We start from the raw sequence: 54,873 nt of genomic DNA on the forward strand, positions 1-54,873 counted from the left end.
GGAACGAGGTAAACCCCACGAGCGAGAAACCCAAATTTGGTAGGGGAATTTCCGGAGCGGAACTGAACGCGAAGGAGAGCGTATGCAAATACGGAGATAGATGATTGTCGCCTGCGTGTGAGGGTCAAACCGTTTGGAACACTAAGGAACAGAACATGGCTTACAGGACCACATAGGCTGTTATTTTTAAGTTGAACGAGAGTCCAGGTCCACCCTGGGCTCTTTTTTTATTGCAATGAAACGATTCAGTGGAAGAAACAATAAAGGAGTGAACGCGATATGGCAAAACGCTTAGTCATCGCGACAGCGGCGATGGGAATCGAAGCGCTCGTCGCAAAAGAAGTCCGTGCGTTAGGATATGAATGTACGGTCGAGGACGGAAAGGTCTACATCGATTGTGAGATGGAGGACATTCCTCGTTTGAACATGTGGCTTCGGACAGCGGACCGGATCAAACTGGTCGTCGCTGAGTTCCGCGCGACGACATTCGAAAAATTGTTCGATCAAGTTAAGGCACTACCGTGGCACGAATTGATGCCGTGGGATGCAAACTTCATCGTCAACGGTCGTTCGGTCAAGTCGAAGCTCTTCTCGATCCGTGACTGCCAGAAGATCACCGAGAAAGCGATCGTCTCGCACATGCAAGAACAGTACAACAAAGGAACGGAATGGTTACCGAAGACAGGCGCGAGCTATCCGATCGAAGTTGCTTTGTTAAAAGACATCGCAACATTAACGATCGATACGTCTGGCGACGCTTTACACAAACGCGGCTACCGTGAGTTCCACTCGGCCGCTCCACTCAAAGAGACGATGGCAGCAGCGATGCTGATGCTGACGAACTGGAAGCCGGATATGCCGCTCTACGACGTCTTCACCGGTTCAGGTACGCTTGCGATCGAAGCAGCGATGATCGGGCGTAATATCGCACCAGGGATCAACCGCGAGTTCGTCTCACAGGAATGGAAATGCATTCCGAAGAAGGCGTGGTTCGATGCGATCAACGAAGCGAACGAAAAAGCGGAGTGGGACAAACCACTGAAGATCTACGCAAGTGATGTCGATCCAGAGATGGTCAAGCTCGCGAAAACAAACGCAGAACTCGCAGACGTTCGCGATGCGATCAACGTCATGCAACGCGACGCTGCAGACTTCAAACCGAAGGAAGACTTCGGTGTCATCATCGGGAACCCGCCGTACGGGGAGCGTCTCGAGGACGCACGTGAAGTTCATCAGCTCTACCGCAAAATCGGAACAGCGTATAAAGAATTCCCATACTACAGTGTCTACATGATCACGTCGTATGTTGAGTTCGAAAAAGCGTACGGTCGCCCAGCGACGAAGCGCCGGAAGCTCTATAACGGGAATATCGAAGTTCAATTTTATCAATACTATGGTTTGCGCCGGAAACGTCCGCAGGCTTAAGCCATTTCTAGCACTTACAGAAATTCCATTGCACACTTGGTGTGAAAATCGGAAATTTCCTCACGAACCGCTCTGTTGAGCGGTTTTTTTGCGTTTCAAAAGCTGTTCGAATTGCGTCGCTGTATCGGATTGCAAAGTGTGCAATACGTGAGCGTACGTATCCATCGTCAACGTCGCATCGGCATGACCAAGTCGTTCCTGGATGACCTTGGCATGGACGCCCATCTCCATCAGGAGCGAGGCATGCGTATGGCGTAGTCCGTGCAGGGTGATCTTCGGGAGTTCGGCGGCTTTGATCGTCTCGATATGCCGTCTCCGTAAACCCGAGTGCCAGAGGCAGGCTCCGGACACACCGAGACAGATCAAGTCCTCGTCGTTCTGCCAACCCACCCGCATACTGTCATACCGTTGTTCGACTCGGATCCGTCGTAGTTCTTCCGCGACATACGCCGAGATCGTCACGACCCGGACCTTCTTGCCTTTCGTGTTGGAGAAGGAATAGCCGCCCTTGACCTCGATCGCCGTCCGTTTGACCATGATGACCATCCGATCGAAGTCGACGTCCGACCACCGGAGCGCTGTCGCTTCCCGGGCGCGCAGTCCGGCATAACTGATCAACATGACGGCAGCATAGTTCCCGGTCGTCATCACATCACGTGCCGTCCGCAGATACGTCGCCAGCTCCTCGACGGCGTACGTGTCCATCTCTTTCAGTCCTTCGTTCAGCTTCGCGACGGCAGAGAAGGGGTTCGCTCCCTTGTAATTGTTCATCCGTATCGCCCAGCTGAACATGCCGACGAAGATGGCACGTCGTGAATTGATCGTCGATGCTTTCAAGCCTTCCCGGTGTCAGTCGGCGAGGAGCCGTTGGGCATGCGTCGGTTCGACTCGGTCGACCTTCAGCTGCATGAACCACTTCGGGATGCGGTTGAGAATCGATTGGTAGGAGTGATAGGTCGTCGTCGCCTTCGTCAGTCGGACATGATCCTCCATCCAGACTACGAAGAGCTCTTCCATCGTGCGTGTCTTGATGATCTTTCGGATGGAACCGTCCCGTCGTGCAGCGACTTGTTCCGAGATCCAGAACTCGACCTCCTGTTTCCGTTTGTTCGAGTAGTAGGCTTGGATTAGTTTCCCGCACTCGTCGGTACCGAGTGAGAGGCGGACCCACCAGAGTCCTGTTTTTGCGTTCTTCTTGATATTTGCCATCGTCATGGCCCCCAGTTCTTTTTGTTTTAGAACATACGTTCGATTAATAACGTGCAAAAAAAGCACCGGAGAGGGTGCTCTTATCATACCCGTTTCTATAGGTATTCAGTATTTTTAATTAGCAGAGTCAATTTTACTATACAGTAGGCTAATTCAAATCGCTAGGATACATATTCCTCTGATTTCTAATTCTTAGTAGTTTCAATAAGTTCTATATCAAATATTATATATGTAAAATAAGACCATGTGTTTGTACTTTTGGTATTAATTTGTAAAAAAAGTATTTTATTTCAGATTTCTATTAATTTTTTATCATTATAAGCCGATGGGGGGATTGATATGTTAGAAAAGGTGGGGAATACTTATGAAATACATAAATGAAGAAGCAATGCCTGATCAATGTCCTCCGGCTGCTGCAAAAAGCGAGAATGTAAAAGATGTATTCAGATTTTTAGAAAAGGATGTTCCTAATGCTGTAGATTTTGATAATCATATCACAAGAAACAAACGGTATGGACCAGAGTCTAACAAGTGTTCAGCAATAGCAATATCATTTTTTACAACTCCCGAAAAAGTAATCGAGGAGCGAAGCAAAAATAAAAGATTTAGAAAAGCAGGCGTAGTGAAGGGTGACATTCACGAACACCAAGGAGTTCATTCAATAAGTAATTTTCATCTTAATTTATGGGTATTCAGTGGAATAAATCTTTTTGAAGAATTCACGAGAAAGGAGGAATCGAAAAAATGATATCTAATTACAAAGAATTCAGTGATTTGAATCCAATAGTTATTTTCGAGTATTATGACTTCCCTATGTTTTATGTTGCACAAAACTCTCAAGATGATATCTATTTGAACCATTACATCGAAGAACTCGAAGATGGAATGGATAAGTGGTTAACAGCAAGGATCACGAAAAAAGAGTACAAAAACTTAGTCAATAATAGAGTCGGTGTTCTAGACTTTTTAAATAAATTAAAATCTGCCAATCGGTTACATCATTTGTATTTTAACATTCATGAAGAAAATCTCGATAATGAGTTATATTCTGAACTAATCACGAGTGATAATTTTGACCCAGAATCGTTTCCTCAAGAAAATTATTTTGTGGATTACGATTATTTGCAAGAACGCCCTTTAGAAAAGATTACAGATGATATAGCTCATTTGAAATCATTTAAGTTAATTTTAAAAGATCGAGCAAACAAACATGATATTGAACTAGATTACTTCAACAATATAATGGGGAAACTTCAAAATTCACTGGATAGTCTAGTAGCGCATAGTAACGATGAGACTTTAGATCCTGCACCGAATCAGTCAATACACTTAAATTTAGTTGCACTAGAAGCATCTTCATTCGGAGTCTCACTTATGATTGATCCTAACAGTGTAGATATATTTAATAAGTCTGAAGAGGCGATTATTGAATTTATGCATTTGATTGACGATGTATCAAATGGAACTACACAAAATATAAATGATCAAATCTTTATTGACGAAACCTATTCAATAGAGACGATAAAAAACGTTAAGACGTTTTTAAAAACGATATCTGATAAAAAATATACTTTTAAAATTGAGGCGAAAGATGAACAAGATGAAGTAATAAAAAATGTGTCATTTAAAGAGGATGTATACAAGAATATTGAAATATTAGAGAAAATCTTAGAAGAACAAAGCAGTGAAACGACTGAAACCTTTTCAATCACGGGAAATTTAACGATGGTCAGCATGCAAAGAAATCGTTTCAGAATTGAGGATGTTGAAGCCGAAGATAAAGAAATAGAAGTGGATGAAACTATTGCAGGAAGAATTTCTAGGGATGTTATAAAAACAATAAAGGATAATAAGTTGAAATTTTATGTACCTAGTAAAATATCTGCCACTATTGAACGAAAGACAATTAATGATTTCATTAAAGATGAATATTCCAGTCAGCACGTTTTAATAAAATATGAACAACCTGAATTGAGTTCTCAAGATGTTCCGATATTAAAAAAATAAATGTAAATTAAGCAATTGTTTCTGAGGGGATTTAAGGATAAACAAAAGGACGTCGCTACCAGCGATGTCCTTTTGTTGTTAGATTTAAAGTTAAGTAGCACTGACAGCAGCTTCTCGCATTTGCAATGTACGGTAGTAATCTTCGGCTTGTGCAGCCAAAGTGATTTCAAGTGTCTCATCGAACTCTTCCTTGATAACTTTCGCAATCTGTTCAATTTCAACTTTGAAGAACTCTTTGCGCAGATTCACTTGGTTGACGCGTTCCGTTGCGAAACGATGATGTAACTTGTTTTCGAGGGTCGGAGCATCTTCAGAGAAGACCATCGCATGGATGTCGAACGTGAATGGAACCGATGCGCTATCGAGCTCGCGAATTCGATCAAGTGGTTCAAGGCGTCTCGTCATCCCAATCTTGTAGACATGCTCACCGAATGAACCGATATTCGAGATAACGTATACGTATCCAGCACGAGTATTCTTCTCACGATTTTCGATATCGTCTTTGATCGATTCTACTTCAGCCAACTTCGCTTCTAGTTCAGCCAGTTTTGAGAGGAGTGCTTGTTTCTCGGGATCGTCGGCTTCTTCTAGCTTGGCACGTACGGTAGTGACGGCACTTCTGAAGTGCAACTCTTCCTTTTCAACTTTCTTACGTGCGTTCTCGATCTCTTTGAGGACGCGTGCTTCTTCGCGCATACGCTCCTTGATCTCTTGTTGTTCTTCTTTCTCAGCCTGTTTCTTCATTTCGAATTCGTGTTTAAGATGCAGTTCGCGAAGTTTCAGACGTAAATATTCTTTCCGAATAGAAATCTTTTGCATATCAGTCAGGGAGTTGATTTGGTCGAATGCCTTATTGATTTTCTCAGCCGATTTTTCGATGTTAGTCGGCTTGACGTTTGCGATGATGACATCACATTCATTATTGAATGCTCGAAGAGAGAGTTTAATTGTATCGAGGACGAATTCTTTCCCTTTCTTTTTGTCGTTGTCGACAATGTATTGTTCGGAATGATTCGTGGCCGTTCTACTACGGATCATGTCCTTCTGTTCAGAACGGATCCGATCCAGCATGTTCTTATAGGCAGAGGACGTATCGAACTCGTATGTTGGTTCGTATAATCCATGCTGTTGCATGAGATACTTATCTTCGTATTCCCCAATCAATTGCTTCAACTCAAAAAGACGTTCTGCATTGGCAGCCACTTCGTCCTGGCTCTTCTTCGTTTCCACAAGGATGGCGTTCTGTTTCTTTTTGATATCCTTGTCGACGTCCTTACGCTCGGACTTGATGGTCGAAGGCATCCCGTTCCTTCCTTAACTCTTTCTCAAGTTGAGCACGTTGCTTGATCGTATCTGCTTCGAGTAGTTGCTGTTCTTCTGTATATTGCTCCCGGATAGCTCTAACTCGCGTTTGACGTCAAGGTACTTCAACTCTTCTTTCGTGAGCTGAATCAATTCAAGTTCTTTCGTCAATCGTTCGATTTCCTTCTTGTCCTTACCACCTGTTAACCAGTCCATGAACCACATAGAATCGCCTCCTGAATTATACATTCCCTTCATTTTACCAATTTAGGAAATAGTATAAAAAGCTACACGATTATCATATTCGGAACAACGATGAGTTGAAACGACACTGTCATGCTACAGTCGATGCCAATACAGATACGAACTTGGAACGCATCTTGATCGGTTACTGACGATATGGTCAGGGTCTACTACGAAAAAGATGGCGCGAAAGAGACGTGCTTCACCTGGGCTGTCTATAAATAGGACTATGAAAAACCTGCTTAAGATTTGAGTAGGTTTTTTTATATATAGACCAGAATTAAAATAGTTCTACCTACTTTTATGAAAGGAAATACAAATATCAAATAAGAATATCTAAAAGATATTTAACAATTTTTAGAATTATACCGATAATAATTAGGTTGATGTTGGAAAATAACTAAAAGGTGTATAGGAGGCAATCATGATTAAAAAGTTAATTAAAGAAATGATGAAACTTAGAATGTTAAAGTTTGGTTTAGCAATACTTACAGTATCATCAATTTTTCCGTTGAAATCAGTATCGGCATTGAACACGAATGACTATGTAACTAATTGTAGTATGACGATTTATGCGAGCAAAAATACTATTGATAACTTTGCAAATGCTTCTGGAGAATGCAAAGAAGAAATTTACGGCTATTACTCTCCAACAGCTAAAGTTTTTCGTGTGACAGGAGCATACACTGGTCAAGTAAAAAATGGTCAAGTTAAAGAAATTACACTAGCACAAAGTACCAAGTATGTATCTGCGCATCTTACAATCCATACAGTAAATGAAACGAAAAAAAATGTTGAATCGTTTAAACCATTCAAAGGAATTACGAATAAAAAAGCGATTATTTGGGATGGTAGTGCAAAAGGAAGCAAGAAAATCGCTGAGTTGCCAGATAAAACTAAAATCGAAGTTCAATCGCTAAAATCGAATCGTTATTCATTTATTTACAAAGGAAAAAATCGCTGGATTGATAAAGTGAACGTAAATCAAGTATTTAATGAATTTGTAGTCGAAACGACCAGTTCATTGAATGTACGGTCCGGTGCCTCTGTTAAAAGTAAAATTGTTGGTACATTGAATAAAGGAACTAAGGTGACGATAAAAAGTTCAGCATACGGTTGGTATAAAATCATTCATAAAGGAAAAGCAGCATACATCTCATCTGTTTACACTAAAAAAGTAGTTGTATTCAAAGAATTCAAAGTTAAAGTAACTAATTCATTAAATGTCCGATCACAAGCATCAACAAATGGAAAAATCGTCGGCATATTAAAAGCTGGAAAGATTATCACTGTGAAGGCTTTAAAAAATGGATGGTATACGATTGCTTACAAAAAGAAAAATGCTTTTATTTCAGAAAAGTACACAATGAAATTAATTAAATAAATATTTTTTTAAGAGGAGAAACGATTAATTGAAAAGAAAAACTAATAACAGACTATTTTTTTTATAGCTGCAATAATAATATTATTAGTTCCATTGGTAGTTTCTTATTTAATGGAACGCTCTTGGATGGACATAGGAACTCAAAAAGCAGAGTCATGGATGAGCTTTTGGGGAGGGTACTTAGGGGCTATTCTAGGAATCGCAGGTGCAATAATTGCGACTACTATACAAATCCAAAGTCAGACTGATCAAATTGTGATGGCGGCATCTAAAAACGATGAATTTGAAAGACAGCGAATATATTCTAGTCTAATCATCGATAAAAATGATGTACTATATCAAAAAATATTAGATTTAAAAAGCAACTTTACTATATTAACTGATTCTTTTCATAATGAACTAACAAAAATAGTGAAACCTATTTTAAGTGGTGAATTTGAAAGAATCACTAATCCAAGTCTAAATCTTAATGAAACAACTTTTCACACAATTGAATCATTGTGTATTGGTATACAGTCATATCAAATATTTATTAAAGATAATACTGAATATGATCAGAAAATTAGTACGCTTATTAAGGATATTCAAGCATTAATGATATCGATTGAGCATCCATTTATAGGTGATAAAAATTATGATAATGAAAGTATTGAAAGTCTGAGATCAGAATTAGTTAACGGATATATATATATATTTGATTGTTTTACTGAAATTGAAAGTCTATATATAAGACATATGTTAATTCTAACGGAATCGATATTAATCAAAAGAGAAGAGACTTAATAACGTTTTTACTTTGTAAGATAATAAGAATCAAACGAATTGGTATTTAAAAGAATATACTAAAGAAAGATAATAAATTAATCGATATTTATGCTCTAGAATGTTGATACACTTTTAATACTCTTTTGATACAGTGTTGATACGATTCCTTGACGTATCGGTACTATGCTAGGTACGTGGAATGAAGCGGGAGCGGCTCTGGTTGCGTTGTTCTACGATAAATCTACTATCATAAACGATTAAACGAAACGCCCTGAAACGGACAGGGCGTTTTTTGGTACCCGTAATTATCCTGGCGAGAAGAGTTCCCCGTCTCATCCGTGTAGCATACCTGTGGTCATACCCCAATCTCGCTCGTCTGCTACATGCTCGCTTGGATAGTTATGTGTACCAATCTAAAAGGAGGTGAAAGGTCGCGCTACGAGCTATTCCGTCCGTTAATCTATCCGTCAGTTATTTGCACGAGCATACGGATTTTGAACAGGTTGATTTTGCGGCGACGCTCGAAACCGTCCGTTTGGTCGAAACGTTACTCCATCATCGGCTGCTCGAGTGTTATTTCGCTGAGCGGACAGAAAATCCAACTCTAGGCGGATATACCGAGTAATGGATTCCAAATATAGTAAAAAAGAGAGGCGAGAGGGGACGATACGATGTGGATCATACTGGGTTTACTGGCGATTGGATTTACGGCACTGAATATCATCTTTTATTTGATTGGTAAGGACTATCGTTTTCTGATGGTGCTCGGACTGAGTTTTACGGTATTGACTTTGTGCGCCGAATACCGACTCGTCGCGGAGTTCGTGGCGCGAGAGGACTGGGCAGCGTTACAAGACGTCGTACCGGGCATGGAGCGGGCACTGTGGGTATTGACGTTCATCTCGATCGGATTAAATGTATTGCCGCTACTGTTAGACTACCGAAAGAATCGATCTCGTTGAGGAATCCAAGAGGAGCTGAATCCTGATGAGCTATACATTTTCACCGCTGACGCAACGACAGGCGGAACAGATTGCCTACGAGTGGCAATATGACGGGGCGTTTGCATTTTATGATATGCCGAACGACGAAGAAGATTTAGCAGAATTTCTCGATCCAGCAAAGCGGACGGAACATTATTTTGCTGTGTTGGATGGGGAAGAATTGATTGGTTATTATGTATTTGAACCAAACGTAGACGTCGTTGACGTCGGGCTTGGCATGCGACCAGACTTGACGGGCCGAGGAAATGGAGTGTCATTTTTAGAAGCCGGTCTTGCGTTCATCATGGACCGATATGCACCTAAACAAATTGAATTAGCTGTCGCGACATTCAACGAGCGGGCGATTCGCTTGTATACGAAAAGTGGCTTCCTTCCCGTCGAACGGTTCCAACAGGCGACGAATGGTGGAAGCTATGAATTTTTGAAGATGCGTTTACAACCCATCCACTCGACGGAACCTTTTCCAAACTCTATAAGTAGATAACAGAAAAGGAGATGATGTCATGGCACGCTGTACGAATTGTCAGTATAAGTTCAGCACAAAAGAAGTGCTCGCTGTCAGTGTTGTGATACATGGGAAAGGCAAGACGTGTCCGAACTGTGGCGTGAAACAATACATGTCCCGGAAGTCACAATTTTATCTATCACTCGGGAATATCAGTCTCTTGTTCGTCCTGTTCTTGCCGTTTCTAATCCGGTTGAGCGACCGGGAAGAATCGATGAGGTAAGATGTCGGTTACTTTTATTTTCATGAAACTTTTTCCTGAATCCACCAGTAGATATGGAAGAAGGAGATGGTCAGATGGTACGTTGTACGAATTGCCAATATAAGTTCAAAACGAAAGAAGTGCTCGCTGTCGGATTTGCGAAACATGGCAAAGCGTGTCCGAACTGCGGCGTGAAGCAATACATTTCAAAAGACTCGCAACATTACTTATCGCTCGGATACGTCAGTCTCTTGTTCGTCTTGATCCTACCGTTCGTCATCAAACTGAGCGACAAAGAAGAGACGATCTGGTAAAGCATTACGCGCATGCCTGAAAACGACAGGGTGCGCGTTTTGTCTTATACTCGGGGCAAAGGAGCTGGGAAACATGCAAACCGTATACGATGCAACCGTACAAAACGCAGCGGGCGAGACTGTTTCATTAGGTGACTATGCGGGGCGTGTCCTCGTGATCGTCAACACGGCAAGCAAATGTGGGCTTGTCAAACAACTTGGCGAACTACAGGCATTGTACGATAAATATGACGAGCAAGGAGTCACGGTGCTTGGCTTTCCGTGCGATCAATTCAATCAGCAGGAGTTCGCGAGTCAGGAAGAGACGATGCAGTTCTGTCAGCTGAACTATGGCGTGACGTTTCCGATGTTTCAAAAGATCGACGTCAATGGACCAAATGAGCATCCGCTTTATACATTTTTAAAACGCGAACGCTCCGGTCTACTGTCGTCAAAGATCAAATGGAACTATACAAAGTTTTTAATCGATCGCCAAGGACGTGTCGTACAGCGGTTCAGTCCGGTCGATTCCGTCCAGTCAGTTGAAAAAACCTTATCCTTATATCTATAATCCAAGTAACCGTCCGGCGCGAGTCGTTGGACGGGATGAGCGAATACCCTACCTTTGGCGAGGTAGGGCTTTTTTGTGTCATTCAACGATGAGCGAATCAAATGAATAGGTGACGATCGCATCGCATCGCTTCGCTTATGTCCGAGATCAGTCAGGACCGGTGGACGGGGGGACAAGACATGAAAATCCTGTTCGAACGCCCGGAGCCAGTAATGGACCCAGTCTTTTGTAGGATCGAGATTCATCATTTTACGTGCAAACGTCAGTAGCTTTGAATCGGTCAGCGTCAGAAGTGGAATCGGGTTGATCTCGACATCTTCTTTTAGTTCATAGAGGTCCGGTGAACGAAGCAGAATCGCATCCGCTTCGAAAGTCAATTGAAAGTAATTACAGCTGTAGTCGCCGACGATGACCATCGTCTCCTCCGTATGCCCACGAAAATGAAAGATCAATCGGTTACCATTTGCGACATCCATCAAGAACTGATTGAGTCCGATGTGATAATCTTCGCGAAATTGTAGTTTCTCAAGCGTGATTTCTTGCATGATTTAGCCTCCAGTCCGAGCTTGTCGTTCTTCTGTCAAAACGGTTTGGCGCGCTGCTAGGCGAGACGAACCGATCAATAAGGCGATTCCGAGTAACAATAACGAGATTCCGAACCAGGCCGTACCACTTAATTCTTCACCGAGGACGAACACACCAAGCAAGGCGGCAGTCAGCGGCTCACCGAGCGAGAGCGTGACGGCAGTCGACGATGGTACGTTCGATAGTCCTTTCGCGAATAACCAGTAAGCGATTCCGGTCGCAACGACGCCGAGATGGAGGCTGATTCCGGCACCACGTGACGTGAACAACCAGGAGAGATCGAATAAGAAGAGCAGAGGTGACAACAGTAAAGCGCTCGTCGTGAAAATGACGGCAACGACTGACAGCGGTGCGTGTGTCTTGACGAGGTTTCGACTGACGAACGTGTACCCGGCAAACGATAGTCCGGCACCGAGTGCAAGGACGATTCCGATTGGATCAATCGCAACCGTTCCTTGATTGTTCAATAGCAACAGACAGCCGGTGATCGATAGTCCGGTCGATGCCCACCACAGCAGCGCTGGACGTTTCTTTAGGAACAGCCACTCGATACACCCGGAAAAGATCGGTGCGCTACCGATTGCGACGACGGTACCGACGGCGACACCGGTCATCAAAACAGCGGAGAAGAACAGCGGTTGGTAAGCCGCCATGCTGACGGCAGCGAGTAAAATCGTCCGCAACGGCCAGTCGCGTAACGTCAGCGTTCCTTTGAAGAGAACGAGACAGAGTAAGAACAGTCCACCGACAGCCAGACGAACGGCACCAATTGCAATCGGGTGTGCATCTTCCGGCGCAAAGGCTTGTGAGGTCCCCGTCGTGCCCCAAAAGATCGCAGCAAGTAATATGAGCAACATCGATGATGATTTAGACATGGGTCACCTCTTCGAATGCAATTTTTTAAAATGATATTAGAACGAGAATACCACAGAACGAGTAGGATGGAATACACCAAATAATTGAAAAAATGGTATGGTGTATAGGGTGAAGTCGTATCATTCACGAATACGAAAATGAAAAGGATGGGACCCATGAAAGAAATGAACCAAATCGAAGCGGTACTTGACGTCTTATCACAAAAAATCAATCACGGGTCGACCTTCATTCAGCGGCGATACGATACAGGAGTCGCTCAATTCAATTTGAATGATCCGGTGACGGAACAGGCGATTCAGTCATTTGAAAAACAGTTCAAGCTAACGTTACCAAGTGAATATAAGACATTCCTTCGTTTACATGACGGAGTGGAGTTGTTCATGATCCAAGGTCTTGGTATCGAACTCTATCCACTTGAAAAAGTCATTGAAATGACAATCCAGGCTAAAGAGGACGACCTGATCCATGAAGACTATGATCACTTCTTGATGATTGGCGAAATGAACGAAGGATATGTCTTGATTCAGACGGAAGATGTGAAGACGGATGAGACACCGTATATGCACTGGATGTTTCATGAGTTGTCGACAGAGGAGACTGACCCGATCGGACAGAACTTCGGCACGTTCCTCGAGTATGCGATCATTGCGCAAGGCGATATGTTCTGGGAGTTCAAGGACTTCTCGATTGCAACAGATGCTTATTATGTAGAGAATCACAATTCTGAAGAGGAAGTGAGCAAACCTCGACCGATTCGCTTCGTCGACTCGGTTCGCGTTGAAATCGAGTATCCGATTGCGAAGCGGGATGCGTATTTCTCGGTTAAGATTTTTGAAGGGAAACAAGAAAAAGAACGTCTTGGCAGTAGCTACGACTCGGATTCGCGCTTTGATAAAGTAATGCAATCGGTTCGGGAATATCTAATGGCAGAGCGATTCCAGTATTCGTCAATCATGGTCTTTCAAACGGAACATCGGTTTTGGCAGAACGAGGACGAGACAGGTGACCCGTTGATTCGTAATCACAATCCGCAACGTCAAGGACTGAGCTTTGATGGATATCGTGCCTTCGTTGAGGAACCACCACGCCCACTCCCAGGGTGGGAATGATACAATCACTGTTCGGATTCGATGATTTTCACCATCGAAACTCAAAATAAAGTTTTATCTTGTATCCCCTTATCTTTCAAAAAAGAATTGACAATGAACTGGATGAATCTGTATGCTAATCAAAATTACATAGTCAAGGCGATGACGAGAAGAGTAGGAAGAAATTGACGGTGCCAAGCGAGTCCGAGATGGTGAGAGCGGATGACCGGGTTTCTATCTGAAAAAAGCCTCCGAGCTTCGTACGGATTCCGATATGGATGATGCTACGATGGGTTCTCCCATTATCGAGAGCATGTATGATTGTACATGTGAAGGTTCGTCTGGTGACAGGCGGACGAACAAAGGTGGTACCACGGGAAGCTGATTCTCGTCCTTTAGGCAACTAACGGGCGAAAATCAGCTTTTTGTCTACTACTGGAGGAATCATCATGCATTGGGCAGAACACATTGCAAGAACCATTATCGAGTGTCAGCCAGATAAAGAGACATACGTCTGTGCTGCCGGGATCAGTCCATCAGGTCCCGTTCATATCGGCAATTTCCGAGAAGTCGTCACGACGTACTTCGTTGCGCGTGCGCTGCGAGACCTCGGTAAAGACGTCCGCTTTTTGTTTTCGTGGGACGATTACGATCGTTTTCGGAAAGTACCAGCGGATGTCGATCAAGCATTTACTCGATACATCGGGATGCCTTATAACGCCGTTCCGGCACCGGATCGATCCGACATGAGTTACGCGACGTACTTTGAACAGCAATTCGAAACGATGCTGACAGCATTCGAGATCACACCAGACTACCGTTATCAACACGAAGCCTATACGTCTGGCATTTATGCTGAACAAATCATCCACGCGTTTCGCCATCGTCACGCGATTTATGACATCTTGATCGACCATAAGACAGCGGCAGGATCCGATAATGAGCGAGCAGCGTTTTACCCGGCGACCGTCTATTGTGCTGCTTGTGGAACCGACGCGACTACCATCGATTCGTTCGATGAAGCTGAAGCCACGTACCATTACAGCTGTCGATGTGGTCATATGGCAACGGTTGATATGCGGACGGAACATCGGATGAAATTGAACTGGAAAGTCGATTGGGCGATGCGCTGGGCACATGAAGGCGTCGATTTCGAGCCGGGTGGAAAGGATCATTCGGCAGCAAACGGAAGTTACACGGTTTCGTCCCGGATTGCGCAAGAAATTTTCCAACAGCCGGCACCGCTCTATCTCCCGTATGAATTCATTCGTCTAAAAGGGGAGTCGAAAAAAATGTCGAGTTCAAGCGGTGGTGTCTTGACTCCGCAAGATCTACTCGCCGTCTATCCACCGAGCATTCTTCTGTTCTTATTTGCGAAACATCGTCCGAATCACGCCTTTCATATCGGGATCGATGAAGATGTGTTACGCAATTACAGTGAGTTCGAGCGTTTTGTCGCACACTCATCGCGTCAATCCGAAGACATTCAGCAAAGTCTGCGTTGGAGTCATCGTGGAACTGCTCATCTTGTTTCGTTTACGCAGTTGACGATGATTGGTCCGATGGTTGGTTTTGACCCTGATTTGATTGAAAATGTGTTTTGCGCGAGCGTTCCACCTCAACAGATTGACCGTGCTCGTACTTTCGTTACGCAATGGTGTCCGGAGCGGGAACTTCATATCAGTTCTGTTCCGAATCATGAACTACATGCGCAACTGACGGGAACGGAACAGGACTGGATTCAACAATTCGTCGTTGCTCTCCGAACGGATGAAGACATCCTCTCTGCCTTCTACCGTTTGACACGGCAAGCTGAAAAAAAGGAGACGCTTCGCCTGCAGAAACACTATGCGACGCTACTCTATCAACTGACGATCAATCAATCTTACGGACCACGCATCCCATTACTCGTCGCCACAATTGGACGGGAGCGAATGTCTGCGTTACTGGACTTTGCGGATGAGGAAATTACGACAAGCAGGAAATCAAGAGACCGAGCCTGAAAAAGAAGTACAAAACCTTATTTTTATATATCGAAATTTAATTTCAAAATTAAATAAATAATATTGAATTAAAATTTCTTAATTGTATAATAAAGGGAGGGAAGAGAAAGGGTGAAGCAGATGTTAGATCAATTAGCAACGGAACGTCGGAATGAACAGACGATGCAACTCGATGAAATGACAGTCGAGGATGTCTTACGGGTGATGAACGCTGAGGATCAAACGGTCGCGACGGTCATTCGGGAACAAATTCCTGTCATCGCGAAAGTCGTCAAACACGTCATTGCATCATTCAAAAACGGAGGACGCTTGATTTACATCGGTGCTGGTACGAGTGGGCGGCTCGGGATTCTCGATGCAGCAGAATGTGTGCCGACGTTCGGGGTCTCACCAGACATGGTCGTCGGATTGATTGCTGGTGGCGAACGCGCGTTGATTAAAGCGGTCGAGGGAGCAGAGGATAGTCGGACGCTTGCCGTCGACGATTTGAAAGGGCTCCAGCTAGAGGCTCGTGATACGGTGATCGGGATCGCAGCAAGCGGTCGGACGCCGTATGTCATCGGCGGGCTTGATTACGCGAAGGAAGTCGGAGCGGTGACAGCAGCGATTTCTTGTAACACCAATGCGGTCATCAGTCGGCATGCACGCTATGCAATCGAAGTCGAAACAGGTCCGGAAGTCTTGACGGGGTCAACAAGACTAAAGGCTGGAACGGCGCAAAAGCTCGTCTTGAACATGATTTCGACAGCGGCGATGATCGGTGTCGGTAAGGTCTATCAAAATTTGATGGTCGACGTCCAGTCAACGAACGAAAAGCTCGAGATCCGGGCGAAGCGGATGATCAGTGAGGCAACAGGAGTCGATGCTGTTACGGCGGAACGCGTCTTCCATGAAGCGCACGGGCACGTCAAGACGGCGATCGTCATGATTCTCGCGAATGTTTCGTATACTGACGCCGTCGAACGATTACAGCAAGCGAACGGATTCGTCCGAGACGCACTATAAGGGGGAAACACGATGAAGAAGGAAGAAGTGCTGGCACACGCGATTCTTGAGCACGTCGGTGGAAAAGATAATCTCCGGCAGCTTGCGCACTGTATGACGCGGGTTCGCTTATCGTTAAAGGATCCGACGCAAGCAGATATCGATGCGTTAAAGCGGATTGATGGGGTCATGGGGGTCATCGATGACGAGACGTTACAAATCGTCGTCGGTCCGGGAACGGTCAATCGGGTAGCGGATCACTTAAGTCGCGAGACGGGACTCGCGATCGGGGAAGAGTCCGTTGATCCGAATCTGACACCAGAAGAACGAGCTGCCGTCGAACGGCAAAAGGTGAAAGCGAAACAACAGTCTCCGTTCAAGCGCTTCTTGCGCCGAATCGGGAATATCTTCATCCCGCTCATTCCGGGTCTTGTTGCTTCCGGTATCATCAACGGTGGTGCGAACTTCGCGAAGAATGCGGGTGTCGATGAAACACAGACATGGATGCAGATTTTACTACTGATCGGTGGGACGGTCTTTTTATATCTCGCAATCCTTGTCGGTTGGAATACAGCGAAGGAGTTCGGCGGAACACCGGTGCTCGGGGCGATTGCCGGTGGGATTCTATTCAACCCCGTGCTTGCGGATATCACGATTTACGGGGAACCGCTCGTTGCGGGCAGGGGCGGCTTGTTTGGTGTCATCTTCGCTGCGTGGTTGATGACCTATCTTGAGAAGCACATCCGTCGCTTCATGCTCGCATCGATTGATATCATCTTTACGCCACTGTTGACGGTGCTGATCGTTGGATTCGCCTCACTCTATGCGATCATGCCGGTTGCTGGACTGCTGTCAGACGGTATCATGAAAGCAATCAATGCCGTGCTTGAGGTCGGTGGACCACTCGCCGGAGCCGTGCTGGCCGGCTTCTTCCTACCACTCGTCATGGTCGGTCTCCACCATGGATTGACACCAATCCATCTCGAGTTCTTGAACACGATTGGAAACACACCACTCTTACCGATTCTTGCAATGGCAGGAGCGGGTCAAGTCGGGGCGGCAATGGCGATTTTCGTCAAGACGCGCAATCCGCGCCTGCGTAACATCATTAAAGGTGCGATTCCGGTCGGTTTCCTTGGAATCGGTGAACCGCTGTTATACGGTGTTACGTTGCCGCTCGGTCGTCCGTTCGTAACGGCATGTCTCGGCGCAGCAGTCGGTGGTGCCTTCCAAGCAACGATGAAGACGACGGCGCTTGGTGTCGGTGTATCCGGGTTATCATTGACACCGTTGATCGACAACGGAATGTACTTGACGTACATCGGTGGTCTCGTCATCTCGTACGCGGCAGGATTCCTGTTCACGTATTGGTTCGGTTTCAAAGAAGAGATGGCAGACGGTATTTAAAGTATTGAAAAGCAGTTGAATCCTTCCAAAAAGAAGGAATCAGCTGCTTTTTCCCTAAATAGAGAAGTGAAGGAGTGAGTCGATGAAAGGATTATCAATCTATTTAAGTGAACCGATCACAGACGAGACGAGCGAGTGGCTACAGCGGATGCGCGCTGTTGGCTTTACGTCGCTCTTTACATCGCTACATATTCCCGAGGATGATTCTTCACTGTACGTCGAACGTTTGCAAGCGCTCGGTCGCTTAGCACGTGAGCTCGGATTCGAACTCGTGGCGGACATCGCACCAGCGTCGCTCGCGACGCTCGGCAAGACATGGGAGACAGCAGCGACGTTAACGGACTGGGGTGTGACCGGACTGCGTCTTGATTACGGCATCAGTCCGCAGCAAATCGCGACGTTATCGAAACAGATGATGGTCGCACTGAACGCCAGTACGTTAACAGCAGACGAATTGACGGAGATGAAGGCACAGGGTCTGCGAATCGATCAAACGGAAGCGTGGCATAATTTTTATCCGCGACCGGAAACGGGACTCGACCGGACATGGTTTGACGAAAAGAATGCCTGGTTGCAGACGCAAGGATTACGGGTTCAAGCGTTCATACCGGGTGACGAGACACTCCGTGGACCGTTGTTTGAGACGTTACCAACACTTGAAGAACACCGAAATGCGGCACCATTCGCCAGTTACATCGACTTACAATCGACTGTTGATCGAATTCTTGTTGGGGATCCACGATTGACGGAGGCGACGATTCGGCAATTCGAAGCAGAGCAAACCGGAGTCATCGTACTGCGGGCAGTAGCGAACGGACAGCAAGCACAACGGGAGACGGAAACGAATCGGTTTGATCCGGCGCGGGATGTCATTCGCTCCGTCGAGTCGCGGATGAAGCCGTCGACGATCGATCTAACACCGCAAGACCCGTCTGCCCGTCCGCTTGGAACGATTACGATCGATAATGAAAAATACGGACGATACGCGGGCGAGGTTCAAATCACGAAACGTAATTTGTCGGCAGATGAGCGAGTCAACGTTCTCGGACGTGTCATTGAGGTCGATCAACCATTAATCGCACGGCTTGGTCCAGGAAGTAAGTTCCGCATCGAATGGGTGACGCCATGAAGCAGCTCGTTGCAGAACGACTCGCCTATCTGTACCGAGGGGAGTTGTTCACGGTCGTCACGATTTTACCGCTGAGTTGGTTTGGTAATCGTGTCTTTCCACGACTGCAGTTATTTGAACTCAGTGCCTTTTGGATGTCACTGTTTTTGTTTGAGCTGTTGTTGATTCAAGGATCTTGGTATTGGTACAGCAAGTCAAGGCGTCTGAAGAAGGAAGGAACGTCAGTCACCCCGGTACCCGTCGTCCGACGATTACGTCACTGTCGTGTCATCAATCTGGCTTTGATCGTCCTGACAGCGTATGCGTTCGGAATCGATTGGATGCGTTTCCGATCTGAGCTTCCCGTCTCCGGAACACAACTTGCCTTGTTATTATATGTATTCGCAATTCTTGAATATATCAATTATTTCCATATCCAACTTATGTACGATAACCGGTCAGATGTGCAATACTTAATACGGAACAGACGTTTGAAACGATCAGCATTGAATAAGGATATGCAACGACTTCGCCAAGTAGTCTAAGGGTTCATAGAAAATAGGAGGGATTGTATGCTCGATATGCTCATTCGTGGCTATCGAAAGTTACGGAAGTTAAGAGGACGTTAAGAGGGAGGATATTATCAATGAAGTGGATCAATCGACCGACACGTATCGAACAGGAAACACCATTACGCTTCATGACGGATCCGGATACGGATTTTTGGCGCAATACCCATTATCAGTTCAACCGTCTGACGGGGCATGCATTGTTGCAGGATGCACCGGAAGGGGAGTTCAAGTGCCGCATCGAAGTAAAGTTAAATCCGAATGCGACATATGATCAAGCGGGGATTTTGCTTTATGTGAATGACGATCACTGGGTGAAGGTCTCGGCTGAGTTCATTCCGGATGGTCCATCGCATCTGGGTGCCGTCGTGACGAGCTTCGGGTACTCGGACTGGTCGTGTCGGGACGTCGATAATACGCTGTTTGATGCACCGCTCGTCTTTGAACTCCATTACCTCAATCAAGACGTCACGCTGTATCACGTGACAGGAGAGCACAAAGAGCAACTTCGCATCGCACACTTACATGACGTGACCGATTTGAAGATTGGACCGTATGCGTGTAGTCCGGATGTAGAAGCGGCAGGGTGTGAAGTGGAAGTACTAGATTTCTCATTAGAGACAATCGTTAAATAAAACGCCATAGCAAATGGACCGATGTCAGGCATCGGTCCATTTTTTGATCGTAACTAGAGACTAATCAAAACTTAGCTGCTTGTTCCGGCATCTGTCCTGTGTATGACGATTGAGGTCTGAAGATCCGGTTGTCTTGCGATTGTTCGAGGATGTGTGCCGTCCAGCCGATGATACGGCTAGAGGTGAACGTCGGTGTGAACAGTTCTTTCGGAATGTCGAGTCCTTTTAAGACGGCTGCCGCGAAGAATTCAACGTTCGTATACAGCTTTCTACCCGGTTTGTACTCTTCGAGCAAATCAATCGCCGTTTGCTCCATTTGTGTAATCAGATTGAACCAATCGCTCTCTTGCGCGAGATCTTTTGAAACGACTTTTAAGGCTTCTGAACGCGGATCGCGAGTTTTATAGACACGATGACCAAAGCCCATCAGTTTTTCGCCTTTTTCTAATTTGTTCCGGATCCAAGGTTCGATGTTATCGATTGTTCCGATTTCATCAATCATCTCAATGACTTCTGACGGGGCGCCACCATGAAGCGGTCCTTTCATGGAACCAATCGCAGCACAGACGCCAGAAATTATTTCCGATTCCGTCGAGACGACGACACGGGAAGCAAACGTCGAAGCATTCATACCGTGTTCAATCGTTAAGATCAGATACGCCGTCAATGCTTTGATCTCGACGTCACTCGGTAATTGACCTTTGATCATATAGATGTAATTCGCGACATGATCGAGTTCTGGATTCGGTTCGATGAAGTCAGCACCTTGATTTTTTTGATATTTATAGGCAATGATTGTTGGTAAGAGTGCTGTTACGTGCATCGCTTGATCAATTGTCGGTGGCCAAGCGAAAGCGGGTGTACCAAGTGCCGAGATTGCTGTTCGCATCGTACTCATGACATCCATCTCGTTCGGCAATGTATCGAGAATCGTCTTAACGTAAGAAGGAAGTTCACGGTAGCTCGTCATCTGTTCCTTGAATGTGACCAGTTCCGCTTCAGTCGGGAATTCACCATTCCAGATGAAATACGCCACTTCTTCGAATGAATAGGATAATGCAAGTTCTTTTGCCCAGTGTCCGCGATAGATAAGGTGACCTAACGTTCCATCGACTAAACCGATTTGTGTTTCAGCGGCAATGACGCCTTCGAGTCCTTTTTTGTATTCCATCTTCAACACTCCTTTTCTAATATCTACTGTCAGTATGACTTACAACGATACCAAATCACCAGTTATTTGAATGCGTTTCCAAAATTATTCTGTGGAGCGCTATAATTAAAGTGCATTCTGTTTCATGAAACAAATCAAATATATAGTAACCATGAAGGAGTACATATGAATAAAGCAATGATCATTCGCTTATTGGGATTTTTCTTTGTATTACATGTCTTTTTAATGATCGATATTTTCTTTTCAGTGAGCCGAACGATTCTTGAGCCACTGGCATTAGTCGTTGCTTCATTGACCATGTTCATTCCTGTGAAACGGCTCAAGCCACTAGAAGAACAAACGCTGTCGGTTTTCAAATCGAGTATCGCTGTCCTAGTAGGAATGCTCCTGATGGGCGGATTATTCTTACCCATCGTATTCCTCTTTGGATGAGTAACTATTGATAGAGATTTAACTATTGATCCGAAAATTTCACCAGGCGTTATTTAGGAATACGACGTGGAATAGACGTATTTTTGGCTTAGATGCCTGATTTGTTCGACTATGTGAGATTCTAAAGGACTGGTGGAGTCAATGGTGTGATCTGCGTAAAAACGGAGTGATTTATGGCTTCCGATCATGACCGCATACTGTGCTCCTTTGAATAGCTCGATATCATTCGCGTCATTCCCAAAAGCAATGTATCCCTCGCTCTCGATCACGAGTGATTGTAAAGCAGTCCGTTTATTGATGGTGGTCGGACTAATGTCCAATACTTGTTCCGATCCATGATAATGAACAACGACATCCATTCGAAGCAGCTCGTTTTCTAAGGATTTCAGATTGTTGGCACTCAAAATGAGGATTTTTATGATTCGATCATGGTGAGCTAGCGGAACATTTTGTGCCGTCTTACCCGGATCTAGATTGTTCAGAATAGGATGGTCTTGCGGTCAGTTATATGTATAATCCCAATCACTATCGATTAAATATGTGGCTTTATGCTTGTCGAGTAATTCTGTGATAAAAGAAAGCTCACGATCGTCGAACGATTTTGATTGAACGATTGTTTGTTCCGATGCGACCAACGATCCGTTTCCGCCGATTAAGATATGATCATGGAATGAAGGATGAATGACAGGTAGCATGTCACGGATAGGACGTGCTGAAGCAAAAATCACACGGTGCCCGTCGTTCTCGACTGCATGAAGCGCCTGTACGATGTCTTGAGGCATCGGTTTTCCTTTAAAACAAATTGTTCCATCGAGATCAAATACAAAATTCATAAGCAACCCTCCAAAAGTCAGTTGATGCACTTATCATAACAAATATTTACAGATAACATACCGATTCTTTATTTTGAGAAAACAAAAAGACTCCAGTCAATGCTGAAGTCTAATCATTGGTACCTTATGCTAAAAACGTATCTCGCTGGTCCTGACGTTTATCAATCATGATCTGTGCTGCCGGAATGTTAGCAGTCTGCAACACGTCAATCGTGTCTCGAAGAAATTCATCACTGCCAACGATGTAGAACAACCCTTCCTTATCATCTGTCATCGCTTTGACAGCATCGTAGTAGGCAGCGCGACTCTCGACATAAGCCGGGCTGAACTGCTCATGCGAAGGAAGCTGAGTTTTGAATAGTTCAGTGCGCGCAGAATCGACGTTTAACGAGTGCATGTGCGGAATGCCACTTCTGTCAGCCTGATGTTGCAGGATGATTGGTCGAAACGTTGCCAAACCGACGCCGGCTGACAGTAAGTACACCGTACGATTTTCCCGACGTAGTGGAATGTTCGAATGCGTCTTAAACAAAGCAATCTTCTCACCCATTTTCAGCTGCCGAAGTGTCTCCTTAAAGACGGAACATTCCGGTTTGATCCGCGTCGTGATGCCGATCGTTTCTTCATGAGGGAGCGTCGAGATCGACATGTGCCGAATCAGACTGCGGTTCGGCTTTTCGCCTGCATTAAACCCTTCTAGCGCCATATGCGTATGGGCGCCCTCTTCCCAAACGAAACCATCTGGACGTTTCAAGTGAAACGTGTAAGTGTGTTCGCCTTCTTGCGTTACCTGTTCTAGTGGTAGCCAATCGATCTGCATCATTCATTCCTCATTTCTATATAAAGTATCAATAGACGGCAATCGGACCGTATGGACCTTCGATGATCTCAAGATGAGTCTCGAAGATCTCGGATAATAGCGCTTCATCCATGACTTCGGCGACCGTTCCGAAAGCGGCGATTTGTCCGTCCTTCATCGCACAGATGTGATCGGCATATTTCGCGGCAAAATTGATATCGTGCAAGACGGTGATGATCGTCCGTCCGAACGTATCAGCGACATGTCGTAGATAACCCATCATCTGGACCGAGCGGGCGATATCGAGGTTATTGAGAGGTTCGTCGAGTAGAATGTATTCCGTTTCCTGACAGAGCACCATCGCAACATACGCCCGTTGCCGCTGTCCGCCCGATAATTCGTCGAGGTAACGGTTCTCAAGCGACGTCAACTCGAGAAAATCGATGTATTTCGAGATGATCGTCTCATCGTCAGCCGTCAAGCGACCTTTTGAGTAGGGGAAACGTCCGAAGCCGACGAGCTGCCGGACCGTCAGCCGGGTTACGAAATGATTTTCCTGCCGCAGGATGGTGATAATCTTCGCTAAGTCTTTCGATTTGCTACTCGTCACATCCATACCAGCGACTTCGATCTGTCCGGCATCGAGATCAAGCAAACGACCGATCATCATCAACGTCGTCGACTTACCGGCACCGTTTGGACCGATCAACGCCGTGAATCCGCCTTTAGGAATCGTTAAGTCGATTGGACCGATTCGGACCTCATCCGTATACGATTTTTTAACTTGTTCAAGTGATATCATAGGGACCTCTTTCTAAGCAACACTATAAGGAATATCAGTCCGCCGAACAGTTCGATGATGACGGAGACGACGCTTGGCGTGTTGAAAATGTGATACATGAAGAAATAGGCAGTCGTCAAAACGAAGAAACCAATCGCGAATGCCATCGGGAAGACGTATTTATGATCGTACGTCGCAGCGACCTGATAACTGAGTGTCGCCACTAAAAAGCCGAAGAACGTCAACGGTCCAATCAATGCCGTTGACATCGACATCAGGAGTGAAATCAGGATCAAGAAGTAGATGACACTGCCACGATGATTGACGCCGAACGATGTCGCGACCTCTTTACCGAGTGCGACGACGTTGAGTCGTCTTGACGAGAAGAAGAGCAACAGACCGACGATGAGGACGACCGGAATGACGATCGGGAAGTAGGACGCGTCGGCATTCGTGACCGAACCGAATAATCGTGCTTGTAAGATATCGAATTCGGACGGTGCAAGCATCTTTCGCATGAATGACGACAGCGAGTTCAGACCCGTGCCGAGAATGATTCCGACGAGCAACATCAGCTGCAGGTTCGCGTATTTTCCGGATAATAACCATCCGTATAATAAAAGACTCATCGCGAGCATGATCGCGACCTGTGTCAAAAAGGCGCTCGTGCCGGTAAAGCCGACGAGTGCTCCCGCACCGAAGAAGAAGATCATCGATGTCTGGATCGTCGAGTAGAGAGCATCAAAACCAAGCAGGGATGGTGTGATGATCCGGTTGCTCGTGACCGAATGAAAGGCGACGGTCGCGAGACTTTGGCAAATTGCCGCGATCGCCATCGTGATGACGGCGGTGATCCGGCGTTCGACGACCGGCCAAAAGGACGGAGAATCAAACGGAACCGGATTATTGTAGAGCAAGAGACCAATCGTACTGAGCACTCCGCCGCTGAGGAACAGAATGAGGAGAATCCAGTAGCGGCGCTCGAGTCGTTTCGACTGAAACGCAGACGCCCGGCGATTGGTTTCACGTGTAACGCTCGGTTGAATTCGTGTATGTTCCTGTTGTCTAATCGCGGTACTCATCTGACACCTCCAGTCTTCCGTCGACGTAACAGAATGATGATGAAGACGGCTGCCCCGACCGTTCCGAGAATCAAGGAGACCGGTAGCTCAAACGGACGGATGATCGTGCGCGAAATCAAATCACTGATTAGAATCGTCGCCATCCCAATCAGACAGACCCATGGCAGATTACTACGGAGATCGTCACCGCGAAACATCGAGACGATGTTCGGAACAATCAAGCCAAGGAAGGGCAGATTGCCGATGACGGTCGCGACGACACCGACTGATAATGCAATCAGCCCAGTCGCGATCAGCATCAGCCGATTGTAGTTGACGCCAAGACTCGTCGCAATGTCTTCGCCGAGTCCGACGAGCGTCAAGCGACTCGCGAGAAAGAAGATACAGACCGTGACACCGATGATGATCCAGAGGTATTCGTAGCGACCGATCTGGACGGACGCGAACGAGCCGACGAACCAGCCTTCGATTGCTTGGCTGGCACGGAAGAACAACCCGAGAAACGTCGATATCGCGGAAATGACGGCTCCGAGCATCAGTCCGATGATTGGAACAATCAACGATGACCGCAATCGGACTGAACGGAGAAACCAGAAGAAGACCATCGTTCCGATGAATGCAAAAAGAATAGCACCGCTCATCCGCATCATCAACGATGGTGCCGGAACGAGTAAGTAAACGGCTAACAGTCCGAGTCCCGCCCATTCGATCGTTCCTGTCGTCGTCGGTTCAACGAGCCGGTTTTGCGTGATCAGTTGCATGACGAGTCCAGCCATCGCCATCGCGGCACCGGTCAGCATCAAGGCAAGTGTCCGTGGAACACGTGTGATCCAGAACATATCAAAATCGTTGGCGGCACTCCGTAGTTCGTAGACACCCGTGAAGAGAGACGCGGTTGCGAGCGCTAAAACGAGACATAAAGTCAAGACGAACGGCTTCGTCCAAACGACAGAAAAGGAAGGTCGAGCGGGTGGCTCAACTCTTCCATTCATTTGTTGCTGTGCGTGTGCCATTACTTCGTAAGTGCTTTCGCGATATCGTTGAAGAATTCCGAGTACGTCTGGATCGATTCATTCAAGTACGTATCTTTTGGTGCGTAGACGATATTGTCGTCTTTGATTGCTTTCGTTTTTTGCAGGGCAGGCGCGCGGTCGATGACGTCTTGCGCCGGCACGGCACCTTCAGCGTTTCCAAGTGGTGCGTCACGATCAAGGACGAGTAACCAGTCCGGGTTACTTTGAGCGATCGCTTCGACCGAGACTTCATCCCCTTGGTCGTTGCCCGATTTTTGTTTGACTTCGAGGGCTGGTTTCCAGTCGAACAAATCATACATTGGTCCGAAGACACGTCCACTCATCGGAGCCGAGAATCCGATATCGCCGCCTGAGACGATGACCGACATGACGCTGTCCTGTCCGTTATACGATTTTTTAACGTCTTTGATCGATTGCTCGAGCGTCGTCACGAGCTGATCCGCTTCTTGTTTTTTATCAAAGATTTGTCCGAGTGTCTCTGTCGTATCTTCAAGTCCTTTGACGAGTAACTCACCTGGTGTACCGGAGTCTTCCGGTAAAGTGATGTCAAGGTCGATGACAGCAGCGTTCGGAACGAGTTTTTTGATGTCTTCATAATGATCAGCGAAACGTTGTCCGACGATGACGACGTCCGGATTAACACCAGCGATTGCTTCGAGATTCGGTTCGAAGTGCATGCCGACATCGACGATATCTTTATCTTTTGCATATGGTGACTCAGCCGGGAGCAGTCCGACTGGTGCTGCTGCGAGTTCGACGTCCCATGCGGCAAGCGTTTCGAACGTCCGGTTATCGAGTGCGACGACTTTCTTCGGATTAACCGGAACGTTGACCGTTCCGTGTGCATCCTTGATTTTGACCGTCTTCGGTGCTTCCGCGTTCTTCTTCGTGTCTGCTTCTCCTGCGTTCCCGCAAGCCGCCAGTAAGACAGCAAGCGAACTCACGACGAGTGGCGTTTTCCATTTCCCCATGATGATTCAGCTCCTCTTGTTTAATTTGATAACGCATGAATCACGGATTAAGTAACAGATGGATTATGTAGTTCTATCTGAGTCATCTGTTCTCAATAAGTGATAATGATTATCATTGTCATGTTCACCGAGAATGATAGCAGACGATTTTAGAAGGCGCAATGCTCATTTCCAGTCAAATGGCTGTCCGAATTTTTACCTTCTATAAACTATACGAAAATAAAAAAATGATAATCCTTCTCATTTAGGACTAGAAATAGGACCATCGAACGCTTTTTACAAAAACAGGTTTAAACGATAGTCAAAAGAGAAAGTGGTAATAAATGTAACCTTTTCGTTTTTCAAATCAGAGAAGCTACAGAAGATGACTTCGAAATGAGGTGCTGTATGAATCAACCATTTGAAGACTTGAAGATGTATCAAAATTTTGATGAATTGGCAGATGATGTCCTCGATTTCGCAAAAGAGATTCTACCGGACCAGATGCTGTATTTATCAGCAATCGAAGCAGGGCAACAACGGATGTTGAAGATTGCGAACGACAAAGCAGATATACCGATGGTGGAAGGCATGCAGATTGAATTGAACCAATCGTTATGTAAGCTGATTGATTTTGAGACGAGACAGCCGGTTGTGCTCGAAGATATTCCGAACGCGGAACAACTCGGCGACTGGCGAAAGGGTTTGGAGGAGGCTCACGTCCGCTCCTACTTGGGTATTCCAATCGTCTTGACGAGCGGGGAGACGTTCGGCACATTATGTGCGATCAATAATCGGGTCAGCTTGTATGAACAGAAGAATGTTCAGCTATTGCAACGGATCGTCCGACTCTTCTTGTACTATTTGGAGCTTGAGCGCCATGCTTGGAAGGACGCGTTGACAGGACTCCATAATCGACGGTACTTAACGAAGCAGTTCGAGGAGCATCCCGGGCAGACAGGGGCCGTCTTCTTCCTTGATCTCGATGGCTTTAAGCAGGTCAATGACGTCTATGGACACGAGACGGGGGACATCGTCCTGCAAGAGGTCGCGCAACGCTTGCGACAGTTCGTCCGCGAACAAGACGACGCGATGGCCGTACGACTAGGCGGTGATGAATTCATCCTCCATTTCGGTCATTCGGATTCAAGGGCAGGGTGGGAACGACTCGCGGAGCGGATCGTCACTGCGTTAAGTGAGTGGGAAACGGACTACCGCGTGTCGACCAGTATCGGGATCGTGATGTATGACACCGCGTTCCGTCCAGAGTTGCAAGCCTTGTTACAACAAGCGGATGTTGCACTATATGCCGCTAAGTCGTCTGGGAAGAATACGTATCAGTTCTATGAGATGGCGAAGAAATGAACGAATATCAAAAGACCTGACGCTTCTGAATCTCTTCAGAAACGATCAGGTCTTTTTAGTTGCCATGAAGACGATAGACGATCCGAATGATGTCCTTTTTCGGAAAATCAGGGTACTTGAGACATAACTGTTCGACACATGTCACAGGATCTTCCTTTTCTAACAAGCGGGTGGCTTCCTTTACGACTGGATCATGTGGTTCGGTGACTTCGGAAACTTTAACAGTGGAGTCGCTCGATTGATGAATCAGGTAAAACAATAGCGTATGTACAGATACGAGCACGACTTTTGTCGCGAGAGAAATCGTGATCGACGCAACGTAGAGGTCCATCCAAAGTAAGACGCTCAAACTGACGGAACCGTTCACGACAGCAAACAGTATGTTCGAGAAACGACGCTTAAACAGTCCGCCAAGCGCACGCATCATCCCGTCAAAGACGACGCTGACGACCAGGCTAGCGAGATAGAAGCATAAAAGAAACACCAGACAACCAACGAACGAATCGTAGGACACATCTCCGACGTATAAAATCAGTCCATCGATCATCAGTAAAGGGAGCACTAAGAGCAGACTGAGCAACACAAGCGAGACGGAGGAAACCAGTCGTGACATCCTATCATCCTTTCCGTGCAAATGATTTCGTTAGACAAGAAACGCAACATACAAACTAGGATACCGCTTAACACAGCTGATTACAATTATTGACAAACAAGAGGTGTACACAGAATGTTACTCAGTTAAGCGTGGAAATCCTGTCAAAAAGCGCCTTTACGTCCAGTTAACATCTGGATTATCCATTGACAATCCTTCCCTTTCCCTCTTACAATTGAAAATGATTATCAATACAAGTTGGGAGTTCTGCCTACCATGAACGTTAACCGTAAAAAATTACTGATTTCTACCGTCTCGATCCTGTCATTGACATCATTATTGATCGGCTGCTCGAACCCGGGCGAGTCGACAGGAGAGCGAAAAGATAAAGATACATTGACGCTCGCGTGGCCACGCGACATCGGAACGATGAACCCGCACGTCTACAACCCATCACAACTGTTCGCACAGTCGATGATCTATGAACCACTCGTCCACTACGGAGAAGGTGGAAAGCTCGAGCCATACTTAGCATCGTCTTGGAAGATTTCTAAAGACGGAAAAACGTACACGTTTACGCTCCGTGACGGCGTCAAGTTCTCGGACGGTTCGACGTTCGACGCAGCGATCGTCAAAAAGAACTTTGACGCGATCCTCAAACAAAAAGCCTTACATAGCTGGCTTGGCTTCATCACGAAAATCGAGAAGACAGAAGCTGTCGATACGAGGACGTTCCGCCTGACATTATCCGAAGCCTATTACCCGACGATTCAGGAACTCGCGGTCGTCCGCCCGGTCCGTTTCCTCGGAGAAGCGGGATTCCCTGAAAACGGCGATACGTCGAAGGGTGTCAAAAAAGAAGTCGGGACAGGTCCCTGGATGCTCGACGAATACAAACCGGATCAGTATGCGACGTTTAAGGTCAACAAGAACTATTGGGGTCCGAAGCCGAATATCGATCACATCAAGGTCGACATCATCCCGGATGCGGAGACACGTGTCTTAGCACTCGAAAAAGGACAAGTTGATCTGATTTACGGTGAAGGGGCGATCAGCATCGATGCCTTCAATCAGTTAAAGACGGATAAATCCTACAAGACAGAGATGTCCGAACCAGTCGCGACGCGTCTCCTCGTCTTGAATACAAAAAATAAGCGTCTGTCTGACGAACGCGTCCGCCAGGCGCTCCAGCACGGGTTTGATAAAGCCGCTCTCGTCGAAGGGATCACGTCGGGAATAGAAGCACCAGCTAACTACCTGTTGCCACCGAACATGCCGTACACGTCGAACCTAAAAGTGAAGCAACGAGATTATGACGTCAAGGAAGCGAATCGTCTCCTAGATGAAGCAGGTTGGAAACTGCCGAAAGGTGAAAAGGTCCGCGTCAAGGATGGTCAACCGCTGCAAATCGGGATGATGTATGATGCGGCCGAGCAGGTCCAAAAGGCGATGGCCGAAACGTTGCAGTCGGAATGGTCGAAAATCGGCGTCGAGCTGAAGACGGAAGCCGTTGAACTGCCGGATCAAGTCCAGCGCTTTAAAGACAACCGATTTGACATCAACTTCTACAGCAACTTCGGTGCACCGTATGATCCGCATACGTTTGTGAACCTGATTGATACGGATGGCTTCGGCTTCAAAGAAGCGATTTCGGCTTATCCGAATAAAGAACAACTGTTGCAAGAGATCAAAGATGTCTTGAAGACGACAGACGAGACGAAGCGTCAGAAGATGTACGCCGACATTCTGCCATCACTCCAAGATCAAGGGGCATTGATTCCGATTTCGTACTTGAAGAAGATGGCGGTCTATCAGTCGGACGTGACAAACTTCCAGTTCCCGGCGAACCGGGATGAGAGTCCATTTGCCCGAATCGGAATTAAGTAAAGGAGGGATGACATGGGGGTCTTCCTCGTCAAACGCATATTATCCGTCATCCCGATCTTGTTACTTGCTGTCTTGATTCTGACAGGGTTGATTCATTTGTCACCAGTTGATCCGGCACAGGCCTATCTATCCGCTGCCCATATCCAACCGACGGATGAACTACTCGCTGCCAAACGAGCAGAATTCGGACTCGATCAACCGTTCTACAAACAATACTTTGATGCCGTCATCCGCTTGGCGCAGCTCGATTTCGGCACATCGTATCTTTCCGGCAAACCGGTCCTTGAAGATGTCTTGCTCCGCTTACCGCCAACGGTCGAGCTGGCAGTGACGAGTCTACTGCTCGCACTCGTCATCAGTCTCCCGCTCGGGTTTCTTGCCGGGATCAAGAAGAATGGATTCTTCGATCATCTCAGTCGGGCAATCGCCTTCATCGGGGCTTCGATTCCGTCGTTTTGGCTCGGGTATCTATTTATCTTCTTCTTTGCTGTCCAGTTGGATTGGTTTCCGGTCGGTGGGACGGGAAGTGTGATGCACTTGATCTTACCGGCATTGACACTCGCCTTTCCGTTGATTGCCCTGTATACACGATTGCTCCGTGGCAGTGTGATTGAAGCATTGAATGAACCGTACGTCTTGTTTGCCCGGACACGTGGCTTAAAGGAAGGACGGGTTCTTGGGAAACACGTTCTCCGGATGGCGATTCCACCGATGATCACGGGTCTTGGGATGAACCTCGGGAAGTTGCTGACGGGAACGATCATCGTCGAGACCGTCTTCTCGTGGCCAGGCTTCGGTCGCTACTTCATTGAAGCAATCTTTGACCGGGATATGCCGGTCATCCAAGGCTACGTCTTTCTCGCGGCACTCGTCTTCATCGGAAGCAGTTTGCTCGTCGACATCATTCAAGCCGTGCTCGATCCACGACTAGCGAAAAAAGGAGGGACGGTATGAATACTCCACTTCCAGCAACAATGATCCGGTCGCGGTATACGCCGCTTCTTTATCTCTGTGCCCTCGTCTTAATCGGGATGGCTGGCCTTGCGTTGTTTGCGCCATGGATCGCGCCGCATGATCCGAATCTCGTCGACTTGACGCAAAAGCTCCATGGGCCGTCGTCAGCCTATCCGCTCGGAACCGACCAACTCGGACGCTGTCTCTTATCGCGCTTGATTTACGGTGCGCGGATTTCACTCGGCTGTGCCGTGTTGATCTTCGTCGCCTCACTTGCGATTGGACTGTTCGTCGGAACACTGGCCGGTTATCGCGGTGGTTGGGTCGATCAGCTCTTGATGCGTCTGTGTGATGGTGTGATGGCATTTCCGAGTCTGATTCTCGTCCTCGGGCTCGTCGGTATTTTCGGTCCAGGACTCAAGCAAGTCATCATCGCCTTGATGCTCGTCCAGTGGGTCTACTACGCGCGGATGTTCCGCGGAATGGTCATGACGCTGAAGACGGAAGCGTTCATCGCCGCTGCTCGCGTCAACGGTTCGTCTTCGTGGAAAATCATCCGGACGCATATCCTGCCGAACATCTTACCACCGCTGCTCGTCATCGGAACGCTTGAGATGGGCTGGGCGATCATGGATATCTCGGCGATGTCGTTCCTCGGGCTTGGTGTTCAGTCACCAACTGCCGAGTGGGGAGCGATGATTCACGAAGGAAAATCGTACATCCGGACGAATCCGGAATTGATGATTTATCCGGGACTTGCGATCATGCTCGTCATCATCAGCTTTAACCTAGTAGGAGAACAGTTAGCAGAACGATTCGGTGTATCAAAAACGATGAAATGAGAGGAGGTGCCCGTATCGAACCGATCTTAGCTGTCGACGGTCTGACCGTCCGTACGAAACAACAAGTAACATTGATCGAAGGGGTGACGTTCTCAATTCAAGCTGGACAGATTCTTGGTCTTGTCGGAGAGAGTGGCTGTGGGAAAACGGTGACGAGTCTCGCTTTAATGCGTCTGCTTAATCCACAGACAACAGACGTCACCGGCGATATTCGACTGAACGGAACATCAATTCAATCCTTATCAGAACGCGCTGTGCGAACGATTCGGGGCGGTGAGATTGCGTTCATCATGCAAAATCCGATGAGTGCCTTCACACCGGTCTACTCGATCGGGCACCAGATGATCGAGACGATTCAGACCCATACACGTTGTTCAAAACGTGAAGCAAAACAACAAGCGATGACGGCACTCGAAGAAGTCAATCTGACGGACGCCGCCCGGTTGCTCAAAGCTTATCCATTCGAACTGAGTGGCGGAATGTTGCAACGGATCATGATCGCCTTAGCTGTTGCCCTGCGCCCAAGCGTCTTGATTGCCGATGAACCGACGACGGCACTCGATGTCTTTAATCAAAAGACGGTTCTTGAATTACTCGAACGGATGCGGGCGACTTACGGAATGGCAATCTTGCTCATCTCACATGATCTCGGTGTGATCGCTGAACTTGCAGACGATGTCCTCGTCATGCAGCAAGGACGGATCGTTGAGCAAGCAGATGTCTTTGATTTGTTTGATCGACCGCAACATCCGTACACACATTCCCTTCTCGCACAGCATCTAGGAAGGGAGGCGTTCGGATGAGTTTATTACAGATCGATCAAGTCTCACACGTCTATAAACGTCGATTTCGACCTGCACAGACCGTCTTACATGATGTGTCGTTGACGCTTGAAGCGGGACGTTGTCTCGGACTACTTGGGTCGAGTGGTGCCGGCAAAAGTACGCTCGGACGATTGTTGCTTGGGCTCGAACGTCCAACGACCGGAACGATTTGGTTCAATGGTGTCGATCGCCACGCGACAAAACGACCATTTCAAGGTGACGTCCAAGTCGTCTTCCAGGATTCCTTCGCTGCGGTCAATCCGAAGCTTACGGCTGCCGATATCATCGCCGAACCGCTTGATAATTTCATTCGTTTAAAGGGTGAAGCACGGCAACAGCGTCTCGTCACGCTAATTGAACAAGTCGGGCTCAAGGCGACGGATCTGACGAAATATCCGGCGCAGTTCAGTGGCGGGCAACTCCAGCGAATCGCGATCGCGCGAGCGATTGCTGCTGAACCACGTCTGATCGTGTTAGACGAAGCAGTCAGTAGCCTCGACATGGTCAACAAACGATTGATTCTTGCATTGCTAGCTGACTTGAAACGGCTACATGGTCTAACATATGTCTTTATCACGCATGACATTAAAGCTGCCGAGCAACTTTGCGACAGCTTCGCGATCTTAGAGCAAGGACGCCTCGTCGGGCATTACCCGAGTCTAGTTGCATTTGATGCTGCGACGGATTCTGCCGTTGAACGGATGCGCCAAGCAAAGCTTGCCGTGCATCCAAGGCAACGAACGATTCGAAAGACACAATCAAACAAAGGATAACGGACTGCTGAACGGCCCCGTTATCCTTTTTTGTTGTAGAGTCGGATTAGTAAGACGTTTTTCGAAACCGAAGACCAGACCAGCCAAGTGTTAGGGCAATCCAAACGAGACAAGAAGCGACACCGATTAGATGGGACGAAGAAAAAAACGACGTGTGCGATGGAAGCGACAGTAGCGCACCAGGCATAAAGAATAGAATGTCTGGCATTAGCGAAGGAAGTGCAACAAGTAGTAAGGAAACGACGAGCGACAGGATGCCGATCGGAACAGCGCGTCGCAAAAAGGTGCTGATCAGTAGTGTCAGACTGACGACGAATAACATCCAAAGACTAAAATCGAGGATGATACGTAGCGCAAGCATCGGCGAAAGGGATCCGAACCAATAGACGGTCAGACAATAGGACGTGAGTGCGCCAATCAAAATCCCAAATAGACTGATCATCCCGTGACTGAACCATTTCGACAGCAGATAAACATTCCGGGAGACAGGGCGCGTCAGAATGAAATCCTGCATGCCAGTTTGTCGGTCTAATGCGAGCAGTCCCATGAAGCTCATGATCAGGACAATCAAGCCGAGCTGATTGAACTGTCCGTGAATCGTTGCGCTGAAGACGTCAAGCGGTTGCGGAGTAGGACGATTCGGATCGACGATGATTCCGTCTGCGTTTCCGACGTGTGCGAGCAAGACATCCATGTACATCAACAGCAACGGTTGTGTCACCCCGAGGGCAATGAACAACAGCGGTAACCAGACGATTTTCCATTCTTTCCATGCTTCCAACCACTCGGTCCATGTCAGTGTATAAAAGGTCCTCATACGTCTGCCACCATGTCGAGGAACCGTTCCTCGAGTCCAATCGGTTGATAGGCAATCGAAGCAATCGACCATCCTAGCTGAATCAAGGTGGTCGCTAACTGTGAGAGGTCAAGCGGCTGCTGTGCGGAGAACTGATAGCAGCACGGGTTGATTCGATCAATCTCGACTCGTGGAAATCGTGTCGCAGAAAAAGACGGGGCAGCTGTAAGCGTCTCGACTTGAATCCGGTATTGATCCACGTTGCGTTGATTGTCGAGTGGACCTAACAATTTTCCATGTTTAATGACGAGGAAGCGGTCGCAACACGTCTTTGCGTCTTCTAACAAGTGCGTTGAGACGATGATCGTCATCCGTTTCTTTAAGCGGAGAATCAATTGATTGATATCATGTCGACCACTCGGATCTAGGGCGGAAGCCGGTTCGTCAAGAATCAAAAATGTCGGTTCATGTAAGATAGCTTGGGCGATTCCGAGACGTTGGCGCATGCCGCCGGACAGGCGTTCGATGACTTCTGTTTGTTGGTCGTGGAGTCCAACTTCATGTAGAACGGCTGGAATCCGCTTATTTAACGTTGCGCGATCGAGACCTGACAAGCGACCGAAAAAACGTAATGATTGTTCGCACGTCATCCAAGGCTTAAAGTCGGTCTGTTGTGATAAGTAGCCGATCGATTGCTGGTGTTGACGTATGGAGCGCGAAGACATCGTGATGGAACCACGGTCACTCTCGATCATGCCGCTAAGACATTTCAGGAGTGTCGTCTTTCCGGCACCATTCGGACCAATCAGTCCAAGGCATTCATGTTCGTGAATCGTAAAGGAAATATCGTCTAGGATAAGACGTCGTTGAAGTGAAAGCTGGAGATGAGAAATCTGAATCATGCTGTCATCCTCCTTCCGAGGACGAAGTAGAGAATCGAGCCAATCGGCTGGACGAGGAGAATAATCAATAACCAAGTAGTCGGTGTCGCGATCCGGTCCTTCCGTCTGAACCAATCGATACAGGCGCAGCTGAGTAGAATCAGGTTGATGGAGATGTAAATCAATAATAGGGGCAGGAATCGTTCCCAGTCGATGTGTGATAAGGCAGAGAAATCTGTGTTCATGAAAAACCCTCCTTTTCTATTACCATTATCAATAATGAAAATAGAAAAGTCAATGCCATGGACGAATCATCGTTAGTTCTCAATCAGTTAGAGCTATGATAAACTTCTCTTATCAAAATTTTCCAAATGAGATTTGAATCAAATAGTTTAAATGAAAGACGAACTATCAAACGAATCATGATTTTAAGGAGGCTTATATGCAGATTTATCAATTCAAAAAAGAGGTTGGTAAGAAGATCACGAAATTTGATTCGAACTTTGTGATGTCGCGAATCATGCAAACTGAAAAAGTGACGCACATCGGATGCATCCATTTAGAGAAGGATGGCGTGGTCGGTTATCACCAGGCTGTCGTGCCTCAACTTCTATTAATTGTAGAGGGTGAGGGCTTTGTAAGAGGGGAAACGGATGACTACATAAAAGTTCAATGTGGGGAAGCCGTATTTTGGGATCAAGGAGAATGGCACGAAACGAAGACGGATACGGGTTTAACAGCGATCGTGATTGAAAGTGAGTCACTGGATACATCATTTCTCGTTTCCGTTTAACGAAACTAAACACGATACATAAAGAGGCTGACTCAAAAAAGAATGATTCGCTTCCTCACGCCCTTTCCTCAGGCGAGACACAAGCCAGTTTTCCTGCTTCATTCAAGCAGGAAAGCGGGTCTTGTTTGTCTCTGACAGCGCATAAATGCGCTTTTCCTGTAGGAGTGGCGTGTAAAGCATCATTCTTTTTATCTTTGTAGAGACTAAAGTTTACGTCAGCCTCTACTCTGATTCCGTACACCATTTTTCTAATTCTTCGAGGCATAGATGTAACCGAGCAGTGATCATTTCTCGATTTCCCATCTGTTGCGTTGTTTTATGAGTGAGATGAGGCTGATTTAGAATGTCGAAGTGCTCATACGCTTCTTGCAATATCCATAATGTATACTCATCCAGTAATCGTCGAGTTTGCGTGGTGCGTTCGTCTCCAACCACGTTAAAGCAATATCCGCTTATAAATCCATCAGCTATGTTATTTAGAATATTACTTTTTTCTTGATACGCTTGCTTTATGTATCGTGGTGCATTTGAAAAGGCTGGTAATAAAAATTTGTAACAAAAAACAAAGTAAGCTGCATATTTCAAATCAAAATCCAATCTTGGAAACGGATCAATGATTGCAATGTGTTTATCACTTAAAATTAAATTTTCTGGTGTTACATCTTGATTCACGAGCGAGATGTTTTGAACCTGAGTTCGTCTATTTTCAATTAAAGCATGAATATGTTTACCGACTTTTTCTTTATCAAAGCAAAGACTAGAGTGAATGAGAGCATTTAAGGCGGTTAAGACATGTTCATTTTCTTCCTGCCATAATTTATCCTTGTTTCTTAAATCACTACCTTGTAAAGTTTTCCCTTGCCAGTTCAATTCCCCGAAACCTGCAATAGAGGTTTTCTGGTTGTGTATATTGTGATAAATTCTCCCTAATTTCTTACCGTAAGAATGGGCTTTATTCTGATCGAGTAACAATAAATCCGTTCCACGACCCATGAACGTTTCTACTGTAAATACTGTGTCATCTTCAATAAAATACTGATAAAAGTCAGGACAGACATTTTGGTCACTTGTATTGGCATGTAAATAGTAAGCTTTCGTAGACTCATACTCTGTAGTCAGCTCTTGTTTATCAATCTGTTGCAACTCCCCATAAGCTTCATTCTTTTTTATGCGAATCACAAGGTCTTGATCATCTACTCTCTTTAACTTATATACAGTGTGCCAAGCTCCTTCACCAATCTTTAGAATCTGTTCTGCTTTTACGTTCAACGTATCCAGCACAATTGCATCAAGATTTTCTTTGATCCGTTTCATGGGGTCTATTTTCTCTCCCTCGCAATGTTGTCTCGTTTCAGTTTGGTGAAAATACGCTTCTAGAAACGGAGCGTGTTTAGGGCAAGATGACGAGTGAGACGGTCCGTTCAGTTGCCTGGTCTTCTGTCTCTAGGTGATGATATTTTTCGAGCAGTGTCCGCATGTCCTGTTGAAAATCATTGAAGGTTTCATCCGTCAGGTGCAATTTCGCGATCGAAAACGTCGAGTGGTCCTGACCATGCGTTTGAACGGTCTGTTCGAAGTACGTCTGGTACTGCTGCAAGACATACATGAAGTAGAACGAGACGAAGTTCACTTTTTCATCGTACGTCGCACTGTTCCAGTCTGCTTCGCTGATTTGATAACCGCTCGTGTTCAGGGCATAGATTTTTTCCTCGACTTTTCCGACGCGCTGGACGGCGACGATTTTCAACAACTGATCGTCCATCATCGCATTAACTTGCCGGTACAAAGTAGACTGCGGTACATCCGTTAAACGTTGATTCAGTTGCATGATTGATAAGCCGTCTTCGCGATCAATCAATTCGAGTGCAATCTTAAACCGGACATGATTTTTGAATAAGTTAAAGTTCACGACGTGTTTCACTCCTTCGTTCAATCGATTCTAAAACTATCTTATCATGCTTTTGGAAACATTCTTAAAAATGATAATGTAAAAAGAGGGAATTTGATGTATTCCTTGAATGATTTAGATTAGAGTATGTTTTAGAAAGGAGCCTTCATATGAAAAATACAAGTTATCGCTACGGTACATATGCACTCATTACAAGCTTTTTCTTATTCTTCGTCGTCCAGATTTTCCGAGCGTATATTGAATTATCTCCAGAATTTCTAGGAGAAAACCTTGGTGAGTATTACTTAACATATTTCCCGATGAGTGCATTGATCCTTGGACTAGTACTACTTATCCACGGCTGGTGGAATGAAGATGAGAAAAAACAGCGTGAAAAGCTAGCTTCAAAAAATCAGCAAGAATCAAATGAATCGGTGTGACATCATACCGTTGATAAAGAAGACCGACAACGAATTTTCGTTGCCGGTCTTTATCGTTTCATATGCTTTATTTCGCAAAACGCTTAATCGCGAAAGGTCTGATCGGTTCAGTCGTCGATCGTTGCATGATCAATTCACTGAGTACTTTTCCGACAAAGCTACTGAACTTGAACCCGTGACCGGAGAAGCCGGCGGCGATCGCGATGTGCGGATAGTCTGGATGCAAATCGATGATGAAGTCCTCGTCTGGCGTCATCGTATAAAGACACGTTTTGCCGTGAGTTAAAGTATCGATCGAGGGAATGAACGTTTTCGTGAACTGTTGTAAATCAGCCAGATCACCCGTCTCTTGACCGAAAGGACGGCGTGGTTGATTCGGATCAACGGGAATGCCACCGTCGTGGCGTCCGATTTTTAGACCGGCTTGAGCGATACTTGGAAAACCGTAATAATAACCGGCGGGTGTATCAAAGGCAAAGGCAGGGAACACCGCGTCATTGAATACCTCTTCCATTGCTTCGAACCAGGCGAACGTCTTGCGGACCGGGCGTAGCGGTAAGGCGAGTCCAGTTTGTTCGAGCAATGGACCAGACCAGGCACCGGCTGCGACAATCAATGCATCAGCTGAATAGGTATCTGTTCCGACGGTTACGTCAACGCCAGTGGCGTGGGCGGTAAGCGTCGTCACTTTCGCATTCGTCCGGATGTCGACACCGTTCGCGACAGCAAGATCGCGGTATGCTTCAATACAATCCTCGCACTTCAACACACCGGACGTCGGTTCAAAACAACCGATATACTCGTCGGGCATCGTTAAGCCGGACCAGCGCGTTCTCATTTCGTCAGCCGTCAGGACCTCAAGCGGTAGATCGTATTGCGCTGCACTCCTAATGATCGTCTGCATCGCATGGGACGAGCGGTGACCAGCGTTTAAGACTCCGGTATTCAGAAACAGGCTCCGACCGCTAATCTGTTCTAACTCATACCATAAGCGTTGCGCGGCTAAGGCGAGCGGTACGTAGGCTTCACCTTCCCCGTAGGCATGGCGAATGATCCGGGTCTCGCCGTGGTGGCTCGCTTGATCATGCGGTGGATTGTGAGCATCTAATAATAAGATGTTTTGATCGGTTCGTGAGAGATAGTAACCGGCTGCCATCCCCATGGATCCGGCACCGACGATGATGACATCATAATGGGACATCTGGTTCGACTCCTTCATATGTAAGTTCACACCAGTATAGAGTGAGAACCAGAAAAGAACAAATGAAAGATTAAATCTCGAAGCGACGGGCTTCTTGTTCTAAGTGTTCTGTTCGTGCGTTCAAATCACCGACGAGCGTATGCAACGTCGTGATCGTCGCAATCATTTGTTCAGATGCAGCGGCAACTTCTTCGTTACTTGCCGTGTGTTCTTCCGCGACAGCAGCAATTTCCGTCAAGGCATTACGGATGAACCGTTCTGCTTGCAAGACGTCTTCCATCTGTTGCGTCATCTGTTTTGTTGCCGATGAGACATGCGTGACTTGATCCGTCAACCGTTCGAACGTCGTATCCGTATCGAGCACGATCTGTTCACCGGCTGCTGTTGCTTCGACCGTCGTCTTGAAGCTGTGCTGCATCTGCTGCGCACTGGCTTCAATCGACGTGACGATTGTTGCGATCTCACTGACACTGCTAGCGACGTGGCTTGAAAGATTCTTAACCTCGGTCGCGACGACAGCGAATCCTTTTCCTTGTTCACCAGCTCGTGCCGCTTCAATCGCGGCATTAAGGGCGAGTAGATTCGTCTGCTCGGAAATACCGCGGATGATACCGACGAGCGTTTGGATATCCGATGATTGCTGTTTCAGTAGATCAATCTGTTCAGCAGACTGCGTGACGTGCTGATGAATGTGGCGCATCTGTTCGACGGAAGCGGACATTTGATCCCGTCCGACTCGTGTCAGTGTTGCCATCTGCTCCGTCGTTCCTTGAATTTCGACACCAGACTGATTCGTCGTCTCGATCAATGCTGCGAACCGATTCATCTCGTCATTCAACGAAAGCGTGACTTGCGTCTGACTTTCGGTCCCGGTCGCGATTTCCGACATCGTATGAGCGATTTGTTCGGAACCGTCGAGTACTTCCGACGTACTTTGGTCGATCGATTGACTCGTCGTCGAGACGAGGGTAGCCGTCTGTTTGATGTCGACGATCATCGTCCGCAGCATCTCGTTCATATCACGAATCGAGATCGCAAGCGCATAGATTTCGTCTTTTGAAACAATCGTCAAATCGGTCAACGTCTGTTTTGCCTGATCCAGTCGTCCCTCAGCAATCAAGGCGGCGACTTTCTGTAACGTCTCGAGCGGACGTAATTTTCGACCGAGGACGATGTAAAGCAAGATAAGTGTGGCCGTTAACAGAAGAAGTAGAAGTCCAATGAAAATCGGTGCGTTTTGCTTTAATAATTCTGTTGTGAGGGCATCGATTTCCTTCGCAGCGATGTCGACGCCAAGAATTCCGATGATTTGACCGGACGCATCCTTTAACGGAACGTAGACACTCATATACTGTCCATATACAGGATCATCAATGATGTCCGTCGCGTGTGTTCCTCCATTTAATACGTCCTTCATGTCAGTAACTTTTGCGCCACTCGCCGGTTCATTAATCTTTGCAGCATCTTTTTTCGGAAGACCGTCAATCAGCAAACGGACCTTGTTTTGGTCGATGCGTGCTGTGTATGTATACAAGAGTCCGTTTTGTTTACGTAAGGTATCAAGTTGATTCCGTAGGGTTTCATACTGCTCGGACGCGACAGGCGATTGTAGGAATTCGCTATAAGCCACTGTGTCGAATGTTTTGCTGATGCGAAGCGCGTCCTTTTCGGCGGTCGCTTTCAGCGTTGAGACTGCAGTTTGTTTCGTATTGAAGTATAAGGCCAGACTACTAAAAACAAAAAAGGCAATCAAAATCAAACTAATCATTACTAAAAGACGTGTTCGGATGGAATGGTTCTTGGTTGTGTTTTTCACATGCAACCGTCCTTTCAACTCATATTTTCTATCTGTAATTCATTTATCGGTCGTTAAAATACATATTAAACAGGACCTTTTGACGATTTTTTTATAAAAGGTCGTAAGAAAAACCGTTTTTTCTTAAAAAAGGATTTATTAAGAATGATTCAGGGCACATATTAGATAGAAAAAAATACAAGTTGAGGGAAGAGGGATTGAGATGGAAAGTGAAGTCGATCATCGAATCAAGGCAAGACATGTATATGAAAATGAATTACGAAGACACGCGGTCAGCACAAAAAAAACCACATTTCGATTGATGACATGTCTACGTTGCCAATCGAAGATTCTGTTGAAACAGGGACATCAGGATAGCCATCAATGTGACGCGAACTAAAAAATCCCGCTCTTAGGAGCGAGATTGAACAAAGTGTATAGGTAGGAAAAGCAACGGCTAGAATGACAAAAACAATCATGAGAACTTGTTTTTCGGTCGTTCACGTTAGAATTTCATAGGCAACACATAGCGTAATAATAATTGTTGGATACAGGCAAGTAGCGTTCCGATTGTCAACGGAGCAAGAATCAAACCGATTCCGATGATAATCAGACCAGGCGCGTCGTCAATCTGACCAATATAGAAAAAGACGGGAAAGAGACATGCCGTTAAAATGGCGACGATATAAAAAGACAATTTCATCGATTGAATGGAAGCTGTGATGAGTGGAAAAGCCGGAGGAGCCATCGACATATATCGAAGGATGCGGAGCGCATGGAATAAAATCAAAAGAGTCGGGATGAAGATAAGGTATGCGGTCAATAGAACACTGTAGCCAGGTCGCTCGAGTAACAAGTTTTTCGTGATACCATGCCAGACAAGTGGGATACCAAGACCAGCTAAACCGAACAGACTGAAGATGATACCGAAGACGATAAAGCGTAAAAACCGAACTTGCCAGACGAAATGATTCACGATATCAACTCCTTTCGAGGCAATAAACGTTTCTTTTAGTATACTGCATCTCCCGAGAGGCTAGTAGAAAATTCAAGTGAAGAGGCAACCGCACTTTAAAATAGTGTCATGTAGATGAAATAGATTAAGGAAATGGAGGTCACGTGATGAAACGAGAGCAACATGTCACGCCGCATCCAAAAGGTGGCTATCAAGTGAAAGCTGCCGGTGCGACTCGAGCAACCAAACGATTCGCTACACAGAAAGAAGCGATTGCAGAAGGGCGTCGCATTGCGAAAAGTCAGAAGACAGAGCTCGTCATTCATAACAAAGAAGGGCAGATTCGGGAAAAAGATTCCTACGGACATGATCCATTTCCACCACGAGGTTGAGCCATCATATACGACACGTTCTGATCATGAGAGCGTGTCTTTTTAATGATTTTTATGTCAAAAGTTTTTGACATGATGATGGAAATTCATTACAGTAGAGATGTAAAAAGAATTTGACACGTCGTGGAGGAATGAACATGAGAAACCACATCAAGGAGCGACGTCTAGCGGCAAAATTATCGCAACAAGAACTGGCTGATCGTTGTCAGGTCAGTCGGCAGACGATTAATGCGATTGAAAACAACAAGTATGATCCGACTTTACAATTAGCGTTTAATATCGCCAAAGTCTTACGGACAAAAGTCGATCATCTGTTCATTTCAGAACAGGAGGAATGGGATGTCTAAGAAAAAAACGGTTTTATTTTTAGTAACGCTCGTGATACTTGCGAGTCTTACAGTCATCAGTATGATCATCGAAAACAACGTAACGTTCTTCTCGATTGTTCAATTGGCGATTCTGTTGATCATGTTCTTCTCGTATTTTACGTGGGCAAGATCAGGAGAAGACGAGCGTCCTGTGCCAGAAGATGAACTCGGCAAAAAGATTACGACGGAAAGCGGTCTCGTCAGCTACAAAATCCTGATTGTCCTGATTTTTGGATTCATCTGTCTCGATTACTTTTTACATGAATCAGCGAATCTGTTATTAATCGTCTTGTTCGCTATCGGACTGACACTGTTGCCGATCATTGAATTCCTAAAGGCACGATCCTATCGATGAAAAGAAATGGCAGTCGATCTTCTGCAACGGATGTTAGATACATTACTGGGAGAGATGACTCGGGTAATAGTGCAAGTGCCAATTAACAGCGATTTTTTATGGAGGAAGGGAATCACCGTGACGGAATTAGAGTACCGATTAAGGAAACATATTGCCGAGATGGATTTCGAGAAAGCAGCGAAATTATTTTTAGAGTTAACAAAAGAAGAGCAATCCAACATGATCCTGAGTGCAGGGTTTGATACGTTTCATCTCACGATATATGCCTTTATGAATTATTTACTCCAACACCATGAATCAAGCGAGATACATGATTTGACGTCTTCATTGATGTTACATCCACTTTGCCATCTCGAGGGAGCTTGCGTAATCGCTTTATTCCATGCAAAAAAAGCAGTCGAATTAGATCCTGATAACATCGAATGGTATATCAATTTGTTGATGTTTGAAAAGCATCCCGATGCCTGGTTTGCGCAAACAGAAGTAGAAGAAGTCTACCGACGGATCAAAAAGTTAGAGTCGAAGAACCTAAAGTGAGATTTTAGACAGACCAATCACTCTGCAAAATCGAGTACATATACAGATCGTCGAACTGACCACGTGTTTTCTCATATTGACGAAGCAACCCTTCGCGTTGAAAACCAAGCCGTTCAAGCAATCGTTGTGAAGCGGAATTCTCTGGTAAGACGAGTGCTTCAATACGATTTAAAGAGAGCTCCTCAAACCCATATGTGATGACTGCAAGTGCTGCTTCCTTCGCGATGCCTTGTCCCTGATAGGCAGGATTCAACTCAAACCCGAGTTCTGCCCGCTGATGACGTGTTGCTTGATTCAAGAAACCGCAACTGCCGATGATGACATCGTCTTCTTGCAACGCAATCCCGAACCGGATACCCGAGCCTTCGCGACGAATCGAGGCGTACCAGTCAATCTCTTCAAGCGCGTCTGCTTCTGATTGGAACGGAGCGAGCCCCATCTGTTTGACGACATGTTCGTCTGATAAATAAGCGAGGACACTTGTAGCATCTTCGGGTAAAACTTCGCGTAAGACGAGACGGTTCGTTTTAAGCGTTGGGAAAGTATGTAACATTCAAAAATCTCCTTTGCAAGAAAATGTAAAAAGCTGTTGTGCAGTCTTTAAGTCATATGGTAAGATTCTCCACAACAAGAGCATATCATTTCGTTGACGAGAAAGAGTAATGATTGTCCCTCTGCCTTACAGAAAACCGGGATTGCTGAGAACCGGTAGCCAGATCAATCATGAAGATCCTCTCTGAGAAGTCACGCTGAACCATTCAGTAAGCGTGACCGGGTGTCCACCGTTACATGGAATGCACATGATAGTGTGCAACTAAGTGCTGTCGAGAATAAGCATTCTCGACGGAATATGGGTGGTATCGCGGTGAAGTCCGTCCCTGTCAAAGGGGGCGGACTTTTTTGTATTCTCTTAGTTACCGACAAAGGAGAGAACAAGAGATGACGTCACTAAACCAAGCAGAAACCGTACAACAACGCGAGGAGCGTGTCCGCAACAGATGGAGACAAGACCAAGTCTTCGCACAATCGATTGAGCAACGCACGGAAGCGGAATTCGTATTCTACGAAGGACCGCCGACTGCGAACGGTTTACCCCACGTCGGTCATGCGCTCGGACGAACCGTCAAAGATACCGTCGCCCGCTATAAGACGATGCAAGGATTCCGGGTCGAACGAAAAGCCGGCTGGGATACACATGGACTACCGGTCGAACTCGGGGTCGAGAAACAACTCGGCATCTCCGGCAAACAAGCGATCGAAGACTATGGTGTTGAAGCATTCATCGCACGCTGTAAGGGAAGTGTCTTCTCCTATGAAACACAATGGCGTGCCTTCACGGAAAAACTCGGCTACTGGGTTGACATGGATGATCCTTACGTGACGATGAAGGACGAGTATATCGAAAGCGTCTGGCATATCCTTGGGACGATCCATGACAAAGGCTGGTTGACGAAAGGACACCGCGTGTCACCATATTGTCCGAGCTGTCAGACGTCACTCAGTTCCCATGAAGTCGCGCAAGGCTATCAGGACGTGACGGACTTATCGGCGACGGTCAAACTTCCGATCGTCGACATGGAGCAGACGTTTCTACTTGCATGGACGACGACACCGTGGACGTTACCGGCAAACGTCGCGGTGGCGGTTCATCCGGAATTGACGTATGTCACGGTAGCGTTTGAAGGAGAGCGATTCATTGTCGCAAAAGCGTTAGTCGCTGAACTGTTCTCAGAATCCGTCGAGGTCGTATCCGAACAGCTCGGTGCGAAACTCGTCGGCTTGCGTTATGAACCACCGTTTGATTTCGTGACGCCAGAGAACGGTCACACGGTCGTCGGGGCGTCCTTCGTCCAAGCGACGAGCGGAACCGGACTTGTCCACCTTGCTCCAGCGTACGGGGAAGAAGATTACCGGGTCGTCCGGGAAAACGGTCTGTCATTCGTTAATGTCGTCGATGCTGCTGGGTGTTACACGGATGCCGTTCCACCACTCGTTGGTCGATTCGTCAAGGAGTCAGACGTTGCAATCATCCAGCTGCTCGCTGAACGGGGACGCTTGTTTGCGAAAAAACGATATACGCACAGCTATCCGCATTGTTGGCGATGTGACTCGCCACTGCTCTATTACGCACAAGACAACTGGTTCATCGAGACGACGGCCGTCAAGGAACAACTCCTTGCGAACAATGCGTCTGTGACGTGGTACCCTGATCACGTCAAGGAAGGGCGGTTCGGGAAGTTCCTTGAGCAACTCGTCGACTGGAACATCAGTCGCAATCGCTACTGGGGTACACCACTGAACGTCTGGGAGTGTGAAGCGTGTGACACGATGTTCGTTCCAAAAAACAAGGCTGAGTTGTTGCACCGGACGACGACATCGACGGAATCCGTCGAGTTGCATAAACCATACGTTGATGCGTTATCGGTCTCGTGTCCGACGTGTCAGGGAGTGATGCACCGGACACCAGAAGTCATCGATGTCTGGTTTGATAGCGGAGCGATGCCGTTCGCGCAACAGCATTATCCGTCACGGACGCAGACGCAGACGCAGACGCTTAACCGCTATCCAGCCGATGTCGTCATCGAAGGCATCGATCAGACACGGGGCTGGTTCTACAGTTTGCAAGCGATCTCGACACTCTTCACGGGACAGTCTGCTTATAAGCGCGTCCTCGCACTCGGGCACGTCCTCGATGAGAACGGGCAGAAGATGTCGAAGAGTCGTGGGAATGCCCTCGACCCGGTGGCATTGATCGAAGCATATGGTGCTGATAGCCTGCGCTGGGCGCTACTCGTCGACAGCAGTCCGTGGAGTGCGAAACGGTTTGCTGAGCGGATCGTCCAAGAAGCAAAATCAAAACTAGTCGATACACTGGATCATGCCGTCCAGTTCTATCTGACGTATGCAGAACTGGACGGATTTGATGGCTCACGTCCGCAAAAACGGACGCGTCTCGACGAATGGTTGCTCTCGCGTGTCCATCAAACGACGCAAGACGTGACGGATGCGATGAACGATTATCAATTGACTCAAGCAGCACGGAGTCTCGCGCAACTCGTCGATGAGATCAGTAACTGGTACATCCGCCGTTCTCGGGAACGTTTCTGGCAAGCTAACTGGTCGGAAGAGAAACAAGCCGCGTACACGACGCTCCACTTCGCACTTTCGACGACGGCACGACTACTCGCTCCGTTCACGCCATACCTTGCCGATGATGTCTATCAGCGATTAACAGGAATGAGCGTACATGTAGCGGATTATCCGGTTGCCGATCGATCGATGCTCCGACCTGATCTGGAATACGAAATGGCACAGGTTGTCTCTGTCGTCGAGTTAGGACGACAAGTTCGTAATACGCACGCCTTAAAAGTCAAACAACCGCTTGCTAGCTTAGGCGTCCAATCGAGCGAAACCTTTTCGTGGGCGGACTATACGGCAATTATTCAAGAGGAACTGAATGTAAAAGACGTCCAAATCGTTCCGACGACGCAAGCGACGACACGGTTCCGTCTTAAACTGAACTTCCGCGCAGCCGGAGCAAAATTCGCACAGCAAGCGAACGCGATCCATCAATGGCTACAACAATTGTCTGCACAGGAGACTTCTGACTTGCTCGAGATCGGAAAATTGATCTACCGGACCGCATCAGGCGATGAAGTCGAAGTGCGTCAAGCGGACGTCATCGTCGAACCTATCGTCAAGACAGGCTTTGCTGCTGCGACGAGTGGTGGACTCACCGTGACGCTCGATACACGGATCACGGAAGCACTGGAGCAGGAACGCTGGATGCGGGAGCTCGTCCGTTATATCCAGTCGGAACGGAAGGCACAAGCGTTATCGCGGGACGCCCGAATCGATCTCGTCTTGTCGGTCGATGCGACGTTCCAACCGATCGTCGAGACGTTTGAGCCTTTGTTATTCAAACACCTTGCCTTATCGTCCGTGCGAACTGAACCGCTACAAGGAGCAGGGGATGTTCAGCTAGGCGGACACGATGTCGGTGTCTCTTTCACACCAACGAAAGAATATTGTTAAGGAGAAGAACATGATTGCATTAGAAGCATTAAAAGGTCGACTCGTCGACGGTTTGTTAGAGGTCCAAAAGGAAGAAGGGGAAGTAGCACGAGAACGTTTCATCTTTAACCGAGGAGCAACGGACGAACAGCTCGCGCTGTTACCTGAGTGGACGGCAGACGACTATCAGGCGTTCTTGCGTCAACATAACGGGGCGAAGCTGTTTCAACACGAAACGTTATCCTACAACGATGGATTCGAACTCTTTTCAATCGAAGATTGCCTGACGTATAGCGAGATTTGGGAATGTCCCGAAAACTTCTTAGCGATCGGCGCAGGACCAGACGGGGAGTGGATCGTCTACGAGATGAATCGCCCGGCAGGAAATCGGATCTGGAGTGGGGAATTTCTTAATTTCGAGGAATGGGAGGAAGACGCGATGCCGTTCGGCTTTGAGCGATGGCTCGACTACTTGATCGTCGCGCAAGGCACTCCATTTTGGGAGTGGTTCCGTTAAGAGAGGAAGAGGTTCAGTGGACATTCAATTAAGGACAGCGTCTCTTGCAGACGCTCCGAAGCTTCATACGCTTCAAATCGAGGCATTTTCAGAGACGCTCGAGCGGTATCAGGATTTTGCAACGAATCCGGCGAACGAATCGATCGATCGTGTCATTCACCGGATCACGCATCCGAGCAGTACGTTTCATCAAATCATCGTCGACGATGTCGTCGTCGGCGGGATTTGTGTCGTTGCGAAAGCACCGAGTCGCTACGCGATCAGTCCGATGTTCTTAGATCCAGCCCGTCAAGGTGAAGGAATCGCCCAACGCGCATTACAGCTCGTTGAAGCAGCGTATCCGGCTGCAACGACATGGGAACTGCGGACGATTCGCGAAGAGACACGTAACTGTTATTTCTATGAGAAGATGGGTTACCGATTGACGGGTGTCAGTCAACCGCTCAACGAACGGGCGACACTCGTTTCCTATCAAAAATTGGTTTCGGAATGAGCGGGTTTTGTCGGAAGGAAGAACCACCACAGATTCGTCAAAAGAGCGGCAAGGACGGCAAAGTTAAACAGATAAAGGCAAAAGAAGAAGAAGAACTCACCGATGTCCTCAAGGTTAGCTAACGGATTATCGACCAGGTATGATTCGTGACTAACGCCGAAGATGAACAAAGGAAAGAAGACATAGAAGTATCGTTTCCAAAAGAATGACTCACGACCTGTTTGAGACATAAGAGCACCTCCTGAAGGAATGGCACGCTTCTTCCAGTCAGAAGAAGCGTGTGTTCGTTTACGATAAAGAGGGTGTACCGACGACTTCGACGTGACGCGTGACCGTATCAAACAGACGTGTCCGCGTATCGTTATGAGACAACAGCAACGGTTCACCGGTCTCGTCATAGATGAAGGCAATCGGAATCGAAAAACCACAGTTGCGGTACGAACCATCGGCATGACTCGTTCCGATCATGAGTGCTCGTTGCGCCTGACTGATGATACGCGCTTCACCGGACCACTCAACATACTGATCCTCACTGAACATGCCGACGCCAATCGGGTTGAAGATGAGATCAAGTCCGGATTCCTCGCGTAGTCCGTCTTTTCCTAAGAAGATTTCGCGACAGAGGACGTATCCATAGCGGAATGACCCGTCGTTTGCTGTTGATGGTGTATAAAGCGGTCCAGCTTCTGGTGTTTTGGCGCGATCAAGCAGAATCGTCCCGGTCGCATCGATGATGACAGCGCGATCGAGATTCGCTTCATCCTTGTAACCAAGGACGATGGCTGTTTCGAACTGCTTGGCAAGATGTTGCACGCGTTCGAGTTCTGCGACCGTACAATAGCCTTCTGGATAGACAATCAGGTCGACTTCAGGATAAGCGGCGATTTCACGTTCGAATTGCTCGAGCCCGGTCTCGCGTTTCGGTTGGGCGATTAATAATTTCATCAAAACATCCTCTCAGGTATAAATATATCTGAAAAATCAGACTTTACATTCGTCATGATTTTACCATTAGTGGTAAAATAAAGCATATCGCTTTTTGATAAATTTTACTGCAAATGAAGGAAGGTCATCAGCATGAACATTTCAAAAACCATTCTTGTGACACGTCATCTACAAGCAATGAAAGATTTTTACATAAATCAGATCGGATTCCCGCTCGTCTCGGAAACGGACGACTCGTTTACGATGCAAATCGGTACCGATCAGCTGACATATCAACAGACGGACGATGTTGATACGCAGTACCATATGGCGTTCAACATTCCAGAAAACGTCTTCCAACAAGGAAAAGCGTGGCTCGTAGAACGGACACCACTCTTGATCGAAGACGGACAGGACGAGATTTATTTTGACTTCACGGACTCGCATTCCTGCTATTTTTATGATCCAGATGAAAATGTCTTGGAGCTGATCGCACGGCATCAAATCAATCCATCTAAAGCGGAACCGACGTTTGATGTATCCGACATCCTCGGAATCGGTGAGATGAGTCTGACGGTGAAAGATGTGCTTGAAGTCGGTGAGCAGTTAGCGGAGATCGGCGTTCTCGAGCGACGGGAACGTCCGCTCAACGGCGCGTCACTCAACTTCCTCGGACCGGTCGCGGATGGAACGCATATCTTGCTCGTCCCAGAAGGACGGACATGGTTGTTCTCACCGAAGACGGCGAAGGTCAGTCCGATCGAGATGGAACTCGACGGCAGACATCGGGTCCGGCTAGATGCAGCGGGCGTATGGCATCAAAGTGCCGTTTCTTCATAATTCATTATTCTAAAAAGTGAGGGAAGTAAGATGAATAAAGCGATGAATGCGAGTATCGCGTTCGGATTATTGTTATTCGTATGTGGTTTCTTTTTTCTGTTTGGCTATTTGACCCGGTCGATGCCGATTCAGCAAGGCGGTGACCCGGTCATCTTACCGGTCGCAGCACTCCTCGTTCTCCTACCGTTCGTGATCCGTGAAGGCATGCGCGTTTTGACGTATGTTACGTTGACGCGTCGACAGGTCGGCGTACTCATCTTATTTGCAATCAGCGGAATCATACTTAGTAGTTGGATTGAGGTGCAGCAGAATGTTGCCGTAATCGATTTCCGTTCCCTATTTACGATTCATACGTTCGTACTGTTCGTTTCGGGCATCATCTTGTTGTGTCTCCTATTGACGGGGCTCAAACGGATGCGCGTCCGAACGAGAGTGATTTAAATGGAAAAGGACTGAATGACATGGGATACATCACAGAATTACGCAAACTCGTCGGCACACGACCACTCGTCATGGCAGGGGCGTGTGTCATCGTCGTCAACGATAAACAAGAAGTCTTATTACAACTTCGGCAAGATAATCGTTGTTGGGGACTCGCTGGTGGAGCGCTTGAGATTGGGGAGACGCTCGAAGAGACAGCAAAACGAGAATTAAGGGAAGAGACCGGTCTTGAAGCGGAGCACCTCGAATTATTGAACGTCTATTCGGGTGATGCGTTTTACTATAAGTATCCGCATGGGGATGAGGTCTACAATGTCATCTCGGCATTTCTGTGTACAGCTTATACGGGTGAAGTGGTTCTGGAACCGTCAGAAGTCGCAGAATTACGCTTTTTCGCTATCGATCAGCTACCAGAAAACCTAAATCCACCGGAACGACCGATCTTGATGGAGTATGTTCAAAAACAACAGACAGCGCATCACGTCTCCATTTGAAGCAAAGGGTAAAACAAAAATCTTGAATGAACTGTTCATTCAAGATTTTTTGTTGCACTGGGACGCGTTTCACTCTGAACATTCCTTGATGATTCACGAAACGACCTAAAGAACTAAGAGATAGGAGAGAATGTCGTGATGACTAACGTAAAAAAAGGTTCGACCGCAACCGTGATGACAATCTCTGACGAACGTGTACGCAAATACTTTCAAGCATCGATTGAAACAGAACGGATCACGCGGGAATTTCGTATGCTCGAAGAACTCGAGTGGACGGTTGTCCCGACACCAAACGTATATGCTCTTGAATTAGACGACTCTCCGTTCATCGAGATGCAACGGATCGACGGCAGCGAATTGTTAGAGTTGTTTGAACCGGAGCGAATAACGGATTTTCTCAACGCCTTCGTGGCATTACATCAACGGATTCATCAGCAACAATCGCGTGTAGCTCCAGAATGGTACGATGTCACCCAACAAAAAGTGCATCATCTACCACCTGCGTTGCGCTTGAAGGCGGAACGACTGTTAGAGAAGCTTCACATTCCCCAACAGCAAGGATTACTCCACGGAGACTTTCATTTTCAGAACATCCTCGTGACAGCAGATAAAACGTTCGTCGTCATTGATTGGCATGATGCGACGATAGGACCATCGATAGCGGATGTCGCGCGGACATTGCTCTTGCTACGGACAGCGGGTGAAATAACAGTAACGGACGAGGTGCGACGATACGTCTGTCGCGAATACCTCGACCGCTATCAAGCTGTTTCGTCAATCCAGCTATCGAATCTTGCAGACTGGTTACGACTCATGGTCATTCTTAGGACGCTTGAGCAAATCCCGGATGCTGAACAAAGTCGGTTAAAGGAATTGATCAGTAATCCAGACCTCAGCTCATATTTTTTAATACTTAAGTATATACAGGTAGGAGGAACGCCATTCATGAGAACCATCATCTCGATCCAAGGGGCTATGGCATCCGGGAAGACGACGCTTGCGCAAGCGCTCGAAGACGCTTACCCGGAGTTGCATGTCTATTATGAAAATCCGTATCCGATCGTTCAAAAAAGAAAGGAGCTCGAATTAGATATCCGTACCGAAGACGGATTCGTTGAGAATCAGCGCTTGTTCATTCAAGCGGAACTCGAACGGTTTCGCCATTTTCCCGACGGACACATCATATTAGATCGTGGTCCGGAAGATCTTGAATTTTATACGCTTCATTATCCACAGGTACATGGGTATGACTGGGATATGGAATTCCGTTTAAAGACAGAACTAGAGGCATTAAGAAGATGTCGGTCCGACCTGATTCTTTATTTACGGGCACCAGACCATCTCTTACGAGAGCGGCGCGACGCCGATCAGACAAGAACGCGCCAATCTTTCGCACAACACGAACCGCTTTGGAAACTTGAAGAAAACTGGTTTGAACGGTTTCCGGTACATCCGATTGATACGACAGCGAAAACGCAGGAGCAAGTCCGACAAGCAGCGGTTCATCGGTTGGCAGTCACCGGAATCTTAGGAAGGGAGAATGAGATATGAATGTAAAAGGGATGACCTATCCCCTCATCGAGGGACGAGACGAAAAACAGGTCTACTGGATAGAGCAAGGAGAATCGGTTCAGATCGGACAGACCTACGAAACGATTCGGCTAGAAAAAACAGCACATCAGTCCATTTTGGTACGGGAGCAAGAATTAGTGTCAGAAAAAATTGGCAATCGAACGATTCGTCTGACGATTGACGCTGAAGACTATGCACCACTCGAATTCGTCGAGTACCAAGATGGTGTCCAAACCGTGTATGCATCGTATGGGGGAGATGAAGTCGTGATCACGCGAGGACATGAAAAGTCTGTCCTGTCGATTCATGCTGAAACTGTTGATCTATTTTCAATCGAATTGTTGTTGCGAGCATTACCGCTAACCGTCGATTCGACACTTTCGTTCAACGGCTTTAGTGCCGTTTCCGGACGTGAGGTGCCGATTCAGGTGCATCCTCTGCGGCACGAACTATTGACGACTGAGTCAGGCGAACATGTAGAGACGCTTTGCGTTCACGTTACGTTCGGTGAGCGGATTCAGTATTACTGGATTGATCCAGTGAAGCGGGAGTTGTTAAAACAGTCCTCCCAGATTGCCGACGGGGTCTCATTGGAATTTCGTCGATGAAAAAAAGAGCTGACTCAAAAGTTGGTCTCTACAAAGAAAAGGGTGGCAGAATGATGATCTGCCACCCTTTTCTCGTAAAAATGAC

The 54,873-nt window shown here is 46.8% G+C and carries 63 protein-coding genes, 1 other RNA gene, 1 pseudogene and 1 other annotated feature (1 of these 66 cut by a window edge); of the genes and pseudogenes, 40 read left to right on the forward strand and 25 right to left on the reverse strand.

What is annotated here, in order from left to right; all coding sequences use genetic code 11:
- Positions 1-168: RNase P RNA component class B (gene rnpB / locus AC3B4V_RS02960), an RNA gene on the forward strand; it begins 206 nt to the left of the window's first position.
- 111 nt (positions 169-279) lie between these two features.
- Positions 280-1,425 (forward strand): THUMP domain-containing class I SAM-dependent RNA methyltransferase, encoded by a 1,146-nt coding sequence (locus tag AC3B4V_RS02965; RefSeq protein ID WP_029341397.1) that lies wholly within the window; start codon positions 280-282, stop codon positions 1,423-1,425.
- 60 nt (positions 1,426-1,485) lie between these two features.
- Here AC3B4V_RS02965 and AC3B4V_RS02970 read toward each other — a convergent pair whose 3' ends face one another.
- On the reverse strand, positions 1,486-2,262 hold the full coding sequence (locus AC3B4V_RS02970; RefSeq protein WP_488377696.1) for a tyrosine-type recombinase/integrase: 777 nt from the start codon (positions 2,260-2,262) through the stop codon (positions 1,486-1,488).
- A 12-nt stretch (positions 2,263-2,274) separates the two neighbouring features.
- On the reverse strand, positions 2,275-2,634 hold the full coding sequence (locus AC3B4V_RS02975; RefSeq protein WP_488377697.1) for a hypothetical protein: 360 nt from the start codon (positions 2,632-2,634) through the stop codon (positions 2,275-2,277).
- 364 nt (positions 2,635-2,998) lie between these two features.
- Between AC3B4V_RS02975 and AC3B4V_RS02980 the strand changes: the two genes are divergently transcribed.
- Positions 2,999-3,382, forward strand: coding sequence for a hypothetical protein (locus tag AC3B4V_RS02980; protein WP_488377698.1), 384 nt, complete (start codon positions 2,999-3,001; stop codon positions 3,380-3,382).
- The gene (locus AC3B4V_RS02985) at positions 3,379-4,641 is read left to right on the forward strand and encodes a hypothetical protein (RefSeq protein WP_488377699.1); all 1,263 of its coding nucleotides are present in this window, start codon (positions 3,379-3,381) and stop codon (positions 4,639-4,641) included. Before AC3B4V_RS02980 ends, AC3B4V_RS02985 begins: the two co-directional genes overlap by 4 nt.
- Positions 4,642-4,731: 90 nt before the next feature.
- Here AC3B4V_RS02985 and AC3B4V_RS02990 read toward each other — a convergent pair whose 3' ends face one another.
- Positions 4,732-5,943 carry an SNIPE associated domain-containing protein gene (locus AC3B4V_RS02990; RefSeq protein ID WP_488377700.1) on the reverse strand — a complete coding sequence of 404 codons (1,212 nt, stop codon included), beginning with the start codon at positions 5,941-5,943 and terminating at the stop codon, positions 4,732-4,734.
- A 12-nt stretch (positions 5,944-5,955) separates the two neighbouring features.
- The gene (locus tag AC3B4V_RS02995; protein WP_488377701.1) at positions 5,956-6,168 is read right to left on the reverse strand and encodes a hypothetical protein; all 213 of its coding nucleotides are present in this window, start codon (positions 6,166-6,168) and stop codon (positions 5,956-5,958) included.
- Between the two features lie 442 nt (positions 6,169-6,610).
- Here AC3B4V_RS02995 and AC3B4V_RS03000 point away from each other — a divergent pair, with 442 nt between their 5' ends.
- The 8 genes from AC3B4V_RS03000 to AC3B4V_RS03035 all read left to right on the forward strand — a co-directional run bounded on the left by AC3B4V_RS03000 (position 6,611) and on the right by AC3B4V_RS03035 (position 10,910).
- Positions 6,611-7,570, forward strand: a complete 960-nt coding sequence (locus AC3B4V_RS03000; protein ID WP_488377702.1) for an SH3 domain-containing protein — start codon at positions 6,611-6,613, stop codon at positions 7,568-7,570.
- Positions 7,571-7,681: 111 nt separating this feature from the next.
- A complete protein-coding gene (locus AC3B4V_RS03005; protein ID WP_488377703.1) occupies positions 7,682-8,353 on the forward strand; it encodes a hypothetical protein in 672 nt (223 codons plus the stop codon).
- Between the two features lie 457 nt (positions 8,354-8,810).
- On the forward strand, positions 8,811-8,960 hold the full coding sequence (locus AC3B4V_RS03010) for a hypothetical protein (protein WP_488377704.1): 150 nt from the start codon (positions 8,811-8,813) through the stop codon (positions 8,958-8,960).
- A gap of 46 nt (positions 8,961-9,006) precedes the next feature.
- Entirely contained in the window at positions 9,007-9,297 is a 291-nt protein-coding gene (locus AC3B4V_RS03015) for a hypothetical protein (protein ID WP_488377705.1), read from the forward strand.
- A 25-nt stretch (positions 9,298-9,322) separates the two neighbouring features.
- Positions 9,323-9,823, forward strand: a complete 501-nt coding sequence (locus AC3B4V_RS03020) for a GNAT family N-acetyltransferase (RefSeq protein ID WP_488377706.1) — start codon at positions 9,323-9,325, stop codon at positions 9,821-9,823.
- Positions 9,824-9,842: 19 nt separating this feature from the next.
- Positions 9,843-10,067, forward strand: coding sequence for a hypothetical protein (locus AC3B4V_RS03025; RefSeq protein WP_214769523.1), 225 nt, complete (start codon positions 9,843-9,845; stop codon positions 10,065-10,067).
- 74 nt (positions 10,068-10,141) lie between these two features.
- Positions 10,142-10,360: a hypothetical protein gene (locus tag AC3B4V_RS03030; protein ID WP_029341406.1), complete on the forward strand. Its 219-nt coding sequence runs from the start codon at positions 10,142-10,144 to the stop codon at positions 10,358-10,360.
- A 73-nt stretch (positions 10,361-10,433) separates the two neighbouring features.
- A complete protein-coding gene (locus AC3B4V_RS03035; protein WP_058265298.1) occupies positions 10,434-10,910 on the forward strand; it encodes a glutathione peroxidase in 477 nt (158 codons plus the stop codon).
- Here AC3B4V_RS03035 and AC3B4V_RS03040 read toward each other — a convergent pair.
- The gene (locus AC3B4V_RS03040) at positions 10,808-11,455 is read right to left on the reverse strand and encodes a hypothetical protein (RefSeq protein ID WP_488377707.1); all 648 of its coding nucleotides are present in this window, start codon (positions 11,453-11,455) and stop codon (positions 10,808-10,810) included. The genes AC3B4V_RS03035 and AC3B4V_RS03040 overlap by 103 nt on opposite strands.
- A gap of 3 nt (positions 11,456-11,458) precedes the next feature.
- On the reverse strand, positions 11,459-12,370 hold the full coding sequence (locus AC3B4V_RS03045) for an EamA family transporter (protein ID WP_488377708.1): 912 nt from the start codon (positions 12,368-12,370) through the stop codon (positions 11,459-11,461).
- A gap of 156 nt (positions 12,371-12,526) precedes the next feature.
- Between AC3B4V_RS03045 and AC3B4V_RS03050 the strand changes: the two genes are divergently transcribed.
- From AC3B4V_RS03050 to AC3B4V_RS03080, 7 genes are all read left to right on the forward strand, one after another.
- Positions 12,527-13,480, forward strand: coding sequence for an SMI1/KNR4 family protein (locus AC3B4V_RS03050; RefSeq protein WP_488377709.1), 954 nt, complete (start codon positions 12,527-12,529; stop codon positions 13,478-13,480).
- Between the two features lie 428 nt (positions 13,481-13,908).
- Positions 13,909-15,462, forward strand: coding sequence for a lysine--tRNA ligase (lysS, locus tag AC3B4V_RS03055; RefSeq protein WP_488377710.1), 1,554 nt, complete (start codon positions 13,909-13,911; stop codon positions 15,460-15,462).
- 120 nt (positions 15,463-15,582) lie between these two features.
- Complete coding sequence (gene murQ / locus AC3B4V_RS03060) at positions 15,583-16,467, forward strand: N-acetylmuramic acid 6-phosphate etherase (protein WP_488377711.1); 885 nt, start codon at positions 15,583-15,585, stop codon at positions 16,465-16,467.
- 12 nt (positions 16,468-16,479) lie between these two features.
- Positions 16,480-17,853: a PTS transporter subunit EIIC gene (locus tag AC3B4V_RS03065; protein ID WP_058705318.1), complete on the forward strand. Its 1,374-nt coding sequence runs from the start codon at positions 16,480-16,482 to the stop codon at positions 17,851-17,853.
- 82 nt (positions 17,854-17,935) lie between these two features.
- On the forward strand, positions 17,936-18,982 hold the full coding sequence (locus AC3B4V_RS03070; protein ID WP_488377712.1) for a DUF871 domain-containing protein: 1,047 nt from the start codon (positions 17,936-17,938) through the stop codon (positions 18,980-18,982).
- Positions 18,979-19,506 (forward strand): general stress protein, encoded by a 528-nt coding sequence (locus AC3B4V_RS03075; protein WP_488377713.1) that lies wholly within the window; start codon positions 18,979-18,981, stop codon positions 19,504-19,506. Before AC3B4V_RS03070 ends, AC3B4V_RS03075 begins: the two co-directional genes overlap by 4 nt.
- Before the next feature lie 101 nt (positions 19,507-19,607).
- The gene (locus AC3B4V_RS03080) at positions 19,608-20,165 is read left to right on the forward strand and encodes a DUF1349 domain-containing protein (RefSeq protein WP_488377714.1); all 558 of its coding nucleotides are present in this window, start codon (positions 19,608-19,610) and stop codon (positions 20,163-20,165) included.
- A 64-nt stretch (positions 20,166-20,229) separates the two neighbouring features.
- Here the strand turns inward: AC3B4V_RS03080 and AC3B4V_RS03085 are convergent, their stop codons facing one another.
- Entirely contained in the window at positions 20,230-21,336 is a 1,107-nt protein-coding gene (locus tag AC3B4V_RS03085; RefSeq protein WP_214857337.1) for a citrate synthase/methylcitrate synthase, read from the reverse strand.
- 165 nt (positions 21,337-21,501) lie between these two features.
- Between AC3B4V_RS03085 and AC3B4V_RS03090 the strand changes: the two genes are divergently transcribed.
- Positions 21,502-21,768, forward strand: coding sequence for a hypothetical protein (locus AC3B4V_RS03090; RefSeq protein WP_215147919.1), 267 nt, complete (start codon positions 21,502-21,504; stop codon positions 21,766-21,768).
- Positions 21,769-21,821: 53 nt separating this feature from the next.
- On the opposite strand, the pseudogene AC3B4V_RS03095 reads toward AC3B4V_RS03090, so the two are convergent.
- The 6 genes and pseudogenes from AC3B4V_RS03095 to AC3B4V_RS03120 form a co-directional block, all read right to left on the reverse strand.
- Positions 21,822-22,601: pseudogene (locus AC3B4V_RS03095) on the reverse strand (HAD-IIB family hydrolase).
- A 124-nt stretch (positions 22,602-22,725) separates the two neighbouring features.
- Complete coding sequence (locus AC3B4V_RS03100) at positions 22,726-23,421, reverse strand: dihydropteridine reductase (RefSeq protein ID WP_488377715.1); 696 nt, start codon at positions 23,419-23,421, stop codon at positions 22,726-22,728.
- Between the two features lie 28 nt (positions 23,422-23,449).
- Positions 23,450-24,202, reverse strand: a complete 753-nt coding sequence (locus AC3B4V_RS03105; RefSeq protein ID WP_064300081.1) for an iron ABC transporter ATP-binding protein — start codon at positions 24,200-24,202, stop codon at positions 23,450-23,452.
- The gene (locus AC3B4V_RS03110) at positions 24,199-25,263 is read right to left on the reverse strand and encodes an iron chelate uptake ABC transporter family permease subunit (protein WP_255998745.1); all 1,065 of its coding nucleotides are present in this window, start codon (positions 25,261-25,263) and stop codon (positions 24,199-24,201) included. The genes AC3B4V_RS03105 and AC3B4V_RS03110 overlap by 4 nt, the downstream gene beginning before the upstream one ends.
- A complete protein-coding gene (locus AC3B4V_RS03115; protein WP_488377716.1) occupies positions 25,260-26,255 on the reverse strand; it encodes an ABC transporter permease in 996 nt (331 codons plus the stop codon). The genes AC3B4V_RS03110 and AC3B4V_RS03115 overlap by 4 nt, the downstream gene beginning before the upstream one ends.
- 20 nt (positions 26,256-26,275) lie before the next feature.
- Entirely contained in the window at positions 26,276-27,268 is a 993-nt protein-coding gene (locus AC3B4V_RS03120) for a siderophore ABC transporter substrate-binding protein (RefSeq protein WP_488377717.1), read from the reverse strand.
- A 387-nt stretch (positions 27,269-27,655) separates the two neighbouring features.
- On the opposite strand from AC3B4V_RS03120, the gene AC3B4V_RS03125 reads away from it, so the two are divergent.
- A complete protein-coding gene (locus AC3B4V_RS03125) occupies positions 27,656-28,612 on the forward strand; it encodes a GAF domain-containing protein (protein WP_488377718.1) in 957 nt (318 codons plus the stop codon).
- Positions 28,613-28,667: 55 nt separating this feature from the next.
- On the opposite strand, the gene AC3B4V_RS03130 is transcribed toward AC3B4V_RS03125, so the two are convergent.
- Positions 28,668-29,225 carry a hypothetical protein gene (locus AC3B4V_RS03130; RefSeq protein WP_488377719.1) on the reverse strand — a complete coding sequence of 186 codons (558 nt, stop codon included), beginning with the start codon at positions 29,223-29,225 and terminating at the stop codon, positions 28,668-28,670.
- 255 nt (positions 29,226-29,480) lie between these two features.
- Between AC3B4V_RS03130 and nikA the strand changes: the two genes are divergently transcribed.
- From nikA to AC3B4V_RS03155, 5 genes are read left to right on the forward strand one after another with little or no spacing between them, the layout of a single operon-like run.
- Positions 29,481-31,091 carry a nickel ABC transporter substrate-binding protein gene (gene nikA / locus AC3B4V_RS03135; protein WP_488377720.1) on the forward strand — a complete coding sequence of 537 codons (1,611 nt, stop codon included), beginning with the start codon at positions 29,481-29,483 and terminating at the stop codon, positions 31,089-31,091.
- Between the two features lie 12 nt (positions 31,092-31,103).
- Positions 31,104-32,045, forward strand: coding sequence for a nickel ABC transporter permease (gene nikB / locus AC3B4V_RS03140; RefSeq protein ID WP_488377721.1), 942 nt, complete (start codon positions 31,104-31,106; stop codon positions 32,043-32,045).
- Positions 32,042-32,887 (forward strand): nickel ABC transporter permease subunit NikC, encoded by an 846-nt coding sequence (gene nikC, locus AC3B4V_RS03145; protein ID WP_488377722.1) that lies wholly within the window; start codon positions 32,042-32,044, stop codon positions 32,885-32,887. Before nikB ends, nikC begins: the two co-directional genes overlap by 4 nt.
- Positions 32,884-33,690: an ABC transporter ATP-binding protein gene (locus AC3B4V_RS03150; protein WP_488377723.1), complete on the forward strand. Its 807-nt coding sequence runs from the start codon at positions 32,884-32,886 to the stop codon at positions 33,688-33,690. Before nikC ends, AC3B4V_RS03150 begins: the two co-directional genes overlap by 4 nt.
- Positions 33,687-34,484: an ATP-binding cassette domain-containing protein gene (locus AC3B4V_RS03155; protein ID WP_488377724.1), complete on the forward strand. Its 798-nt coding sequence runs from the start codon at positions 33,687-33,689 to the stop codon at positions 34,482-34,484. Before AC3B4V_RS03150 ends, AC3B4V_RS03155 begins: the two co-directional genes overlap by 4 nt.
- 46 nt (positions 34,485-34,530) lie before the next feature.
- Here the strand turns inward: AC3B4V_RS03155 and AC3B4V_RS03160 are convergent, their stop codons facing one another.
- From AC3B4V_RS03160 to AC3B4V_RS03170, 3 genes are read right to left on the reverse strand one after another with little or no spacing between them, the layout of a single operon-like run.
- Entirely contained in the window at positions 34,531-35,301 is a 771-nt protein-coding gene (locus AC3B4V_RS03160; RefSeq protein ID WP_488377725.1) for an ABC transporter permease, read from the reverse strand.
- Entirely contained in the window at positions 35,298-36,182 is an 885-nt protein-coding gene (locus AC3B4V_RS03165) for an ABC transporter ATP-binding protein (RefSeq protein ID WP_488377726.1), read from the reverse strand. Before AC3B4V_RS03165 ends, AC3B4V_RS03160 begins: the two co-directional genes overlap by 4 nt.
- Entirely contained in the window at positions 36,179-36,406 is a 228-nt protein-coding gene (locus AC3B4V_RS03170) for a PLDc N-terminal domain-containing protein (RefSeq protein ID WP_056060843.1), read from the reverse strand. Before AC3B4V_RS03170 ends, AC3B4V_RS03165 begins: the two co-directional genes overlap by 4 nt.
- A gap of 197 nt (positions 36,407-36,603) precedes the next feature.
- On the opposite strand from AC3B4V_RS03170, the gene AC3B4V_RS03175 reads away from it, so the two are divergent.
- Complete coding sequence (locus AC3B4V_RS03175; RefSeq protein ID WP_488377727.1) at positions 36,604-36,954, forward strand: cupin; 351 nt, start codon at positions 36,604-36,606, stop codon at positions 36,952-36,954.
- Between the two features lie 222 nt (positions 36,955-37,176).
- Here AC3B4V_RS03175 and AC3B4V_RS03180 read toward each other — a convergent pair whose 3' ends face one another.
- Positions 37,177-38,268, reverse strand: coding sequence for a hypothetical protein (locus AC3B4V_RS03180; protein ID WP_488377728.1), 1,092 nt, complete (start codon positions 38,266-38,268; stop codon positions 37,177-37,179).
- A gap of 76 nt (positions 38,269-38,344) precedes the next feature.
- Positions 38,345-38,863: a transcriptional regulator gene (locus AC3B4V_RS03185; RefSeq protein ID WP_214804666.1), complete on the reverse strand. Its 519-nt coding sequence runs from the start codon at positions 38,861-38,863 to the stop codon at positions 38,345-38,347.
- 149 nt (positions 38,864-39,012) lie between these two features.
- Between AC3B4V_RS03185 and AC3B4V_RS03190 the strand changes: the two genes are divergently transcribed.
- Positions 39,013-39,282: a hypothetical protein gene (locus tag AC3B4V_RS03190; protein WP_488377729.1), complete on the forward strand. Its 270-nt coding sequence runs from the start codon at positions 39,013-39,015 to the stop codon at positions 39,280-39,282.
- A gap of 67 nt (positions 39,283-39,349) precedes the next feature.
- Here the strand turns inward: AC3B4V_RS03190 and solA are convergent, their stop codons facing one another.
- The 3 genes from solA to AC3B4V_RS03205 form a co-directional block, all read right to left on the reverse strand.
- The gene (gene solA / locus AC3B4V_RS03195; protein ID WP_488377730.1) at positions 39,350-40,483 is read right to left on the reverse strand and encodes an N-methyl-L-tryptophan oxidase; all 1,134 of its coding nucleotides are present in this window, start codon (positions 40,481-40,483) and stop codon (positions 39,350-39,352) included.
- Between the two features lie 70 nt (positions 40,484-40,553).
- The gene (locus AC3B4V_RS03200; RefSeq protein ID WP_488377731.1) at positions 40,554-42,251 is read right to left on the reverse strand and encodes a methyl-accepting chemotaxis protein; all 1,698 of its coding nucleotides are present in this window, start codon (positions 42,249-42,251) and stop codon (positions 40,554-40,556) included.
- A gap of 532 nt (positions 42,252-42,783) precedes the next feature.
- Entirely contained in the window at positions 42,784-43,254 is a 471-nt protein-coding gene (locus tag AC3B4V_RS03205) for a DUF2975 domain-containing protein (RefSeq protein ID WP_350468915.1), read from the reverse strand.
- Between the two features lie 146 nt (positions 43,255-43,400).
- Here AC3B4V_RS03205 and AC3B4V_RS03210 point away from each other — a divergent pair, with 146 nt between their 5' ends.
- The 4 genes from AC3B4V_RS03210 (at position 43,401) to AC3B4V_RS03225 (ending at position 44,885) form a co-directional block, all read left to right on the forward strand.
- Positions 43,401-43,625: a DUF2188 domain-containing protein gene (locus AC3B4V_RS03210; protein WP_029341445.1), complete on the forward strand. Its 225-nt coding sequence runs from the start codon at positions 43,401-43,403 to the stop codon at positions 43,623-43,625.
- A gap of 137 nt (positions 43,626-43,762) precedes the next feature.
- Complete coding sequence (locus tag AC3B4V_RS03215) at positions 43,763-43,972, forward strand: helix-turn-helix transcriptional regulator (protein ID WP_058705222.1); 210 nt, start codon at positions 43,763-43,765, stop codon at positions 43,970-43,972.
- Entirely contained in the window at positions 43,965-44,348 is a 384-nt protein-coding gene (locus AC3B4V_RS03220; RefSeq protein WP_488377732.1) for a hypothetical protein, read from the forward strand. Before AC3B4V_RS03215 ends, AC3B4V_RS03220 begins: the two co-directional genes overlap by 8 nt.
- Before the next feature lie 6 nt (positions 44,349-44,354).
- Positions 44,355-44,885: a hypothetical protein gene (locus tag AC3B4V_RS03225; protein WP_488377733.1), complete on the forward strand. Its 531-nt coding sequence runs from the start codon at positions 44,355-44,357 to the stop codon at positions 44,883-44,885.
- A 4-nt stretch (positions 44,886-44,889) separates the two neighbouring features.
- Here the strand turns inward: AC3B4V_RS03225 and AC3B4V_RS03230 are convergent, their stop codons facing one another.
- Complete coding sequence (locus AC3B4V_RS03230) at positions 44,890-45,438, reverse strand: GNAT family N-acetyltransferase (protein WP_488377734.1); 549 nt, start codon at positions 45,436-45,438, stop codon at positions 44,890-44,892.
- Positions 45,439-45,522: 84 nt separating this feature from the next.
- Positions 45,523-45,768 (forward strand) — a binding site (T-box leader).
- 56 nt (positions 45,769-45,824) lie between these two features.
- On the opposite strand from AC3B4V_RS03230, the gene ileS reads away from it, so the two are divergent.
- The 3 genes from ileS to AC3B4V_RS03245 are packed head-to-tail and all read left to right on the forward strand — an operon-like array spanning position 45,825 to position 49,909.
- The gene (gene ileS / locus AC3B4V_RS03235; RefSeq protein ID WP_488377735.1) at positions 45,825-48,920 is read left to right on the forward strand and encodes an isoleucine--tRNA ligase; all 3,096 of its coding nucleotides are present in this window, start codon (positions 45,825-45,827) and stop codon (positions 48,918-48,920) included.
- Between the two features lie 10 nt (positions 48,921-48,930).
- Entirely contained in the window at positions 48,931-49,416 is a 486-nt protein-coding gene (locus AC3B4V_RS03240) for an SMI1/KNR4 family protein (RefSeq protein WP_406748012.1), read from the forward strand.
- A 16-nt stretch (positions 49,417-49,432) separates the two neighbouring features.
- Entirely contained in the window at positions 49,433-49,909 is a 477-nt protein-coding gene (locus AC3B4V_RS03245) for a GNAT family N-acetyltransferase (RefSeq protein WP_406748011.1), read from the forward strand.
- On the opposite strand, the gene AC3B4V_RS03250 is transcribed toward AC3B4V_RS03245, so the two are convergent.
- Positions 49,888-50,139 (reverse strand): hypothetical protein, encoded by a 252-nt coding sequence (locus tag AC3B4V_RS03250; protein ID WP_406748010.1) that lies wholly within the window; start codon positions 50,137-50,139, stop codon positions 49,888-49,890. The genes AC3B4V_RS03245 and AC3B4V_RS03250 overlap by 22 nt on opposite strands.
- 58 nt (positions 50,140-50,197) lie before the next feature.
- Positions 50,198-50,854, reverse strand: coding sequence for a carbon-nitrogen hydrolase family protein (locus tag AC3B4V_RS03255; RefSeq protein WP_488377736.1), 657 nt, complete (start codon positions 50,852-50,854; stop codon positions 50,198-50,200).
- Positions 50,855-50,986: 132 nt separating this feature from the next.
- On the opposite strand from AC3B4V_RS03255, the gene AC3B4V_RS03260 reads away from it, so the two are divergent.
- The 5 genes from AC3B4V_RS03260 (at position 50,987) to AC3B4V_RS03280 (ending at position 54,788) form a co-directional block, all read left to right on the forward strand.
- The gene (locus AC3B4V_RS03260) at positions 50,987-51,673 is read left to right on the forward strand and encodes a VOC family protein (RefSeq protein ID WP_488377737.1); all 687 of its coding nucleotides are present in this window, start codon (positions 50,987-50,989) and stop codon (positions 51,671-51,673) included.
- Between the two features lie 30 nt (positions 51,674-51,703).
- Positions 51,704-52,114 carry a hypothetical protein gene (locus AC3B4V_RS03265; protein WP_488377738.1) on the forward strand — a complete coding sequence of 137 codons (411 nt, stop codon included), beginning with the start codon at positions 51,704-51,706 and terminating at the stop codon, positions 52,112-52,114.
- A 20-nt stretch (positions 52,115-52,134) separates the two neighbouring features.
- Positions 52,135-52,608 (forward strand): NUDIX hydrolase, encoded by a 474-nt coding sequence (locus tag AC3B4V_RS03270; protein ID WP_488377739.1) that lies wholly within the window; start codon positions 52,135-52,137, stop codon positions 52,606-52,608.
- A gap of 138 nt (positions 52,609-52,746) precedes the next feature.
- Positions 52,747-54,159 carry a phosphotransferase gene (locus AC3B4V_RS03275; RefSeq protein ID WP_488377740.1) on the forward strand — a complete coding sequence of 471 codons (1,413 nt, stop codon included), beginning with the start codon at positions 52,747-52,749 and terminating at the stop codon, positions 54,157-54,159.
- Positions 54,156-54,788: a DUF3108 domain-containing protein gene (locus tag AC3B4V_RS03280; RefSeq protein ID WP_488377741.1), complete on the forward strand. Its 633-nt coding sequence runs from the start codon at positions 54,156-54,158 to the stop codon at positions 54,786-54,788. Before AC3B4V_RS03275 ends, AC3B4V_RS03280 begins: the two co-directional genes overlap by 4 nt.
- The last annotated feature ends 85 nt before the right edge of the window (positions 54,789-54,873 follow it).

The sequence above is a fragment of the Exiguobacterium sp. E17S genome, assembly GCF_057772545.1.

What these genes read in the sequence shown, in the direction of transcription:
- AC3B4V_RS02965 (WP_029341397.1), top strand. Translation starts at nt 280, where the DNA reads ATGGCAAAACGCTTAGTCATCGCGACAGCGGCGATGGGAATCGAAGCG.
- AC3B4V_RS02975 (WP_488377697.1), bottom strand. Translation starts at nt 2,634, where the DNA reads ATGGCAAATATCAAGAAGAACGCAAAAACAGGACTCTGGTGGGTCCGC.
- AC3B4V_RS02980 (WP_488377698.1), top strand. Translation starts at nt 2,999, where the DNA reads ATGAAATACATAAATGAAGAAGCAATGCCTGATCAATGTCCTCCGGCT.
- AC3B4V_RS02985 (WP_488377699.1), top strand. Translation starts at nt 3,379, where the DNA reads ATGATATCTAATTACAAAGAATTCAGTGATTTGAATCCAATAGTTATT.
- AC3B4V_RS02990 (WP_488377700.1), bottom strand. Translation starts at nt 5,943, where the DNA reads ATGCCTTCGACCATCAAGTCCGAGCGTAAGGACGTCGACAAGGATATC.
- AC3B4V_RS02995 (WP_488377701.1), bottom strand. Translation starts at nt 6,168, where the DNA reads ATGTGGTTCATGGACTGGTTAACAGGTGGTAAGGACAAGAAGGAAATC.
- AC3B4V_RS03000 (WP_488377702.1), top strand. Translation starts at nt 6,611, where the DNA reads ATGATTAAAAAGTTAATTAAAGAAATGATGAAACTTAGAATGTTAAAG.
- AC3B4V_RS03005 (WP_488377703.1), top strand. Translation starts at nt 7,682, where the DNA reads ATGGAACGCTCTTGGATGGACATAGGAACTCAAAAAGCAGAGTCATGG.
- AC3B4V_RS03015 (WP_488377705.1), top strand. Translation starts at nt 9,007, where the DNA reads ATGTGGATCATACTGGGTTTACTGGCGATTGGATTTACGGCACTGAAT.
- AC3B4V_RS03020 (WP_488377706.1), top strand. Translation starts at nt 9,323, where the DNA reads ATGAGCTATACATTTTCACCGCTGACGCAACGACAGGCGGAACAGATT.
- AC3B4V_RS03025 (WP_214769523.1), top strand. Translation starts at nt 9,843, where the DNA reads ATGGCACGCTGTACGAATTGTCAGTATAAGTTCAGCACAAAAGAAGTG.
- AC3B4V_RS03030 (WP_029341406.1), top strand. Translation starts at nt 10,142, where the DNA reads ATGGTACGTTGTACGAATTGCCAATATAAGTTCAAAACGAAAGAAGTG.
- AC3B4V_RS03035 (WP_058265298.1), top strand. Translation starts at nt 10,434, where the DNA reads ATGCAAACCGTATACGATGCAACCGTACAAAACGCAGCGGGCGAGACT.
- AC3B4V_RS03040 (WP_488377707.1), bottom strand. Translation starts at nt 11,455, where the DNA reads ATGCAAGAAATCACGCTTGAGAAACTACAATTTCGCGAAGATTATCAC.
- AC3B4V_RS03045 (WP_488377708.1), bottom strand. Translation starts at nt 12,370, where the DNA reads ATGTCTAAATCATCATCGATGTTGCTCATATTACTTGCTGCGATCTTT.
- AC3B4V_RS03050 (WP_488377709.1), top strand. Translation starts at nt 12,527, where the DNA reads ATGAAAGAAATGAACCAAATCGAAGCGGTACTTGACGTCTTATCACAA.
- lysS (WP_488377710.1), top strand. Translation starts at nt 13,909, where the DNA reads ATGCATTGGGCAGAACACATTGCAAGAACCATTATCGAGTGTCAGCCA.
- murQ (WP_488377711.1), top strand. Translation starts at nt 15,583, where the DNA reads ATGTTAGATCAATTAGCAACGGAACGTCGGAATGAACAGACGATGCAA.
- AC3B4V_RS03065 (WP_058705318.1), top strand. Translation starts at nt 16,480, where the DNA reads ATGAAGAAGGAAGAAGTGCTGGCACACGCGATTCTTGAGCACGTCGGT.
- AC3B4V_RS03070 (WP_488377712.1), top strand. Translation starts at nt 17,936, where the DNA reads ATGAAAGGATTATCAATCTATTTAAGTGAACCGATCACAGACGAGACG.
- AC3B4V_RS03075 (WP_488377713.1), top strand. Translation starts at nt 18,979, where the DNA reads ATGAAGCAGCTCGTTGCAGAACGACTCGCCTATCTGTACCGAGGGGAG.
- AC3B4V_RS03080 (WP_488377714.1), top strand. Translation starts at nt 19,608, where the DNA reads ATGAAGTGGATCAATCGACCGACACGTATCGAACAGGAAACACCATTA.
- AC3B4V_RS03085 (WP_214857337.1), bottom strand. Translation starts at nt 21,336, where the DNA reads ATGGAATACAAAAAAGGACTCGAAGGCGTCATTGCCGCTGAAACACAA.
- AC3B4V_RS03090 (WP_215147919.1), top strand. Translation starts at nt 21,502, where the DNA reads ATGAATAAAGCAATGATCATTCGCTTATTGGGATTTTTCTTTGTATTA.
- AC3B4V_RS03100 (WP_488377715.1), bottom strand. Translation starts at nt 23,421, where the DNA reads ATGCAGATCGATTGGCTACCACTAGAACAGGTAACGCAAGAAGGCGAA.
- AC3B4V_RS03105 (WP_064300081.1), bottom strand. Translation starts at nt 24,202, where the DNA reads ATGATATCACTTGAACAAGTTAAAAAATCGTATACGGATGAGGTCCGA.
- AC3B4V_RS03110 (WP_255998745.1), bottom strand. Translation starts at nt 25,263, where the DNA reads ATGAGTACCGCGATTAGACAACAGGAACATACACGAATTCAACCGAGC.
- AC3B4V_RS03115 (WP_488377716.1), bottom strand. Translation starts at nt 26,255, where the DNA reads ATGAATGGAAGAGTTGAGCCACCCGCTCGACCTTCCTTTTCTGTCGTT.
- AC3B4V_RS03120 (WP_488377717.1), bottom strand. Translation starts at nt 27,268, where the DNA reads ATGGGGAAATGGAAAACGCCACTCGTCGTGAGTTCGCTTGCTGTCTTA.
- AC3B4V_RS03125 (WP_488377718.1), top strand. Translation starts at nt 27,656, where the DNA reads ATGAATCAACCATTTGAAGACTTGAAGATGTATCAAAATTTTGATGAA.
- AC3B4V_RS03130 (WP_488377719.1), bottom strand. Translation starts at nt 29,225, where the DNA reads ATGTCACGACTGGTTTCCTCCGTCTCGCTTGTGTTGCTCAGTCTGCTC.
- nikA (WP_488377720.1), top strand. Translation starts at nt 29,481, where the DNA reads ATGAACGTTAACCGTAAAAAATTACTGATTTCTACCGTCTCGATCCTG.
- nikB (WP_488377721.1), top strand. Translation starts at nt 31,104, where the DNA reads ATGGGGGTCTTCCTCGTCAAACGCATATTATCCGTCATCCCGATCTTG.
- nikC (WP_488377722.1), top strand. Translation starts at nt 32,042, where the DNA reads ATGAATACTCCACTTCCAGCAACAATGATCCGGTCGCGGTATACGCCG.
- AC3B4V_RS03150 (WP_488377723.1), top strand. Translation starts at nt 32,884, where the DNA reads ATGAGAGGAGGTGCCCGTATCGAACCGATCTTAGCTGTCGACGGTCTG.
- AC3B4V_RS03155 (WP_488377724.1), top strand. Translation starts at nt 33,687, where the DNA reads ATGAGTTTATTACAGATCGATCAAGTCTCACACGTCTATAAACGTCGA.
- AC3B4V_RS03160 (WP_488377725.1), bottom strand. Translation starts at nt 35,301, where the DNA reads ATGAGGACCTTTTATACACTGACATGGACCGAGTGGTTGGAAGCATGG.
- AC3B4V_RS03165 (WP_488377726.1), bottom strand. Translation starts at nt 36,182, where the DNA reads ATGATTCAGATTTCTCATCTCCAGCTTTCACTTCAACGACGTCTTATC.
- AC3B4V_RS03170 (WP_056060843.1), bottom strand. Translation starts at nt 36,406, where the DNA reads ATGAACACAGATTTCTCTGCCTTATCACACATCGACTGGGAACGATTC.
- AC3B4V_RS03175 (WP_488377727.1), top strand. Translation starts at nt 36,604, where the DNA reads ATGCAGATTTATCAATTCAAAAAAGAGGTTGGTAAGAAGATCACGAAA.
- AC3B4V_RS03180 (WP_488377728.1), bottom strand. Translation starts at nt 38,268, where the DNA reads ATGAAACGGATCAAAGAAAATCTTGATGCAATTGTGCTGGATACGTTG.
- AC3B4V_RS03190 (WP_488377729.1), top strand. Translation starts at nt 39,013, where the DNA reads ATGAAAAATACAAGTTATCGCTACGGTACATATGCACTCATTACAAGC.
- solA (WP_488377730.1), bottom strand. Translation starts at nt 40,483, where the DNA reads ATGTCCCATTATGATGTCATCATCGTCGGTGCCGGATCCATGGGGATG.
- AC3B4V_RS03200 (WP_488377731.1), bottom strand. Translation starts at nt 42,251, where the DNA reads ATGATTAGTTTGATTTTGATTGCCTTTTTTGTTTTTAGTAGTCTGGCC.
- AC3B4V_RS03210 (WP_029341445.1), top strand. Translation starts at nt 43,401, where the DNA reads ATGAAACGAGAGCAACATGTCACGCCGCATCCAAAAGGTGGCTATCAA.
- AC3B4V_RS03215 (WP_058705222.1), top strand. Translation starts at nt 43,763, where the DNA reads ATGAGAAACCACATCAAGGAGCGACGTCTAGCGGCAAAATTATCGCAA.
- AC3B4V_RS03220 (WP_488377732.1), top strand. Translation starts at nt 43,965, where the DNA reads ATGTCTAAGAAAAAAACGGTTTTATTTTTAGTAACGCTCGTGATACTT.
- AC3B4V_RS03225 (WP_488377733.1), top strand. Translation starts at nt 44,355, where the DNA reads ATGGCAGTCGATCTTCTGCAACGGATGTTAGATACATTACTGGGAGAG.
- AC3B4V_RS03230 (WP_488377734.1), bottom strand. Translation starts at nt 45,438, where the DNA reads ATGTTACATACTTTCCCAACGCTTAAAACGAACCGTCTCGTCTTACGC.
- ileS (WP_488377735.1), top strand. Translation starts at nt 45,825, where the DNA reads ATGACGTCACTAAACCAAGCAGAAACCGTACAACAACGCGAGGAGCGT.
- AC3B4V_RS03240 (WP_406748012.1), top strand. Translation starts at nt 48,931, where the DNA reads ATGATTGCATTAGAAGCATTAAAAGGTCGACTCGTCGACGGTTTGTTA.
- AC3B4V_RS03250 (WP_406748010.1), bottom strand. Translation starts at nt 50,139, where the DNA reads ATGTCTCAAACAGGTCGTGAGTCATTCTTTTGGAAACGATACTTCTAT.
- AC3B4V_RS03255 (WP_488377736.1), bottom strand. Translation starts at nt 50,854, where the DNA reads ATGAAATTATTAATCGCCCAACCGAAACGCGAGACCGGGCTCGAGCAA.
- AC3B4V_RS03260 (WP_488377737.1), top strand. Translation starts at nt 50,987, where the DNA reads ATGAACATTTCAAAAACCATTCTTGTGACACGTCATCTACAAGCAATG.
- AC3B4V_RS03265 (WP_488377738.1), top strand. Translation starts at nt 51,704, where the DNA reads ATGAATAAAGCGATGAATGCGAGTATCGCGTTCGGATTATTGTTATTC.
- AC3B4V_RS03270 (WP_488377739.1), top strand. Translation starts at nt 52,135, where the DNA reads ATGGGATACATCACAGAATTACGCAAACTCGTCGGCACACGACCACTC.
- AC3B4V_RS03275 (WP_488377740.1), top strand. Translation starts at nt 52,747, where the DNA reads ATGACTAACGTAAAAAAAGGTTCGACCGCAACCGTGATGACAATCTCT.
- AC3B4V_RS03280 (WP_488377741.1), top strand. Translation starts at nt 54,156, where the DNA reads ATGAATGTAAAAGGGATGACCTATCCCCTCATCGAGGGACGAGACGAA.